This window comes from Streptomyces massasporeus (genome assembly GCF_014648995.1).
Taxonomy (GTDB): domain Bacteria; phylum Actinomycetota; class Actinomycetes; order Streptomycetales; family Streptomycetaceae; genus Streptomyces; species Streptomyces massasporeus.
This window is the reverse complement of the sequence record NZ_BMSE01000006.1, coordinates 57,672-111,556: the sequence shown is the minus strand read 5'-3', so window position 1 is coordinate 111,556 and position 53,885 is coordinate 57,672. Positions and strand designations below refer to the sequence as shown.

57 protein-coding genes, 5 tRNA genes, 1 other RNA gene and 2 pseudogenes (2 of these 65 cut by a window edge) are annotated in these 53,885 nt (G+C 71.4%); 29 read left to right on the top strand and 36 right to left on the bottom strand.

All coding sequences use genetic code 11. The annotated features are described in order from the left end of the window. A protein-coding gene (locus tag IE153_RS16275; RefSeq protein ID WP_229829026.1) for an STAS domain-containing protein crosses the window boundary here: on the bottom strand, window positions 1–153 show its 5' portion. The gene continues 141 nt to the left of window position 1, outside the view; the window shows 153 of its 294 coding nt (coding positions 1–153); the start codon lies at window positions 151–153; the stop codon falls past the left edge of the window. A gap of 276 nt (window positions 154–429) precedes the next feature. On the opposite strand from IE153_RS16275, the gene IE153_RS16270 reads away from it, so the two are divergent. Together IE153_RS16270 and IE153_RS16265 are read left to right on the top strand one after the other, a co-directional pair. Further along, window positions 430–1,152 (top strand): GAF and ANTAR domain-containing protein, encoded by a 723-nt coding sequence (locus tag IE153_RS16270; RefSeq protein ID WP_189590412.1) that lies wholly within the window; start codon window positions 430–432, stop codon window positions 1,150–1,152. Window positions 1,153–1,209: 57 nt separating this feature from the next. After that, a complete protein-coding gene (locus IE153_RS16265) occupies window positions 1,210–1,911 on the top strand; it encodes a GAF and ANTAR domain-containing protein (protein WP_189590411.1) in 702 nt (233 codons plus the stop codon). On the opposite strand, the gene IE153_RS16260 is transcribed toward IE153_RS16265, so the two are convergent. The 3 genes from IE153_RS16260 to IE153_RS16250 form a co-directional block, all read right to left on the bottom strand. Beyond that, the gene (locus IE153_RS16260; RefSeq protein WP_189590410.1) at window positions 1,894–2,715 is read right to left on the bottom strand and encodes a YceI family protein; all 822 of its coding nucleotides are present in this window, start codon (window positions 2,713–2,715) and stop codon (window positions 1,894–1,896) included. The genes IE153_RS16265 and IE153_RS16260 overlap by 18 nt on opposite strands. A gap of 89 nt (window positions 2,716–2,804) precedes the next feature. Next, window positions 2,805–5,258: an MFS transporter gene (locus IE153_RS16255; protein ID WP_498063510.1), complete on the bottom strand. Its 2,454-nt coding sequence runs from the start codon at window positions 5,256–5,258 to the stop codon at window positions 2,805–2,807. A 97-nt stretch (window positions 5,259–5,355) separates the two neighbouring features. Continuing rightward, window positions 5,356–5,844 (bottom strand): MarR family winged helix-turn-helix transcriptional regulator, encoded by a 489-nt coding sequence (locus IE153_RS16250; protein WP_031102579.1) that lies wholly within the window; start codon window positions 5,842–5,844, stop codon window positions 5,356–5,358. Between the two features lie 216 nt (window positions 5,845–6,060). Here IE153_RS16250 and IE153_RS16245 point away from each other — a divergent pair, with 216 nt between their 5' ends. Then, window positions 6,061–6,258, top strand: coding sequence for a hypothetical protein (locus tag IE153_RS16245; RefSeq protein ID WP_189590408.1), 198 nt, complete (start codon window positions 6,061–6,063; stop codon window positions 6,256–6,258). Between the two features lie 559 nt (window positions 6,259–6,817). On the opposite strand, the gene IE153_RS16240 is transcribed toward IE153_RS16245, so the two are convergent. From IE153_RS16240 to IE153_RS16205, 8 genes are all read right to left on the bottom strand, one after another. Continuing rightward, entirely contained in the window at window positions 6,818–7,720 is a 903-nt protein-coding gene (locus tag IE153_RS16240) for an RNA polymerase sigma factor SigF (protein ID WP_185008116.1), read from the bottom strand. Between the two features lie 268 nt (window positions 7,721–7,988). Further along, the gene (locus IE153_RS16235) at window positions 7,989–8,873 is read right to left on the bottom strand and encodes an RNA polymerase sigma factor SigF (RefSeq protein WP_189590589.1); all 885 of its coding nucleotides are present in this window, start codon (window positions 8,871–8,873) and stop codon (window positions 7,989–7,991) included. Window positions 8,874–9,073: 200 nt separating this feature from the next. Then, window positions 9,074–9,367, bottom strand: a complete 294-nt coding sequence (locus IE153_RS16230) for a Dabb family protein (RefSeq protein WP_189590407.1) — start codon at window positions 9,365–9,367, stop codon at window positions 9,074–9,076. Then, the gene (locus tag IE153_RS16225) at window positions 9,367–9,543 is read right to left on the bottom strand and encodes a hypothetical protein (RefSeq protein WP_031105388.1); all 177 of its coding nucleotides are present in this window, start codon (window positions 9,541–9,543) and stop codon (window positions 9,367–9,369) included. Before IE153_RS16225 ends, IE153_RS16230 begins: the two co-directional genes overlap by 1 nt. A gap of 116 nt (window positions 9,544–9,659) precedes the next feature. Continuing rightward, window positions 9,660–9,744 (bottom strand) — tRNA-Ser (locus tag IE153_RS16220). Between the two features lie 45 nt (window positions 9,745–9,789). Continuing rightward, window positions 9,790–10,221: a tRNA adenosine(34) deaminase TadA gene (tadA, locus tag IE153_RS16215; protein ID WP_033309779.1), complete on the bottom strand. Its 432-nt coding sequence runs from the start codon at window positions 10,219–10,221 to the stop codon at window positions 9,790–9,792. 200 nt (window positions 10,222–10,421) lie between these two features. Further along, window positions 10,422–10,961 (bottom strand): tRNA adenosine deaminase-associated protein, encoded by a 540-nt coding sequence (locus IE153_RS16210; protein WP_189590588.1) that lies wholly within the window; start codon window positions 10,959–10,961, stop codon window positions 10,422–10,424. Between the two features lie 276 nt (window positions 10,962–11,237). Continuing rightward, complete coding sequence (locus IE153_RS16205; protein WP_189590406.1) at window positions 11,238–11,471, bottom strand: hypothetical protein; 234 nt, start codon at window positions 11,469–11,471, stop codon at window positions 11,238–11,240. 132 nt (window positions 11,472–11,603) lie between these two features. On the opposite strand from IE153_RS16205, the gene upp reads away from it, so the two are divergent. Then, window positions 11,604–12,239 carry a uracil phosphoribosyltransferase gene (gene upp / locus IE153_RS16200; protein ID WP_097217661.1) on the top strand — a complete coding sequence of 212 codons (636 nt, stop codon included), beginning with the start codon at window positions 11,604–11,606 and terminating at the stop codon, window positions 12,237–12,239. A 24-nt stretch (window positions 12,240–12,263) separates the two neighbouring features. On the opposite strand, the gene IE153_RS16195 is transcribed toward upp, so the two are convergent. After that, window positions 12,264–12,881 carry a LytR C-terminal domain-containing protein gene (locus IE153_RS16195; protein ID WP_189590587.1) on the bottom strand — a complete coding sequence of 206 codons (618 nt, stop codon included), beginning with the start codon at window positions 12,879–12,881 and terminating at the stop codon, window positions 12,264–12,266. Between the two features lie 121 nt (window positions 12,882–13,002). After that, a complete protein-coding gene (locus IE153_RS16190; protein ID WP_003999914.1) occupies window positions 13,003–13,299 on the bottom strand; it encodes a type II toxin-antitoxin system VapB family antitoxin in 297 nt (98 codons plus the stop codon). A 106-nt stretch (window positions 13,300–13,405) separates the two neighbouring features. On the opposite strand from IE153_RS16190, the gene IE153_RS16185 reads away from it, so the two are divergent. Beyond that, the gene (locus IE153_RS16185; protein ID WP_189590405.1) at window positions 13,406–15,013 is read left to right on the top strand and encodes a helicase HerA-like domain-containing protein; all 1,608 of its coding nucleotides are present in this window, start codon (window positions 13,406–13,408) and stop codon (window positions 15,011–15,013) included. 776 nt (window positions 15,014–15,789) lie between these two features. Here IE153_RS16185 and IE153_RS16180 read toward each other — a convergent pair. From IE153_RS16180 to IE153_RS16165, 4 genes are all read right to left on the bottom strand, one after another. Continuing rightward, window positions 15,790–16,128, bottom strand: coding sequence for a hypothetical protein (locus tag IE153_RS16180; RefSeq protein ID WP_189590404.1), 339 nt, complete (start codon window positions 16,126–16,128; stop codon window positions 15,790–15,792). A gap of 6 nt (window positions 16,129–16,134) precedes the next feature. Next, entirely contained in the window at window positions 16,135–16,506 is a 372-nt protein-coding gene (locus tag IE153_RS16175; protein ID WP_189590403.1) for a hypothetical protein, read from the bottom strand. 286 nt (window positions 16,507–16,792) lie between these two features. Then, window positions 16,793–17,386: an HhH-GPD-type base excision DNA repair protein gene (locus tag IE153_RS16170; protein ID WP_189590402.1), complete on the bottom strand. Its 594-nt coding sequence runs from the start codon at window positions 17,384–17,386 to the stop codon at window positions 16,793–16,795. A 36-nt stretch (window positions 17,387–17,422) separates the two neighbouring features. Next, window positions 17,423–18,145, bottom strand: a complete 723-nt coding sequence (locus IE153_RS16165) for a siderophore-interacting protein (protein ID WP_189590401.1) — start codon at window positions 18,143–18,145, stop codon at window positions 17,423–17,425. A gap of 82 nt (window positions 18,146–18,227) precedes the next feature. Between IE153_RS16165 and IE153_RS16160 the strand changes: the two genes are divergently transcribed. From IE153_RS16160 to IE153_RS16145, 4 genes are all read left to right on the top strand, one after another. Then, a complete protein-coding gene (locus IE153_RS16160) occupies window positions 18,228–20,432 on the top strand; it encodes a penicillin acylase family protein (RefSeq protein ID WP_189590400.1) in 2,205 nt (734 codons plus the stop codon). Continuing rightward, the gene (locus IE153_RS16155; RefSeq protein ID WP_189590399.1) at window positions 20,425–21,033 is read left to right on the top strand and encodes a GNAT family N-acetyltransferase; all 609 of its coding nucleotides are present in this window, start codon (window positions 20,425–20,427) and stop codon (window positions 21,031–21,033) included. The genes IE153_RS16160 and IE153_RS16155 overlap by 8 nt, the downstream gene beginning before the upstream one ends. Next, window positions 21,030–21,509 carry a cupin domain-containing protein gene (locus tag IE153_RS16150; protein ID WP_189590398.1) on the top strand — a complete coding sequence of 160 codons (480 nt, stop codon included), beginning with the start codon at window positions 21,030–21,032 and terminating at the stop codon, window positions 21,507–21,509. The genes IE153_RS16155 and IE153_RS16150 overlap by 4 nt, the downstream gene beginning before the upstream one ends. A 181-nt stretch (window positions 21,510–21,690) precedes the next feature. Continuing rightward, window positions 21,691–23,538 (top strand): copper resistance CopC/CopD family protein, encoded by a 1,848-nt coding sequence (locus IE153_RS16145; protein WP_189590397.1) that lies wholly within the window; start codon window positions 21,691–21,693, stop codon window positions 23,536–23,538. On the opposite strand, the gene IE153_RS16140 is transcribed toward IE153_RS16145, so the two are convergent. Then, the gene (locus tag IE153_RS16140; RefSeq protein WP_189590396.1) at window positions 23,438–24,406 is read right to left on the bottom strand and encodes a DUF72 domain-containing protein; all 969 of its coding nucleotides are present in this window, start codon (window positions 24,404–24,406) and stop codon (window positions 23,438–23,440) included. The genes IE153_RS16145 and IE153_RS16140 overlap by 101 nt on opposite strands. A 150-nt stretch (window positions 24,407–24,556) precedes the next feature. Here IE153_RS16140 and IE153_RS16135 point away from each other — a divergent pair, with 150 nt between their 5' ends. Genes IE153_RS16135 through IE153_RS16125 form a run of 3 tightly spaced genes read left to right on the top strand, consistent with a single transcriptional unit; the run spans window position 24,557 to window position 28,007 of the window. Further along, window positions 24,557–27,037 carry a SpoIIE family protein phosphatase gene (locus tag IE153_RS16135; RefSeq protein ID WP_189590395.1) on the top strand — a complete coding sequence of 827 codons (2,481 nt, stop codon included), beginning with the start codon at window positions 24,557–24,559 and terminating at the stop codon, window positions 27,035–27,037. A gap of 14 nt (window positions 27,038–27,051) precedes the next feature. Beyond that, window positions 27,052–27,504, top strand: a complete 453-nt coding sequence (locus tag IE153_RS16130) for a DUF4383 domain-containing protein (protein ID WP_189590394.1) — start codon at window positions 27,052–27,054, stop codon at window positions 27,502–27,504. A gap of 17 nt (window positions 27,505–27,521) precedes the next feature. After that, the gene (locus IE153_RS16125) at window positions 27,522–28,007 is read left to right on the top strand and encodes an MSMEG_6728 family protein (protein ID WP_189590393.1); all 486 of its coding nucleotides are present in this window, start codon (window positions 27,522–27,524) and stop codon (window positions 28,005–28,007) included. 279 nt (window positions 28,008–28,286) lie between these two features. On the opposite strand, the gene IE153_RS16120 is transcribed toward IE153_RS16125, so the two are convergent. Then, a complete protein-coding gene (locus tag IE153_RS16120) occupies window positions 28,287–28,508 on the bottom strand; it encodes a hypothetical protein (RefSeq protein WP_031110278.1) in 222 nt (73 codons plus the stop codon). Between the two features lie 146 nt (window positions 28,509–28,654). Between IE153_RS16120 and IE153_RS16115 the strand changes: the two genes are divergently transcribed. The 4 genes from IE153_RS16115 (at window position 28,655) to IE153_RS16100 (ending at window position 29,980) form a co-directional block, all read left to right on the top strand. Beyond that, complete coding sequence (locus tag IE153_RS16115) at window positions 28,655–28,888, top strand: DUF8825 domain-containing protein (RefSeq protein ID WP_189590392.1); 234 nt, start codon at window positions 28,655–28,657, stop codon at window positions 28,886–28,888. Window positions 28,889–28,932: 44 nt separating this feature from the next. Continuing rightward, window positions 28,933–29,157, top strand: coding sequence for a hypothetical protein (locus IE153_RS16110; RefSeq protein ID WP_031110275.1), 225 nt, complete (start codon window positions 28,933–28,935; stop codon window positions 29,155–29,157). Window positions 29,158–29,227: 70 nt separating this feature from the next. Then, window positions 29,228–29,500: a hypothetical protein gene (locus tag IE153_RS16105; RefSeq protein WP_189590391.1), complete on the top strand. Its 273-nt coding sequence runs from the start codon at window positions 29,228–29,230 to the stop codon at window positions 29,498–29,500. Between the two features lie 90 nt (window positions 29,501–29,590). Beyond that, window positions 29,591–29,980 (top strand): amphi-Trp domain-containing protein, encoded by a 390-nt coding sequence (locus IE153_RS16100; protein ID WP_189590390.1) that lies wholly within the window; start codon window positions 29,591–29,593, stop codon window positions 29,978–29,980. A 171-nt stretch (window positions 29,981–30,151) separates the two neighbouring features. Here the strand turns inward: IE153_RS16100 and IE153_RS16095 are convergent. Together IE153_RS16095 and IE153_RS16090 are read right to left on the bottom strand one after the other, a co-directional pair. Next, window positions 30,152–30,495, bottom strand: a pseudogene (locus IE153_RS16095) (MFS transporter); the annotation flags it as partial. Between the two features lie 82 nt (window positions 30,496–30,577). Further along, complete coding sequence (locus IE153_RS16090) at window positions 30,578–31,393, bottom strand: oxidoreductase (protein ID WP_189590388.1); 816 nt, start codon at window positions 31,391–31,393, stop codon at window positions 30,578–30,580. A gap of 91 nt (window positions 31,394–31,484) precedes the next feature. Between IE153_RS16090 and IE153_RS16085 the strand changes: the two genes are divergently transcribed. Then, window positions 31,485–32,009, top strand: coding sequence for a TetR/AcrR family transcriptional regulator (locus tag IE153_RS16085; protein ID WP_189590387.1), 525 nt, complete (start codon window positions 31,485–31,487; stop codon window positions 32,007–32,009). A gap of 25 nt (window positions 32,010–32,034) precedes the next feature. Here the strand turns inward: IE153_RS16085 and IE153_RS16080 are convergent, their stop codons facing one another. The 5 genes from IE153_RS16080 to IE153_RS16060 all read right to left on the bottom strand — a co-directional run bounded on the left by IE153_RS16080 (window position 32,035) and on the right by IE153_RS16060 (window position 36,600). Then, window positions 32,035–32,604: a TetR/AcrR family transcriptional regulator gene (locus IE153_RS16080; RefSeq protein WP_189590386.1), complete on the bottom strand. Its 570-nt coding sequence runs from the start codon at window positions 32,602–32,604 to the stop codon at window positions 32,035–32,037. Between the two features lie 194 nt (window positions 32,605–32,798). Further along, window positions 32,799–34,097 carry an SNG1 family protein gene (locus IE153_RS16075; RefSeq protein ID WP_189590385.1) on the bottom strand — a complete coding sequence of 433 codons (1,299 nt, stop codon included), beginning with the start codon at window positions 34,095–34,097 and terminating at the stop codon, window positions 32,799–32,801. Beyond that, the gene (locus IE153_RS16070; RefSeq protein WP_189590384.1) at window positions 34,097–35,218 is read right to left on the bottom strand and encodes a 4Fe-4S binding protein; all 1,122 of its coding nucleotides are present in this window, start codon (window positions 35,216–35,218) and stop codon (window positions 34,097–34,099) included. The genes IE153_RS16075 and IE153_RS16070 overlap by 1 nt, the downstream gene beginning before the upstream one ends. Window positions 35,219–35,899: 681 nt before the next feature. Continuing rightward, on the bottom strand, window positions 35,900–36,325 hold the full coding sequence (locus IE153_RS16065) for a hypothetical protein (protein ID WP_189590383.1): 426 nt from the start codon (window positions 36,323–36,325) through the stop codon (window positions 35,900–35,902). After that, window positions 36,322–36,600: a ribbon-helix-helix domain-containing protein gene (locus IE153_RS16060; protein ID WP_189590382.1), complete on the bottom strand. Its 279-nt coding sequence runs from the start codon at window positions 36,598–36,600 to the stop codon at window positions 36,322–36,324. Before IE153_RS16060 ends, IE153_RS16065 begins: the two co-directional genes overlap by 4 nt. A gap of 234 nt (window positions 36,601–36,834) precedes the next feature. On the opposite strand from IE153_RS16060, the gene IE153_RS41625 reads away from it, so the two are divergent. The 4 genes and pseudogenes from IE153_RS41625 to IE153_RS41620 all read left to right on the top strand — a co-directional run. Then, on the top strand, window positions 36,835–37,554 hold the full coding sequence (locus IE153_RS41625; protein WP_229829011.1) for a hypothetical protein: 720 nt from the start codon (window positions 36,835–36,837) through the stop codon (window positions 37,552–37,554). 56 nt (window positions 37,555–37,610) lie between these two features. Further along, on the top strand, window positions 37,611–37,811 hold the full coding sequence (locus IE153_RS16050) for a DNA-binding protein (RefSeq protein WP_229829010.1): 201 nt from the start codon (window positions 37,611–37,613) through the stop codon (window positions 37,809–37,811). A gap of 489 nt (window positions 37,812–38,300) precedes the next feature. After that, window positions 38,301–38,861: a hypothetical protein gene (locus tag IE153_RS16045; RefSeq protein ID WP_189590381.1), complete on the top strand. Its 561-nt coding sequence runs from the start codon at window positions 38,301–38,303 to the stop codon at window positions 38,859–38,861. 70 nt (window positions 38,862–38,931) lie between these two features. Next, window positions 38,932–39,217: pseudogene (locus IE153_RS41620) on the top strand (site-specific integrase); the annotation flags it as partial. A gap of 62 nt (window positions 39,218–39,279) precedes the next feature. On the opposite strand, the gene IE153_RS16040 reads toward IE153_RS41620, so the two are convergent. Continuing rightward, window positions 39,280–39,367: transfer RNA gene (locus IE153_RS16040), tRNA-Ser, on the bottom strand. Window positions 39,368–39,439: 72 nt separating this feature from the next. Here IE153_RS16040 and ffs point away from each other — a divergent pair. The 6 genes from ffs (at window position 39,440) to IE153_RS16010 (ending at window position 48,399) form a co-directional block, all read left to right on the top strand. Further along, window positions 39,440–39,534: signal recognition particle sRNA small type (ffs, locus tag IE153_RS16035), an RNA gene on the top strand. A 72-nt stretch (window positions 39,535–39,606) separates the two neighbouring features. Further along, window positions 39,607–42,075 (top strand): DNA polymerase III subunit gamma and tau, encoded by a 2,469-nt coding sequence (locus IE153_RS16030; protein ID WP_189590380.1) that lies wholly within the window; start codon window positions 39,607–39,609, stop codon window positions 42,073–42,075. Between the two features lie 188 nt (window positions 42,076–42,263). After that, window positions 42,264–43,514, top strand: coding sequence for a phosphoribosylamine--glycine ligase (gene purD / locus IE153_RS16025; protein ID WP_189590379.1), 1,251 nt, complete (start codon window positions 42,264–42,266; stop codon window positions 43,512–43,514). A gap of 357 nt (window positions 43,515–43,871) precedes the next feature. Further along, a complete protein-coding gene (locus IE153_RS16020) occupies window positions 43,872–45,704 on the top strand; it encodes a hypothetical protein (RefSeq protein WP_189590584.1) in 1,833 nt (610 codons plus the stop codon). A 250-nt stretch (window positions 45,705–45,954) separates the two neighbouring features. Continuing rightward, entirely contained in the window at window positions 45,955–47,430 is a 1,476-nt protein-coding gene (locus tag IE153_RS16015) for a N,N-dimethylformamidase beta subunit family domain-containing protein (RefSeq protein ID WP_189590378.1), read from the top strand. Between the two features lie 69 nt (window positions 47,431–47,499). Continuing rightward, window positions 47,500–48,399 carry a phosphoribosylaminoimidazolesuccinocarboxamide synthase gene (locus tag IE153_RS16010; RefSeq protein ID WP_189590377.1) on the top strand — a complete coding sequence of 300 codons (900 nt, stop codon included), beginning with the start codon at window positions 47,500–47,502 and terminating at the stop codon, window positions 48,397–48,399. 42 nt (window positions 48,400–48,441) lie between these two features. Here IE153_RS16010 and IE153_RS16005 read toward each other — a convergent pair. The 8 genes from IE153_RS16005 to IE153_RS15970 all read right to left on the bottom strand — a co-directional run bounded on the left by IE153_RS16005 (window position 48,442) and on the right by IE153_RS15970 (window position 53,075). Next, window positions 48,442–48,517, bottom strand: a tRNA-Gly gene (locus tag IE153_RS16005). A 22-nt stretch (window positions 48,518–48,539) separates the two neighbouring features. Further along, window positions 48,540–49,160 carry a response regulator transcription factor gene (locus tag IE153_RS16000; RefSeq protein ID WP_189590376.1) on the bottom strand — a complete coding sequence of 207 codons (621 nt, stop codon included), beginning with the start codon at window positions 49,158–49,160 and terminating at the stop codon, window positions 48,540–48,542. Then, window positions 49,157–50,440, bottom strand: coding sequence for a sensor histidine kinase (locus IE153_RS15995; protein WP_189590375.1), 1,284 nt, complete (start codon window positions 50,438–50,440; stop codon window positions 49,157–49,159). Before IE153_RS15995 ends, IE153_RS16000 begins: the two co-directional genes overlap by 4 nt. A 22-nt stretch (window positions 50,441–50,462) precedes the next feature. Continuing rightward, window positions 50,463–51,263 (bottom strand): ABC transporter permease, encoded by an 801-nt coding sequence (locus tag IE153_RS15990; RefSeq protein ID WP_189590374.1) that lies wholly within the window; start codon window positions 51,261–51,263, stop codon window positions 50,463–50,465. Beyond that, a complete protein-coding gene (locus IE153_RS15985; protein ID WP_189590373.1) occupies window positions 51,260–52,231 on the bottom strand; it encodes an ABC transporter ATP-binding protein in 972 nt (323 codons plus the stop codon). Before IE153_RS15985 ends, IE153_RS15990 begins: the two co-directional genes overlap by 4 nt. Window positions 52,232–52,360: 129 nt before the next feature. Continuing rightward, a tRNA-Gly gene (locus IE153_RS15980) sits at window positions 52,361–52,433 on the bottom strand. Window positions 52,434–52,552: 119 nt separating this feature from the next. After that, a tRNA-Gly gene (locus IE153_RS15975) sits at window positions 52,553–52,624 on the bottom strand. A gap of 133 nt (window positions 52,625–52,757) precedes the next feature. Beyond that, window positions 52,758–53,075, bottom strand: a complete 318-nt coding sequence (locus IE153_RS15970; RefSeq protein WP_189590583.1) for a histone-like nucleoid-structuring protein Lsr2 — start codon at window positions 53,073–53,075, stop codon at window positions 52,758–52,760. A 323-nt stretch (window positions 53,076–53,398) separates the two neighbouring features. On the opposite strand from IE153_RS15970, the gene purS reads away from it, so the two are divergent. Then, the gene (gene purS, locus IE153_RS15965) at window positions 53,399–53,662 is read left to right on the top strand and encodes a phosphoribosylformylglycinamidine synthase subunit PurS (protein ID WP_189590372.1); all 264 of its coding nucleotides are present in this window, start codon (window positions 53,399–53,401) and stop codon (window positions 53,660–53,662) included. Then, a protein-coding gene (gene purQ, locus IE153_RS15960) for a phosphoribosylformylglycinamidine synthase subunit PurQ (protein WP_189590371.1) crosses the window boundary here: on the top strand, window positions 53,659–53,885 show its 5' portion. Its footprint extends 454 nt past the window's final position; 227 of the gene's 681 nt are visible here — the first part of the coding sequence; its start codon is at window positions 53,659–53,661; the stop codon falls past the right edge of the window. Before purS ends, purQ begins: the two co-directional genes overlap by 4 nt.

The following is a 53,885-nucleotide window of genomic DNA, read 5'->3' as shown; positions in this document are numbered from 1 at the left end:
GTCGTTGATGAGGCGGATGCCCTGGGAATCCATGAAGGAGGTCGTGGACAGGTCGAGGACGAGGACCTCCAGCCGGTCCCCACGGGCGCGGACCGCGGACATGAGGACGGGCAGCAGCTCCGCCGCGTTGCAGAAGTCGATCTCGGCGGGCATCGTGAGGTGGACGCGGCCGGGGAGGTCGCGCGGTTCTGTGGGAATCGTGAAGAAGGTCACGGCACTCACCTGGCAGACGTTCGTCCGGATTCCGGTAAGGCCGCTTCCTGACCCGTGGTGCCATTCCACCATGCGGTGGGCCGGTGGCGGAAGCGTCCGTGGCGGCGTCGGCCGGGCGTCACTTGGAGGCAACCGAGCAGTTAGAGTGCTGTCCGTCCTGTGCTCGCAGTCGGGAATGTGCTGCGGAGCTCTCCTGCGCACGGCCGTTGGCCGTGCATGCCGAAGAGGTTCGTGGTGGCTGCGTCCGAGTTTCCTGATTTGCCCCGTTTCCCGGTCGGCTCCGAGCTGGCCGAAGCGCTGACGGTGGCGTCGCAGCAACTGCACGAGACCCTCACACCGCACAGCACGCTGCGCACCGCGGTCCGGCTGGCCGTGCATCTCATGCCGGGCGCCGAGCACGCCGGCATCTCCGTGATCGAGCGCGGCAACAAGATCCGCACGCTCGCCTGGACCGACGAGGTCGTGCGCTCCGCCGAGTCCCGGTACACCGGCCGCGAACAGCACGGAATGTGGGACCAGTTGTGGAACAACCCGGTCGCGCGGATAACGGACAGCGAGGCGGACGACGGCTGGGACGTGCTGGCGGCCCTGGGCCTGCGCTCGGCGCTGTCGCTGAGGCTGCGCGCCGACCGGCGCCGGCTGACCGTCCTCACCGCCTACGCGCGCAAACCGGGCGCCTTCGACGAAGAGGCCACGCGTGTCGGCCGGCTGTTCAGCGCGCACGTCAGCATCGCCCTGGACTCCGCGACCGTGCGCGAGCAGCTCACCGAGGCCATGCACACCAGGGACCTGATCGGCCAGGCCACCGGCATCCTCATGGAACGCCAGGGCATCGACGCGACCGCGGCCTTCGAGAGCCTGGTGCGCGCCTCCCAGCGGGAGAACGTGAAACTGCGCGATCTCGCCCGCCGGATCGTGGGTGCGCCCAACACCACCTGACGTGAGCTGAATTACGTCGGTGGCGTGTCCGGCCGGTGACGGGATACCCGTACGGTCATGAGCTCCGAGACGTCCGACACGCTGGACCAGGCGATGGTGCGCAGCAGTGGTCTCGACACCCTGCTGCGCGATCTGACCGACCGCGCGGTGCAGGAAGTGCCCGGCGCCGAGGCGTGCAGCATCACCGTGCGCCGCGCCGGCCGGCTGCTCACCCTGGCAGGCAGCGACGGCATGCCCAGCGGCCTGGACCTGCGGCAGTACGAGAACGGCTCGGGGCCCTGCGTCGACGCGGCCGAGACCGGCGAGGAGCAGTACGCCCCGGATCTGGCCGAGGAGTCGCGCTGGCCCTCGTACACGGAGTACGCGCTGTCCGTGGGCGTCCGCTGCGTGCTGGCGGTGCCGGTCGCCGTCGAGGGCGAGAGCGGCGCCGCGATCAACTTCTACGGGGCGCGGGCCGGAGCGCTGGGCACGGGCCGGGACGCGGCCCGTGCCTTCGCGGCCCGGTCCGGTGACGCGATCGACGTGGCGCTGCGGATCGAGCGCCGGCGCCAGTCGGCGGCCGATGTGCGCACCGCGCTGCTCTCCCGCAGCGTCATCGACCAGGCGATCGGCATCCTGATGGCCCGGGAGCGGATCGACGCGCGGATCGCGCTGGAGCGGCTGCGCCGGGCGTCGCAGGACCGGAACGTCAAGCTCCGGGACCTGTGCGGCCAGTTGGTGGCGAGAGTGTCCGCCCCGGACTCACGCCGCGGGAAGTGACTCTCCCTGTACGGCCTGGATGTCCAGCTCCACCTTGAGCGTCGTGCCGATGGCGGCGATGCCGGCCTGCAGGACCTGGTTGTAGTTCATCGCGAAGTCCTCGCGGTGCAGCTCGGTCGTGGCGCGGAACGCCGCCCGGGTGCCGCCCCACGGGTCCGGGCCCGTGCCGAGGTAGGCCAGGTCCAGGTCCACGGGCCGGACGACGCCGTGCATGCCCAGCTCGCCGTGGACGGTCCACCGGTCGGACCCGGTCGCCGTCAGCCCCGTCGACCGGAAGGTGATCTCCGGGAACCGCTCGACGTCCAGGAAGTCCGGCGACTTCAGGTGCCCGTCGCGCATGCCGTTGCCGGTGTCGACGGACGCGGCCCGGATCACCGCCTCCACACGCGACTTGGTGACGTCGTCCGGGGCGATCTCGATCGAGCCGGAGAACTCCGTGAACCGGCCGTGCACGCTGGAGATGCCCAGGTGCTGGGCCACGGCGGCCACGCTGGAGTGCACCGGGTCGACGGTCCACGGCCCGGGCGGCGGCAGCTCGGTGCCGCCCTGCCGCGCCAGCGTCACCGAGCCGACCTCGGCCCGCCCGCTCGCGGTCACGATGACGCTGGAGGCCGCGGGCGCATAACCCACCGCCGTGACGATGACGGTGTACGCCCCCGGCTCCATCGGCGTCGCGTCCCGTACGGCGCCCTCCGCATCGGCCTCGGCCCGCAGCACCTGCGCTCCGGTCATGTCCGCCACCGTGACGACCGCGTGCGACACGGCCCATCCGTCCCGGGTACGGATCCTCGCGGTCAGTCCCATCTCAACTACTCCTCGATAAGAAACCGGCCCGCGACAGGGGGCGCACCTCCGCTCAGAGCGCGCCCACCTGTCACGGGCCGGGGTCGTTGCTACTCGCCGGGGTGGGCGAGTTCGATGTCGTGGGCGTCGGTGCCGGCACCCGTGACCGTCAGCGCGGTGGCCACCGGCGGGTAGCCCGTGGCGATGACCGTGTACTCGCCGCCGTCCAGGTCGGTGAAGGCGTACGCCCCGTCCGTCCCGGTCGTGGCCGAGCCGACGACGTTGCCCGCCTGGTCGACCAGCGTCACCCGGGCGTCGGCCAGCGGGCCGTGCGGGGCGCGGACGACACCCTGCACGCGGGCACCCGCGTCCAGGTCGATCTCGACCCGGGTGACCCCGGTGCCACCCACCTCGACGGGCAGGGCGCGCGGCCGGTACCCGGCGGCGTTCACCGCGACGGTCACCGCCCCCGGCACCAGCTCGGCGAAGGAGAACTCGCCCTGCTCACCCGTCGTCCCGTTGGCCAGCAGGTCACCGCGCACATCGGTCACGATGACCATCGCGTCCTTCACCGGCGCCCCGCTCTCGGCGGCCCGCACCAGGCCGGTCAGCCCGCTCGTGCCGCTGAGCAGGATGTCGTAGGCGACCGGCTCGCCGTTCACCACGACCGTGGACGCCTGCGGCTGGAAGCCGTCGGCGGAGGCGATCAGCACGTACGAACCGGAGCCCGGGGCGTCCACCGCGTACGAACCGTCGGCCTGCGCCACGGACCGGCCCAGCTGACGCCCGGCCAGCGAGATCAGCGTGACGGCGGCCTGCGGCACGGGTGCGGACTCGTTCCCGCGGACGAAACCGCGGACCGGAACACCACCGGAGGCGTCCTCGGCACGCACCGCCGTGGCGACGGCGGCGAGCCGCTGCGTCCCCTCGGGCCCGGTCCCGTCGGCGGCCTCGGTCTCGGCCACGGCCCAGCTCGGCACGGCCTTCTCCGCCTCGGCGGCGTCGACGGCGACTTCGGCCGGAACCACGGCCGGCGTCTCCGTGTCGGCGGCCTGCGCCAGCCCGCCCTTCGTCTTCAACGGGACCTCCTTGATGAACAGCGCCACCAGCAGCGCGAGCAGCGCCATCGGGGCCGAGTAGAGGAACACGTCCGCAACACCGTGGCCGTAGGCGCTCTCCACGACGGTGCGGATCGGGGCGGGCATCGCGCTCAGGTCGGGGATGTTGCCCTCACCCGTGCCGGCGTGGCCGAGGGCCGCGCCCTTCGGGCCGAGGTCGGTCAGGCCGTCCTTGACGTAGTCGGTGATCCGGGTGCCGAGGACCGCGCCCAGGGCGGAGACGCCCACCGCACCGCCGAGGGACCGGAAGAAGGTCACCGTGGAGCTGGCGGCACCCAGGTCGCCCGGCTCCACCTGGTTCTGCGTGCACAGCACCAGGTTCTGCATCATCATGCCGATGCCGAGACCCAGCAGCGCCATGAAGATCGCTATGTGCCAGTACTCGGTGTCGTACCGGATCGTGCCCAGCAGGCCGAGGCCCGCGGTCACCAGCACACCGCCGCCGATCAGCCACGCCTTCCAGCGCCCGGTCCGGGTGATGACCTGGCCGGAGACGGTGGAGGAGACGAACAGACCCGCGATCATCGGGATCGTCATGACACCGGACATCGTCGGCGACTTGCCACGGGCCAGCTGGAAGTACTGGCTGAAGAAGACGGTCCCGGCGAACATCGCGACACCGACGAACAGGGAGGCCACGGAGGCCAGCGTGATGGTGCGGTTGCGGAACAGCCGCAGCGGGATGATCGGCTCGCTCGCCTTCGCCTCGACGAGGACGAACAGGGCGAGCAGCGCCAGCGAACCGCCGACCATGGCGTACGTCTGCCAGGACACCCAGTCGTACTTGTCACCGGCGAAGGTGACCCAGACCAGCAGCAGGCAGACGGCCGCCGTGATGAAGAAGGCGCCGGCCCAGTCGACCTTGACCTTCCGCTTGACCACGGGCAGGTGCAGGGTCTTCTGGAGCACGATCAGGGCGATCACGGCGAAGGGCACGCCGACGTAGAAGCACCAGCGCCAGCCGAGCCAGTCGGTGTCGGTGATGACACCGCCGACCAGCGGGCCGCCGACCATGGCGGTGGCGAAGGTGGCGCCGAGGTAGCCGTTGTACCGGCCGCGCTCACGCGGCGAGATCATCGCCGCCATGATGATCTGGGCCAGCGCGGACAGACCGCCCATGCCGATGCCCTGGACCGCGCGGAACGTGATGAGCATGCCCGGGTTCTGGGACATGCCGGCCGCCGCCGAACCGAGCACGAAGATGACCAGCGCGAACTGGATCAGCAGCTTCTTGGAGAACAGGTCGGCGAGCTTGCCCCACAGCGGGGTGGAGGCGGTCATCGTCAGCAGGGACGCGGTGACGACCCAGGTGTAGGCGCTCTGGCCGCCACCGAGGTCGCTGATGATCCGGGGCAGGGCGTTGGAGACGATCGTCGACGACAGGATCGCGACGAACATGCCGAGCAGAAGGCCGGTGAGGGCCTCCATGATCTGCCGGTGCGTCATCGGAGCGCCGTCGCCGGAGGAGCCGTGGGAGCCTCCCCCGTGCTTGGCATGAGCCCGCACACCGGCTGGTGTGGTCGTTGCCATGGGCTTCCTTTTCTTACGTGCTTGCGGGTGTACGGGTGGTCTGGTCGAAAGCGGCCGGCGCGGCCCGGGTCCCGGGCCGGCAGTCGAAGCTCTCCCTCAGCCGCGCCATGAGGCTGGTGAGCTGGCCGACCTCTTCGTCGGTCCAGTCGCTCAGGCGCTCGGCGAGGACCTCGGTGGTCCGCCGGGACAGCTCGTCGAGCTGTGTGTGGCCCGCGGGCGTGAGGCGCAGGATGCGTGAGCGTTTGTCCGCGGGGTCGGGGGAGCGTTCGATCCAGCCCCGGTCCACGACGTGCGCGACGTGGCGGCTGGTGACCGACATGTCCACCGCCAGCAGCTCGGCGAGCTTGCTCATGCGCATGTCGCCGTGGCGGCCCAGCAGGGTCAGCACGGCCGCCGACCCGCCGGGGCACTCGGCCGGCATGATCCGCCCGAGCTCCCGCTTCACGGCGCCGAAGGCGCTGAACTGGCGGACCAGCTCTTCGTACTGCGCCTTTTCGGCCATGACACCTCCCGCTTTCGTTGCTTAGGGCAACCATAGGAGCTGTTGGTTGCTGCAGGCAAATAAAAGAGGGGGGTGCAGGTATAAAAAGTTGGCAAAGGCAAGTATTGCGGGAGTAAACGCGCTGGTGATGAGCTCGGCGGTACGGGTCACCCGGACCCAAACGGAACCCCAACCCCCACTTGGGGAGCCCCGCCGTTTTCGCTAGGGTCTCGGGCCATGGCTAACAACCAGGCCCCGCAGGGCAATCACGACCCCGCCGGCAGTACCCAGATGTTCCGCGCGTTCGTCGACGAGGCCCCGCAGGGCCGTCAGGCAGCGGCCTCGACCAGCAGCGGCCCGCGCATCGGCGTCATCCTCGGCGTGATCGCCGCGGTAGCGATCGTCGCGGCGGTGGCCTGGCTGGCACTGGCGTAACACACGCGGCTGCCGTCGGTGTCCGGCACGGGACGTGGCGGCTGAGGCCGGGTGGTTCCGCGACCCTGGGCAGCGGGGTGCTCGGCGTCGATGCTGAGGCCAGGTGGGCCCGCAGCCCGGCGGAGCGGGGTGCCGCCGCGCCCACCCGTGCCGCCCCAAGCGGCACGCATGCCCGCAGCTAGGCGCCTGCGCATACCCGCAGCGGGGGCGGCTCGCAGCCCGGCGGAGCGGGCGCTCGCAGCTGGGACAGCCGGCGCAGCGCGCACGCGGGACAAGCCCGCACCCGCGCGCATACGGCGCAAGCCACGACGCTCCCGCAGCCGCCGTCGTACGCAAGGGGCCGTGTCGGGGGGTGTCCGCCCGCAGCGGTTGGCGCGTCAACGGACGGTTAGTCGGTATCCGACCTCATCGCGCCGTTCCGAGGACGGACACCCCCCGACACGGCCCCGACCCACCACCGGCGTCAGGCGGCGAAGCGAAGGCGCACCCCCACGGCCGGAGGCACAGGCAAACGGCGCGGCCCCAACGACCGCGCCCCCAGCCCTCCGTCAGGACTCCGTCAGTCCGAGATCAGGCCTTCCCGGAGCTGCGCCAGCGTCCGGGTCAGCAGCCGGGAGACGTGCATCTGCGAGATGCCGACCTCCTCGCCGATCTGCGACTGCGTCATGTTCGCGAAGAAGCGGAGCATGATGATCCGCCGCTCCCGAGGCGGCAGCTTCGCCAGCAGCGGCTTCAGGGACTCCCGGTACTCCACGCCCTCCAGCGCGGTGTCCTCGTACCCCAGCCGATCCGCCAGCGATCCCTCGCCACCGTCGTCCTCCGGCGCCGGCGAGTCCAGGGAGGACGCGGTGTACGCGTTCCCCACCGCCAGCCCGTCGACGACGTCCTCCTCGGACACCCCGAGCACAGCGGCCAGTTCGGTCACCGTCGGCGACCGGTCCAGCTTCTGCGAGAGCTCGTCACTCGCCTTGGTCAGCGCGAGCCGCAGCTCCTGCAGCCGGCGCGGCACCCGCACCGACCACGACGTGTCCCGGAAGAACCGCTTGATCTCCCCGACCACCGTCGGCATCGCGAACGTCGGGAACTCCACGCCCCGTTCGCAGTCGAACCGGTCGATCGCCTTGATCAGCCCGATCGTGCCGACCTGGACGATGTCCTCCATCGGCTCGTTCCGGGACCGGAACCGCGCGGCGGCGTACCGCACCAGCGGGAGATTGAGCTCGATGAGCGTGTCACGGACGTACGCACGCTCGGGGCTGTCCTCGTCGAGCGCGGCCAGCCGCAGGAACAGGGAGCGGGACAGGGTGCGGGTGTCGATGGCGCCCGCAGCCGGAAGGACCGGGACGGGCTCGGCCGGGAGGGCCGGTGCGTCATCGATGGGGCCGAGTGAGTCGAGAGCATGGGGAGCTGTCTCGCTCTCCGCGAGCGTGAGCACCTTCGAGCTGCCCTGTTCTACGGACATGCCACCCCCTTTGGGTCGCGGGACGGTCGTGGCGAACGCCCCCGCCTGAGGAACGCAGCCTTCACCTGAATACCGGAGCCGAAGCTCCGGCAAACGCGCTTCCCGCAGAATGTCACATGTCGGCAACACGCTGTAGTGACATGTCGACATCTGAGACGCGAATCCGCCCTGCAAACAAGGGGTCTGACGGCTTATCGGCTCTCAACTGTCGGGAACGGCCCTGATGAGCGATTCCCTCCCCGAGGTGACCTCTCGCTCACGTTTGCGGTTACGCGTCGATACGGTTCGCAGACCGCAATCTCTGGAAACTACGCGCGAGTAGCCGCGATACGTGCATCTGCGAAACACCGAGCTCCGCACTGATCTGAGACTGCGTGAGATTGCTGTAGTACCGCAGCAGCAGGATCCGCTGCTCCCGCTCGGGCAGCTGGACGAGCAGGTGCCGTACGAGGTCCCGGTGCTCCACGCCGTCCAGCGCGGGATCCTCGTAGCCGAGCCGGTCCAGCAGCCCCGGCAGCCCGTCGCCCTCCTGGGCGGCCTCCAGGGAGGTCGCGTGGTACGACCGCCCGGCCTCGATGCAGGACAGCACCTCGTCCTCCGTGATGCGCAGCCGCTCGGCGATCTCCGAGGTCGTCGGGGTCCGCCCGAAGGAGGTCGTCAGGTCCTCCGTCGCGCTGTTCACCTGCACCCACAGCTCGTGCAGCCGGCGCGGTACATGCACGGTGCGGACGTTGTCGCGGAAGTACCGCTTGATCTCGCCGACGACCGTCGGCATCGCGAACGTCGGGAACTGCACGCCCCGGTCCGGGTCGAAGCGGTCGATGGCGTTGATGAGCCCGATGGTGCCGACCTGGACGACGTCCTCCATCGGTTCATTGCGGGAGCGGAACCGGGCGGCGGCGTAGCGCACGAGCGGGAGGTTGGCCTCGATGAGCGCCCCACGTACGCGGTCGTGCTCCGGCGTGCCCGGCTGGAGCTCCTTGAGCTCCGCGAAGAGGACCTGCGTGAGCGCCCGGGTGTCGGCACCACGGCTGCTCCGCTGGGGGGCGGCCGGAGCGGCCGGAGCGGCTTCCGTGGGCGCGGCCTGAGCAGGGGCTACTTGAGGAGCCGGTGCTGGAGGGGACGGTGCCTGAGGTGCGGTACTGGCCAGCACGGTCAACTCCACCTCGTCATCGTCAACTCATCCGTCGACTCTTCCATCAAAAGCGGTCATAGCATCACAAGACATGTGCACTGTGTGCAAGCACCCCATAACTACGTGTTGAGGGATGAACACCGCACAAATCAACTCACGCAACACAAGAGCCCCCTGTCGCAGCGACAGGGGGCCGGGAGCGGCGGGGTTCGGAACGGTCAGAACTCGTAGTCCGCGATCACCCACGTGGCGAACTCGCGCCACAGCGCGACCCCCGCCTGGTGGTCGGGGTGCTCCACGTACCGCCGCAGCGCGTCCGCGTCGTCGCAGGCCGAGTTGATGGCGAAGTCGTATGCGATGGGACGGTCGCTGACGTTCCAGCCGAGCTCCCAGAAGCGGAGCTCCGGGATCTTGTCGCCGAGCGCGCGGAAGGCCTCGACACCCTTCACGACCCGGGGGTCGTCGCGGTCGACGCCCTCGTTGAGCTTGAAGAGCACCAGGTGGCGGATCATCACTTTCCTCCGTTGGCGACCCACGTGGCGAAGTCGCCGAGGGCCTTGGCCGCGTCCGAAATGCCCTGGAAGCCTATCTGGACGTAGTCGGCCGCCTTGGCCGGGTCCGTGATGATCACGTACAGCGCGAAGACCACGAGGGCGTAGACGGCGACCTTCTTCGCGTTCACCGCCATCGCGGCCTCCCCTGTCACTGGTGTCCCATGCAGCGCACATGATCGCACGAAGGGCCGATCACACGAAGGGGCTGATCGCACGAAGGGCCCCGTCTGACGACGGGGCCCTTCTCAAGCGGTAGCGGAGGGATTTGAACCCTCGGTGACTTGCGCCACACTCGCTTTCGAGGCGAGCTCCTTCGGCCGCTCGGACACGCTACCGAGGGAGACCTTACAGCAAGGTGCCGCGTGCTTTGAAATCGGTATTCAGCGACCGCGGAAGAAGGCGGTGAGCAGTCCCGCGCACTCCTCGGCCAGCACACCCTCGATCACCTCGGGGCGGTGGTTGAGCCGCCGGTCGCGGACGAGGTCCCAGAGCGATCCGGCCGCGCCGGCCTTCTCGTCGCGGGCGCCGTAGACGAGCCGGTCGACGCGGGACTGCTGGATTGCGCCGGCGCACATCGTGCAGGGCTCCAGGGTCACCACGAGGGTGCAGCCGGCGAGCCGCCACGCGCCGAGGGCGGCCGCGGCCCGCCGCAGGGCGAGGAGCTCGGCGTGGGCCGTCGGATCGCCGCCGGCCTCGCGTTCGTTGTGCCCGGCCGCGAGCACGGTCGTGCCGTCGGGCGCCAGGACGACGGCGCCGACGGGCACGTCCCCGCCCCGGACGGCCTCGGCGGCCTCGTCCAGGGCGAGCCGCATCGCGGACCGCCAGGGATCCCGGACGGGATCCGGCGGACTCGCGGGGCCCTGGTCCTGCGAACCCGCGGGGCCCTGGTCCGGCGGCCCCGCGGGAACGGGATCCTCCGGACTCGCGGGGCCCTGGTCCGGCGGCCCCGCGGGGGCCTGATCCTGCGAACCCGGGGGAACGGGATCCGGCGGGCCCGCGGCGGCACGACCGGTCAGCGGACGGTCTCCAGGGTCTCCGAGGCGCCCAGGGACTCGGCGATCTCGGTGACGGCGTCCGTCGACATCAGGCGCAGTTCCTTCTCGCTCACGCCGAGGTCGTCCAGGATCAGGGCGTCGCCGACCGGGCCGTGCGGCACGTCGGCGGCCCCGGCGATCCCGGCACCGGCCTCGGCATCGTCGTCGTCCTCGTCGGATTCACCCTCCTCGGTGCCGTCGAGGTCGAGGGCGTCGAGGACGTCCCCGTCGTCCGGATCGCGGCCGAGCAGCTCGTCGGTGAGGAGGATCTCGCCGTAGCTGCTGCGGGCAGCGGCGGCGGCGTCCGAGACGTAGATGCGAGGGTCCTCCTCGCCGTCCACGCGGACCACGCCGAACCAGGCGTCCTCCTGCTCGATGAGCACGAGCACCGTGTCCTCGTCGGGGGAGGCTTCACGGGCCAGGTCGGCCAGATCCGACAGGGTTTCCACATCGTCGAGCTCCGTGTCGCTCGCTTCCCACCCGTCTTCGGTGCGCGCGAGCAGTGCGGCGAAGTACACCGTGACTCTCCCACTGGTCATAGGCGTGCCGGTTGGGGGTCCCCCCGGCGGAGGTTACGGGCGGGGAGTGCTCGTCCGAGCCCCACCCACTCGGAATCGTGGCAGAAACAAGGCGTTCAGGGGACGTCTTCGGCTCCCTGTGTTGGGCAGTTCTGTTCGCACGCCCGTTGCCGCCACCTGCGGATCGTACGCGGCTTTACCCCGCTCCACGCGCGGTCAACCGCGACAACCTCCGCGCGGTTCGTGATCTTTGCCGGAGGTTTCCTCACGCGTTTGCTACCAGCGGAAGGTGCGCATGCGCATGGCGTGGCGCAGCCGGGCCGTCTTGGCACGGCGCGGCTGCACGCGGTCGCGCAGCTCCCGGGCCTCGGCCAGATCGCGCAGGAACCGGGCGCGACGCCGGCGGCGCTCGGCGTCGGACTCGTCGGTCCCGTCCGTCTGGTCGGGATCCGCTCCTGCCCGCGGCCATATGCGCGGCGACGGATCATTTCGGAAATCCCGGTCGGGCATCTGGTTCACCACCCCCAGTCCGTCCTTCCCACTTTCCCCCGGACGGGCGGTTTGACGCCAGCGTTCGGGTGACGGCCGGACGGCGGCCTTGCCGTGCGGTCCGGGGCACCCCGCCCGGTTAATGTTGTGGACATGCGCCTCCACGTCGTCGACCACCCGCTGGTCGCCCACAAACTCACCACGCTGCGCGACCAGCGCACCGACTCCGCGACCTTCCGCCGTCTCGCCGACGAGCTGGTCACCCTGCTCGCCTACGAGGCCACGCGTGACGTGCGCACCGAACAGGTCGACATCCAGACGCCGGTCGAGCGGACCACGGGCGTCAAGCTGTCGCACCCGCGGCCGCTGGTGGTGCCGATCCTGCGGGCCGGGCTCGGCATGCTGGACGGCATGGTCCGGCTGCTGCCGACCGCCGAGGTGGGCTTCCTCGGCATGATCCGCAACGAGGAGACGCTGGAGGCCTCCACGTACGCGACGCGGATGCCGGAGGACCTGTCGGGGCGTCAGGTGTACGTGCTCGACCCGATGCTCGCCACCGGCGGCACGCTGGTCGCGGCCATCCGTGAGCTGATCCGGCGCGGCGCCGACGACGTGACCGCCGTGGTGCTGCTGGCCGCCCCCGAGGGCGTCGAAATCATGGAGCGCGAGCTGGCCGGCACGCCGGTGACGGTCGTGACCGCCTCGGTCGACGAGCGGCTGAACGAGCACGGCTACATCGTGCCGGGCCTCGGAGACGCGGGGGACCGGATGTACGGGGCCGCCGAGTAGGACCCGGGGGCCTGGCGACAGGCCCTAGCAGCCCTTCTTCGTCGTGGGCGCCGGTTCGGGCCTGGCCAGCTTGGTCAGCGCCCGGTCGGCGTCCTGCTGTTTGGCCAGCTCCTTGAAGCCGTCCCCGATGACGAGGTCGACGGCAGCGCCCTTGCGGGCCGCCTCGGTGCGCCGTTCGGCGCCCGGGAGCTGGGTGCCGAGCACGGGCAGCGCGGTGTCGAGGGCGGTGGCGGGGCCGAGGAGCAGGCCGGTGCCCTTGACCTTCTTGTCGTACTGCTTGGTCGCGTTGCCCACGTCGCCGATCTTGAAGCCGCGCTTCTTCAGCTCGTCGGCGGTCTTCTTCGCCAGGCCGCCGCGGGTGGTGGCGTTGAGTACGTTGACGGTGATCGTGCGCGGCTCGGGCAAGGCCTTGGCGCTGGGCGAGGGGCTCGCCTTGGTCTTGACGCCGCAGTCCGTGCCGTCACCGGCCGCCGAAGCCTTTCTGCCGCCGCCGGTGAAGACGTCGATGAGCTGCAGCGTGCCCCACCCGCCCACGCCGAGGACGACGACGGACGCGACGGTCAGGCCGACGAGCCTGCCGCGCCGCCGGGGCCCGCGCATCCGGGGGTACTTGTTGCCCGTGATGCGGTACTTGCCGCCCATGCCGGGGGGAGTCAGCATGCTCATGAGCGCAGCGTAGTGCGCCCGGGCGACGATGCCTACTAGATGATCATTCGACGTCGCCCAGCGGAACCCGAAAGGGCCAACCCGCGACGGGCGGGGATCAGTCGAGCTCGAGCACGCGCGCGTGCAGCACCTGACGCTGCTGGAGTGCCGCCCGCACCGCGCGGTGCAGCCCGTCCTCCAGGTACAGGTCGCCCTGCCACTTCACGACGTGCGCGAAGAGGTCGCCGTAGAACGTGGAGTCCTCGGCGAGCAGTGTTTCCAGATCGAGCTGACCCTTGGTCGTCACGAGCTGATCGAGGCGGACCGGGCGCGGCGCGACGTCCGCCCACTGCCGGGTGCTTTCCCGGCCGTGGTCGGGGTACGGCCGGCCGTTTCCGATGCGCTTGAAGATCACACGGAAAGCCTACCGGTCAAGACCTTCCGGGCGCAGCCATGGCGAGCGAGTGCGACGCTGAAAAAATCAATACAAGGCGGTACGAACCCGGAACAGGTGCGTGAATATGCCGGATCGCGAGACCATCCCGTCGGCGCCCGCTCCGGAAGTGTCCGAGCGTGCCGCCGCCCTCCCCCAGGACGCGTTGCGGATCGCCTCCGGCTACGCGTTCACCGGCCCGGCCCTGCACCTGGGCGCCCTGCTGTGGGACGGGCAGTGCCTGCCGGACGCGCAGATCCGGGTGCCGTTGGCGATGCTCAACCGCCACGGCCTGGTCGCGGGCGCCACCGGCACCGGCAAGACCAAGACGCTCCAGCTGATCGCCGAGCAGTTGTCCGCCCAGGGCGTGCCCGTCTTCCTCGCCGACATCAAGGGCGATCTCTCCGGGATCGCCGCGCCGGGCCGCCAGGACGCCCGGGTCGACGGCCGGGCCGCGGACGTCCACCAGAGCTGGACGGCGACGGGCTTCCCGACCGAGTATTACGCCCTCGGCGGCATCGGGCGCGGCATTCCCGTCCGGGCGACGGTCACCGGGTTCGGCCCGGTGCTGTTGTCCAAGGTGCTGCGGCTGAACCGGACCCAGGAGCAGTCCCTCGCGCTGATCTTCCACTACGCCGACAGCAAGGGCCTGGAGCTGATCGACCTGAAGGACCTCAGGGCGGTCGTGACGTTCCTGACCTCGGACGAGGGCCGGCCGGAGCTGAAGACGATCGGTGGTCTGTCGGCCGCCACGGCCGGGGTGATCCTGCGGTCCCTGACGGCCTTCGAGGCGCAGGGCGCGTCCGATTTCTTCGGCGAGCCGGAGTTCGACACGACCGAGTTGCTGCGGACGGGTGAGGACGGACGCGGCACCGTCTCCGTCCTGGAGCTGAGCGCCGTACAGGACAGGCCGCAGTTGTTCTCGACCTTCCTGATGTGGCTGCTCGCCGACCTCTTCCACGATCTGCCCGAGCTCGGCGACGTCGACAAGCCGCGGCTGGTGTTCTTTCTCGATGAGGCGCACCTGCTCTTCGACGACGCCTCCGAGGCGTTCCTGGAGTCGATCACGCAGACCGTGCGCCTGATTCGCTCGAAAGGGGTCGGCGTCTTCTTCGTGACGCAGACCCCGAAGGACGTACCCGCCGACGTCCTCGCTCAGCTCGGCAACCGGGTGCAGCACGCGCTGCGGGCCTTCACCCCCGACGATCAGAAGGCCCTGAACGCCACGGTGAAGACCTTCCCGAAGTCGCCCTACGACCTCGAAGAGGTGCTGACCAACCTGGGGACGGGCGAGGCGGTCGTGACGGTGCTCAGCGAGAAGGGCGCGCCGACGCCGGTCGCGGCGACCCGGCTGCGGGCGCCCGAGTCGCTGATGGGCCCGCTCGGGCAGGACGCCCTGGAGCGGGCTGTCGCGGAGTCCCCGCTGTACGAGCGGTACGCGCAGGCCGTGGACCGGGAGTCGGCGTACGAGCGCCTGGAGCGCGGGCGCGGCGCGAAGGGTCCCGACGAGATGCGGGACGCCGCTCCCCGGGAACCCCGGGAACCCCGGGAAGCGGAACAGCCGTCCGCTGTGGAGCAGGTGGTCGGGAGCGGGGTGTTCCAGTCGCTGGCCCGGTCGGTGGGGACGCAGATCGGGCGGGAGATCACGAGGTCGCTGTTCGGCACGGCCCGGCGATCGGGACGGCGGAGGCGGTAGGCGGGGGGCGTTCAGGAAACGGGGGCGCGCGGCCGCCCGGGGCCGTCGGGCCGAGGGCGCCCCCAGGTCGGCGGAGGTGTCAGGCCGACGGATCCCTTGGGCCGGCGGTGGCGTCAGGCCGGCGGGTCCTGCGGTCGCCCGAGCCCTCGGGCCTCGGATTCTCGGGTTGGCGGGGTTCTGAGGTCGGCGGATCCCCCTGGGTCGGCGGTGGCGTCAGGTCGGCGGAGGTGTCAGGTCGGCGGATCCCTTGGGCCGGCGGTGGCGTCAGGCCGGCGGCTCCTGCGGTCGCCCGAGCCCTCGGGCCTTGGATTCTCGGGTTGGCGGGGCTCTGAGGTCGGCGGAGCTCTCAGGCCGGCGGAGCCTCAGGTCGGCGGTGGCGTCAGGCCGGCGGGTCCTCCGGTCGCCCAAGCCCTCAAGCCTCGGATTCCCCGGGGCGCCGGGTCGCCGGGTCCTCAGGCCGTCCGAGTGCTCAGGCGGCGGGGGCCTCAGGCCGCCCTAGCCCTCAAGACCTCGAATTCTTCAGACCGGCGGAGGCGTCGGTGTGCCTCCGCCGGGTGTGTGTTGTCAGCCGCGGTCCCCTCTCCCTCCCTTCGGGGGCTGCTGCGGCTTCCGCGTGTCGGGACCGGGGTGGGGCTTGGGAGTGCTGCGGGCGGCCTCCGCGCGCAGGAGGGCGCGCAGGACGGCGTACGGGTCTTGAAGCATGGCTGGGTTCCTCGTCGTTCCTCGTCGTGCTGGTTCCGTGCGGGACGGACGGACCGGGGCGGGGGCCGGTCCTGTCAGCAGCGCAGGACCTCGGAACGCAGGGGGCGAGGGTCGAGCCGCGGGCTCGGCGGTACGGGAACCGGGCGCTGTGCGGTGGAAAGCGGCCCGGGGCTCGGGAGCGGGGCCGGGCTCAGCGGGACGGCGGTGCGGCGGGCGGTCCGGGCCGGTGGGCGCAGGGCGGTGTCGAGGAGGTCGCACTCGACGCTGGTGCTCTCACCGGAGACACCCGCCGTCCACCCCGTGTGGGCTTCCGCGTGCGCGCCCGGCACGAGCAGGGCGAGCAGCAGGACGAGCACCCGCAGCCAGGCGTGTCGACGCGGGCTGCGGGGGACCGGCTGCGGTGCGGGGGTCACGGGAGGTCACTCCCCGCCGCGGCCACGCCGTTCATCCCGGCGGCTGCGAGATCCGCCCGCCCGGCCCATGCCGGTGTCCGGGTCGCGGTGGTTCTCCGCGGAGGGCTCCGGGCCGTGCGGGTCCGAAGGCCAGGGGTCCTGCGGGCCGGGCCGTGCGGTCCGTTCACGGGGGTCGGCGGCCCGGGGCGCCTGCGGGTCGTACGGCCAGTGGTCCGGAGGCACGGGCGGCGTGTGGCCGTGCCGTTCGTGCTGGTCACGGGAGTGGGGGCCGTTCGGGCCCGGACCCTGCCGGACAGGGGGTTCCAGGCCCAGGGGCGCGCGGTCGCGGTCGGTGTCGTGCTCCCGGCCCCGGGGGGAGCCGCTCGGTGGCTCGGCCATGGTTCATGCTCGGCCCCGGCCCGAGGGGCTCGCCACCCGGGCCGGGCCAGGCGGACGACGGGCGCCAGGCCACGGACAGGGCCGTGCGGACAGGGCCGTGCAAACAGGCCGTGCGGACAGGGCCGTGCAAACAGGCCGTGCGGACAGGGCCGAGCAAATAGGCCGTGCGGACAGGGCCGAGCAGACAGGCCAAGCGGGCAGGGCCGAGCAGACAGGGCCGTGCAAACAGGCCGAGCAGACAGGGCCGAGCAAACAGGCCGAGCGGTCACGGCCCGGCGGTCACGGCCTAGGCTCCGGAGGCCTTCGCCGCCTTGGCCGCCGCCTTCATCTCCTGCTTGTGCGCCCTGACCTTGACCAGGGACTCGGGTCCGGTGATGTCGGCGACCGAGCGGAACGAGTCCGGGTCGCCGTAGGAGCCCGCCGCCTCCCGCCAGCCCGTGGGCCGGACCCCGAGCTGCTTGCCGAGCAGGGCGAGGAAGATCTGGGCCTTCTGCTTGCCGAAGCCGGGCAGTTCCGCGAGCCGCTTCAGCAGGTCCTTGCCGGTGGCGACGTCCTTCCAGACGGCCTCGGCGTCACCGTCGTAGTGCTCGACGAGGTACTGGCACAGCTGCTGGATCCGCTTGGCCATGGAGCCCGGGTAGCGGTGCACCGCAGGCTTCTGCGAGAGCAGCGCGGCGAACGCCTCCGGCTCGTGCGCGGCGATCTCGTGCGCGTCCAGGTCGTCCCTGCCGAGCCGCTGGGCGATCGTCGCCGGGCCCTTGAACGCCCACTCCATGGGGACCTGCTGGTCCAGCAGCATGCCGACCAGCGCGGCGAGCGGGCTGCGGCCGAGCAGCGCGTCGGCCTCGGGATCCTGAGCGAGGTGAAGAGTGACGTCCATGCCCCGATCATCCCCCGGGGCGGGCCCGCCCGCTGCTCAGGTGGCCCGCCAGTAGCCCAGCGCGTGCACCCGCTGCTTGGGCAGGCCCAGTTCCTTGCGGACGTACGCCGTCAGGGCCCGGGTCGTCACCGTGTCGCAGGCGATCCAGACGTAGGGGTCGGCCGTGCCCTGGAGCAGGGCGGGCAGGTCCGACTTCACGCGGTCGACCAGGTGGGCGCCGGAGTCCTGGCGCGGCACCTTGCGCAGCTCGTGCCGGTCCGGGTCGGTGCGGAACGGCAGGCCGTCGTCGCCGCCCTCGAACCAGACGGTGGCCGGGGCGGAACCCAGGGCGTCCAGGAGGGAGTTGATGGCCGGCAGCGAGGCCGGGTCGCCGACGGCGAAGACGTGCGAGGGCGCGGGGTCCGGGTGGTCGAAGCCGGTGCCCTGGACGGTCGCCTCGATGGTGTCGCCCGGCTTCGCCGCCCTGGCCCAGTCGCTGGCGCACCCCTCGTGCAGGGCGAACTCCAGGCCGAAGGTGCCGGCCCCGGCGTCCGGGTCGACCAGGGTGTAGGCCCGCTGGTGCGGCTTGCCCGCGTTGTCGAACCACAGCCGTACCCACATCGTGGGGTGCACTCCGGTGGCGGCCAGCAGACCGCCGTCGGTGAAGCGCAGCCGCCGGTAGTCCGGGGTGACCTCCTCGACGTCCGTCACCGTGAACTCGAAGTCCTTGCCGCGCATCAGTTTGAGGACCGCGCCCTCCCAACCCCGCCCCTGCCCCATCGCTTTTCCGCCCCTTCGCGTACGATTCCGGCCACAGCTTTGACTTAGGCAAGCCTAACCTAAAGAAAAGAGGGGGCACAGCGTGGCCACCGAGATCTACCGTGACGCCTGGGGCATTCCGCATCTGCGCGCGGGCAGCGCGGCCGAACTCGCCCATGCGCAGGGCCTCGTCACCGCCCGCGACCGGGCCTGGCAGCTGGAGATCGAGCGCCACCGGGCGCAGGGCACCTCGGCGTCCTTCCTCGGCGCCGGCGCCCTGGCCTGGGACCGGTTCGCGAGACGGGCCAGAGTCGACGACACCGCGAGACGCTGCTTCGCGGACCTGGAGAGAGGGGACCCCGGGACGGCGCGGTGGGTGCGCGCGTACGTCGACGGGGTCAACGAGGGCCTGGCCGACAGCACCGCCCCCGAGTTCGCCCGCACCGGTCTCGCCCCGGGCCGCTGGGAACCCTGGACCCCGCTCGGCGTCTGGCTCGCCACCCACATCCTCTTCGCCGGGTTCCCGGCCAAGCTCTGGCGCGAGCAGGTCGCCGCGCACCTGGACGCGGACGCCATCGGCCTCTTCGCCACCGACGGCCCCGGCACCTCCGGCAGCAACGGCTGGCTGGTCGGCGGTGAGCGGACGGTCACCGGGCAGGCGGTCATCGCCGGCGACCCCCACCGCTGGATCGAGGACCCGGGCGTCTACCAGCAGATCCACCTGTCCTGCCCCGAGTTCGACGTCGTGGGCCTGGCCGTCCCCGGCGTCCCCGGCATCGCCCACTTCGGGCACACCGGCTCGGTCGCCTGGGCCATCACCAACGCCATGGCCGACTACCAGGACCTCTACCGGGAGCGGCTGCGGCGCACCGGCGCCGGGGTGGAGGCCCTCGGCCCGGACGGGGTCTGGCGGCGGGCCTCCCGGCACACGGAGACGATCGAGGTGGCGGGCGAGGAGCCGGTCGAGGTCGAGGTCATCGAGACCGGCCGGGGCCCGGTGATCATCGGCGGCCCCGAGGGCATCGACGGCGATCCGACGGACCTGGCGTACGACGGAGGGCGGGTCGATCCCGCAGATCCCGCCGATTCCGTCGTTCCCGCAGATCCCGCCGATTCCGTCGATCCCACAGATCCCGTCGTTCCCGCAGATCCCGCCGCCGCCCTCGCCCCGCCCGTGGCCATCAGCCTGCGCTACCCGCCCCGCGTCACCGGCGACCTCGGCTTCGGCGCGCTGCTGCCGTTGCTGCGGGCCCGCCGGGTGGCCGATGTGGACCGGGCCTTCGACCGCTGGGCCGAGCCGGTCAACGTCGTCCAGGCGGCCGACACCGAGGGCGGTGTCCTGCACCGCGTGGCCGGGCGCGTGCCGGTGCGCGCCGAGGCCAATTCCCTCCGGGTGGTGCCCGCCTGGGAGCCCGGCCACGCATGGCAGGGCTGGCATGTGCCGCCGCGCGTCGGGCTCACCGACGGCGTCGCCGTCATGGCCAACCAGCGCGGCCCGGCCGAACCCCTCGGCGTCGAGTTCGCCCCGCCGCACCGCGCCGACCGCATCGCAGCGCTGCTCGCGGGCAAGGAGCGCTGGTCCGCCGCCGACATGCCCGCCCTCCACACGGACACCCATCTGGCCTCCGCCTCACCCCTCCTGGACCACCTCGACACCCTCGACGACCTCACCCCCGAGGCCGCCGCCCTCCGGGACCGACTCCGCGGCTGGGACCGCCGCATGGACGCCGGCAGCGCCGACGCGGCCCTCTACGCGGCCGTGCGCGGAGCGGTCGTACGGCGGCTCGCGGCGCACCCGGCGTTCGCCGCGCTCACCACACCGCCGGCGTACCCGGAGGTGTTCCAGCCCTGGCTCGCCCTCACCCCCCGGGTCGGCTTCGCCCTCGAACACCTGCTGCGGGCCGAGGACCTGTACGGAATCGACCGCCCGGCGGCCGTCCGTGCCGCCGTCGAGGAGGTGGCCCTGCGCCCGCCGGCCGGTGTCTGGGGTGACACCCACCGCCTCGCCCCCTGGCGGGACCTTGAGCCGGAGCAGCCGTACGACGAGCCGGGGCTGTCCGGCGACCACGACTGCGTGCTGTGCACCTCCGGCGTGCCGGGCCTCACCGACCGCGCCGCCCGGGGCCCGGCCGCCCGCTACGTCTGGGATCTGGCCCGGCGCGAGGACAGCCGCTGGGTGGTCCCGCTCGGCGCCTCGGGCGTCCCCGGCTCGCCCCACCACCGCGACCAGCTGCCGCTCTGGCTCGCGGGAGACCTCGTCCCGGTCGTCACCGACTGGACCCGGCTGAAGAAGGAAACCGATGTCTGACCCGTACGCCTCCCGCACGCCCGTCCACACGCAGGTGATCGACGGCTTCGGCACCGTCCGCGTCCTGCCGCTCGACCCCGGGGCCGACTCCGCGGTGATCCACCAGTGGGTCCGTGAGGACCGGGCCGCCTTCTGGGGCATGACCGAACTGACCGAACAGCAGGTCGCCGGTATCTACGCCCACATGGCCACGCTCGACACCCACCACGCCCACCTCGTCGTCCGGGACGGCGAACCGGTCGCGCTCCTCCAGACCTACGAGCCGGAGGCCGACCGGGTGAGCGAGTGCTACGACGTCCGCCCCGGCGACATCGGCGTCCACCTGCTCCTCGCCCCCGCCGGACCGGGCGGCGCCCGACCCGGATGGACCGCGCGGCTGGTGGCGGCCATCGCCGGATACGTCCTGCTCGGCCTGGACCGTCGACGGGTCGTGGTCGACCCGGACGTGCGCAACGAGAAGGCCGTCGCCCGTTTCCTCAAGCTCGGTTTCGCCGCCGGGCCGGTGGTGGTGCTGCCGGAGATCGACCTCCCGGACGTGTACCTGCCGGAGAAGAAGGCCCAGCTCGCCTTCCTCGACCGGGAGATACTGTTCCCCGCGTGACCCCAGAGGACCTCATCGCCCACTACGGCCTCGAACCGATCCCGCGCGAGGGCGGCCTGTTCCGCCAGACCTGGGCCGGTCCCGAACGCCCCGACGGCAGGCCGGAGGGCACGGCGATCGTCGCGCTCCTGACAGCGGGCGACTTCTCCGCCCTCCACCGCCTGCCGACGGACGAGATCTGGCACTTCTACCGGGGCGACCCCCTGGAGCTCCTTCTGCTCGCCCCGGACGGCAGCACGAGGACGGTGGTCCTCGGGCCGGACATCCTCGACGGCCAGCACGTCCAGTTCACGGTCCCGGCGGGCACGTGGATGGGCGGCAGGGTGCGCGGGGCCGGGCAGTGGACCCTGTTCGGCTGCACGATGGCGCCCGGCTTCACGTTCGACGGTTATGAGCACGGGGACGCCGCGGAGCTGACGGCCCGCTATCCGGCGGTGGCCGACGAGATCGCGGGGCTGTGCAGGCCCGGCTCCTGAACCCGGTGAGTACTGCACCCTTCCAGCGCGCTGAGCACGAGATCTCTCGAGCCCGGTGAGCACTACACCGATCCGGTCCGTACTTCACTCGTAGCCGTACAGCCCGACCCCGGAGACCCACGTGGACCAACGGCGGAACGAGGATCGCAATGTCGGACATCCCCGGCGATTCCAAGCCTTGGTGCTGCTCGGCACCGTGCTGGTACTGCTCCTCGCCGGAGCAGCCCCCGCCTCCGCCCACGCCGCCCTCCGCGACACCGACCCCGACGACGGATCCGTCGTCAAGCAGGCCCCCCGCCACGTCACCCTGACCTTCACCGAGTCCGTGGGCCTGCTCGACGACTCCTTCCGGGTCTTCGGCCCCGACCAGCGGCGGGTCCACACCGACGAGGCCACGCACGCGGACGGCCGCTCCGACACGGCCCGGGTCGGGCTGCCCGGCAAGCTCGCCCAGGGCACGTACACGGTGGCCTGGCGCGTCGTCTCCGCCGACAGCCACCCCGTCTCCGGCGCCTTCAGCTTCTCCGTGGGGAAACCGTCCGCGACCACGGGGCAGATCGACACGGGCCCCGTCGAGGACCCGCTCACCGGTGGCCTCCACGACGCCGCCCGCTACCTCGCCTACCTCGCCGCCGCGCTGCTCGTCGGCCTGGCCGCGTTCGCGCTGCTGTGCCGGCCCGGGGACACGTCCCCCCTGCGCAGGCCGCTGGTGGCCGCCTGGTGGACGCTGCTGGGCTCGACGGCCGTCCTGCTCCTGCTGCGCGCCCCCTACGAGACGGGCACGGGCCCGGCCGCCGCCTTCGACTCCGCCGCCCTCGGCCGCACGCTGACCGGCCGCCCGGGCGAGGCCCTGCTCGCCCGGCTGGTCGTCCTCCTGCTGACCGCCGTCTTCCTGATCCGGCTGTCCAGGCGCCGTGGCCCCGAGGAGCGGCCCGCCGCCCTGGCGATCGGCACGGCGCTGGCCGCGGCCCTGGCCCTGACCTGGGCGGCGGCCGAGCACGCCTCCGCCGGGATCCAGGTGCCGCTGGCGATGGCGTCGTCCGTGCTGCACCTGCTGGCGACCGGCGTCTGGCTCGGCGGCCTCGTGGCGCTGCTGCTGACCCTGCGCCGCTCGGCCGGCGACGACCTGCTGGAGGTCGTGCCCCGCTTCTCGCGGATCGCCTTCGCCTCGGTGATCGTCCTGGCCGTCACGGGCCTCTACCAGTCCTGGCGCGGCCTCGGCTCCCTCTCCGCGCTGACCGGCACGTCGTACGGCCGTCTGCTGCTCGCCAAACTCGCGGGTGTGTTCGTGCTGTTGCTGGTGGCGGGGTACTCGCGGCGCTGGACGCGGCGGATCGCGGCACCGGCGGCCGTCACCCGGGCCGCCGTCCACGAGCGGGTTCCGCAGCCGGTCGGCGCACCCGCACTCCACCAGGAACCCGAGGAGCTCCAGGAACCCGAGCAAGCCCGGGAATCCGACGAACCCCGGGAGCCCCGGGACTCCGAGACGCCCGGCGCATCGGCCGAGGAGCCCCCCGCGTCCGACGCGGGTCAGGAGACCCGGCGCCTGCTGCGCCGGTCCGTCCTCGTGGAAGTCGCCGTCGCCGCCGTCGTGCTGATGATCACGACCTTGCTCACGGGAACCCTCCCGGGCCGCGCCCAGGCCGAGGCGGCCCAGCAGGCCCCGGCGGGCGCGCTGCCGCCCACGACCCAGGCAACGGTGCCTTTCGACACGGGCGGGGGAGGCGTGACCGGACGCGGCACGGTGCAGGTCACCCTGGATCCGGCCCGGGTCGGCGAGAACGGCATCCAGGCCGTGGTCTACGGCTCCGACACGGGTCTGGTCGTCGTCCCCGAGGTCCGCATCACCTTCACCCTGCCCTCCCGGAAGGTCGGCCCGATCGACGCCGAACTCACCGACCAGGGTGGCTACTGGGGCACCAACTCCGTCAACCTGCCGCTCCCCGGGAACTGGACGATGAAGACGACCGTGCGGGTGTCGGACGTGGACCAGGTGTCGGTGGAGCGGAAGGTGCGGATCGCGCCCTAGGCAGCCGCGCCGCCACGGGCTGTACCCCGTCGAGGAGCCGTGTCATGGTCTCGGCGGCGCGGACGGCGGCGTCACCGCAGCAGTTGTTGAACAGGACGTGGACCTGCTCGGTCCGCTCGGCCAGCCGGCGCACGCGGGGCAGCCACTCGGCGAGTTCGTCCTCGTCGTAGGCATGCCGGAACCGGTCCTCCTTGCTGCCGGTGCCCCACGCGGTGCTGCGCCCGTGGAACCGGACCACCGAGAGCCGGGGTGCGGTCACGGGAGTGACGGGCGGGACGGAGGAGGGCAGCGTCTGCGTCATGTCGACGGCGACCGCGGCCATGCCGTGCCGGGTCAGCAGCGCGTCGGTCGCCTCGTCCTGCCCCGGCTCCCACCAGGAGGGGTGCCGGAACTCGACGGCGACGGGCCAGCCCTCGGTCCGCTCCGCGCACTCCCGGAGGAACGCCTCCGCCCGCTGCCCGGGTCGGAACCAGGGCGGGAACTGGAACAGCACGCTCCCGAGCTTCCCGGCTGCCCTCAGCGGCTCGATCCCGGCCGCGAACCGCGCCCACACCTTGTCGAGCACCGCCGGGTCCCGGTGGTCGGCCCGCAACCCGTCCGGCATCACCGCCGCCCGGGTGGGATGCCCGGTGAGCAGCGAGAACGCCTTCACGTCGAACACGAACCCGTCCGGTGTGCGCTCGGCCCACAACCGGCTGTTCCGCTCGCCCGGCAGCGCGTAGTACGAGGCGTCGACCTCGACCACACCGAACCGCTCGGCGTAGTGCCGTAACCGCCCCTCGGCGTCCCGCCGCCCCGGCGGGTACCAGCCGCTGCCGACCAGGGCCCGGTCGGTCCAGGAACACGTGCCCACGAGGATCTGACCCATGGGGGAGCGGTTACCCGGGCCCGGCGGCGGCAGGCTCCGCTTCTCGGCCGGGGGCGTCACGGTGATACCCGTCGCATTCGGGGTAACCAGGTGATAATTGTGCAAATCCGGTGCTACGGCTGATTCTCCCCGAGAGTGAGATGACCGATCATGGAGCAGCCCGTCACCGTCGGCCGGACCGGCCGGTCGTTCGGCGAAGAACCCGAGGTCCTCGAAGCCCTCGTCGACGCATCCCTCACGGCCCGTGTCACCCTCGACGAACACGGCACCGTGACCGGCTGGAACGCGGGCGCCGAGCGGCTCCTCGGGTACGCGGCCGAGCAGCTGACCGGCCGCCGTGCCGCGGATCTGCTGGCCGAGCCGATCCCGGTGCGGGGCGGTCTGCCCACGCTCGCCGGGCTGCCCCGCTGGAACGGCGACGTGGCGCTCCGGCACCGTGACGGCCGGAAACTGACGGTCGGGATCCTCGCCCACCACAGGCCGCCCGGCGCCGGTACCCCCGCCTGGCTCATCGTCTCCGCCCTGACCGACCGGCAGCCACCGGCCGGCCTCGACGAGTCCCTCGTGAGCTGGAGCTTCGCCCAGTCCCCGTGCTGCGCCCAGGCGATCTACGACACCCGGCTGCGGCTGCGCCGGGCCAACGCCGACATGGAACGGTCCGCGGCGCTCACCGAGGAGGAGATGCGGGGCCTGCGCGTGTCCGAGATCATCGACCACGACGCCGGCCTGCGGGCGGAACGCAGCATGGCCCGGGTCCTGCGCACCGGCGAGCCGGAGTACCAGGAGAACTACCTGCGCGCGCCCGGCGAGAACCATGAGCACGCCTGGTCGGTCTTCATCTCCGCCCTGCGCGACCACGAGGACACCATCCGGGGCGTCTGCCTCTCGGCGCACGACATGACCGAGCAGTTCTGGGCCCGCAAGCGCCTCCAGCTGATCGCCGAGGCCGGCCGGCGCATCGGCAGCACGCTCGACGTGACGCGCACGGCCCAGGAGCTCGCGGACGTGACCGTCCCGGTCCTGGCCGACTTCGTCAGCGTCGACCTGCTGGCCGCGCTGGACGACGCGCCCGAGCCGCCCGCGCCGGTGGTTCCGGCGGACGGGCCGCTGCTGCTGCGCCGGGCCGCGCTGCGGTCGGTGACCCCGGGCGCCCCGGAGTCGGTCGTGGCAGCCGGCGCGGTGGACTCCTACCCCCCGGGCTCGATGCCCTTCGAGAGCCTGCGCACCGGACGCCCCGCCCTGCACGAGGTGACCGACCCGGCGTTCACCGCCTGGCTCGCCCGCGACCCGGCCCGCGCCGCCCGGGTCCGGGGGTTCGGCATCCACTCCGTGATGGCCGTGCCGCTGGCCGCCCGCGGCACCACCCTGGGCGTCGCCTTCTTCGTCCGGCACCGCAACCAGGAGGCCTTCCAGCACGACGACCTGGTCCTGGCCGGGGAGTTCGCCGCCCGGGCCGCGGTCAGCATCGACAACGCCCGCCGCTACACCCGCGAGCGGGCCACCGCGGTCACCCTCCAGCGCAGCCTGCTGCCGCAGCGGCTGCCCCGGCAGGCGGCCGTCGAGGTCGCCTCCCGTTACCTCCCGGCGGGCCCCCACGCCGGCGTCGGCGGGGACTGGTTCGACGTCATCCCCCTCTCGGGCGCGCGGGTGGCCCTGGTCGTCGGAGACGTGGTCGGCCACGGTCTGGTCGCGTCGGCGACCATGGGGCGGCTGCGCACGGCGGTCCGCACACTGGCCGACATCGACCTGCCCTGCGACGAACTGCTCACCCACCTCGACGACCTGGTCGCCCGCCTGAACACCGAGGAGGAGAGCGACACCGAGGGCAGGGACGCAGGTTCCGCCGAGACCTCGAGCGACGTCGGGGCCACCTGCCTGTACGCCGTCTACGACCCCGTGACGCGGCGCTGCTGCTTCGCCACGGCCGGGCATCCCGTACCGGCGGTGGTGAGCCCCGACGGCACCGTCGACCTCGTCGGCCTCCCGGCCGCGCCCCCGCTGGGCGTGAGCGGCTTGCCGTACGAGGCCACCGAGGTGGTCCTCCCCGAGGGCAGCCTGCTCGCCCTCTACACCAACGGCCTGGTCGAGACGCCCGACCGGGACCTCGACACCGGCGTCCACCGGCTGCGGGAGGCCCTGACCCGCCCGGCGGCCTCGCTGGACGCCCTGTGCGACACGGTCATCACCGACCTGCTGCCGCAGCGCCCGGCCGACGACGTGGCCCTGCTCATCGCCCGCACCCGTGCGCTCGACGCGCGGCAGGTCGCCACCTGGGCGGTGCCGGCCGACCCGGCCGCGGTCGCGCAGACCCGCAAGGACGTGGTGGAGCAACTGGAGCGCTGGGGGCTCTCCGACGCGGTGTTCGTCACGGAACTGGTCGTCAGCGAGCTCGTCACCAACGCCATCCGGCACGCCGAGCCGCCGGTCCAGCTCCGGCTGATCCACGACTCGACCCTGATCTGCGAGGTCTCCGACGGCGGCAACACCGCTCCTCACCTGCGGCGCGCCCGCACCTACGACGAGGGCGGCCGCGGTCTGCTCCTCGTCGCCCAGCTGACCGAGCGCTGGGGCACCCGCCAGAGCGCGGCGGGCAAGACCATCTGGGCGGAACAGACCCTGACCCCCGCGTGAGGAGCCCACCGGCCATGACCACACCCGCGTCGCACCGGGCCGCCCGCGCCCCCGTCCAGCAGGCCGCCGTGCTGCTCGGCCTGGTCTTCCTCGTGATCGGCGTGCTGGGTTTCATCCCCGGTGTCACCACCGACTACGGCTCGCTGGAGTTCGCCTCGCACGAGTCGGGCGCCGAACTGTTCGGCCTGTTCCAGGTGTCGATCCTGCACAACCTCGTGCACCTGGCCTACGGCCTCGCGGGTCTGATCCTCGCGGGCACGGCCGCCGGGGCGTACTCGTACCTGCTGGTCGGCGGCGCCGTCTACCTGGTGCTGTGGGTGTACGGCCTGTCGGTCGGCCATGACAGCGACGCCAACTTCGTGCCGCTGAACACCGCGGACGACTGGCTCCACTGCGTCCTGGGCGTTGCCATGATCGGCCTGGCCCTGGTCCTCAGCCGGCGCGAGACGCCCACCGACGCACGGTAAGGATCACCGAGGACGGCATGCAGACCTTCCTGCCCTACCCCGACTTCCGCACCACGGCCCTGGCCCTCGACCGCCGCCGGCTCGGCAAACAACGCGTCGAGGCGCTGCAGGTCCTGCGCGGCCTGGTCGTCCCCGGCTACGGGTGGCGCCGCCACCCGGCCGTGAAGATGTGGCTCGGCTACGAGGAGGCGCTGGTCCGCTACGGCCTGGAGGTCTGCCGTGTCTGGCGCGAACAGGGCCACCAGGACACCTGCGCGGCGACGCTGGTGGCCGATCTGGCGGCGACCCGCCCCCACGCCCCGATCCGCGACCAGCACCTGCTGGCCGCCGAGGGCGAACTTCCGCCCTGGCTCGGCGACGACCCCTTCCACGAGAGCCACCGCTCGGCCCTGGTCCGCAAGGACCCCGAGACCTACGCGACCCTCTTCCCGGACGTCCCCGACGATCTGCCGTACGTCTGGCCGACGTCGGACCGCCCGGGCGGGCAGCCGTCCCGGAACTGACGGGCTGCCGCTTCGAATCCCTGGGGGACTAGGCAGCCCTGCGGCGCGCCGGACGTCCGGACGGGGCGGGATGCTCCATCACGTCGTCGAGCGGGAAGGTTTCGTCCTCCCCGAAGTCCGGGGCCTGGAAGGGGTTGGTCGCCGGAGTCGGCGACGCCGCGCGGGAGCGTCTGGTCTGCCCTTCCACGGCGGAGAACAGCGAAGTCGGTTCGATGAGAGGTCTCTTTTCGTTACTGGCCCAGTTCAGGGCCAGGCGTGCCCTGACCGGGCACGGAGGTCCTACAGCTTGGTCATCTTGGCGTACGGGCTCAGGATCCGCATTTGCGCCGAACCGAAGTCCACGAGCGCGGCGATCCCGTCCTCGATGCCGATGACCCGGCCGAGCCCGTACATGTCGTGCGTGACCTGGTCACCCACGGCGAAGTGCTTGGGAGCGGGGGCGACCGGAGCCTTGAAGGGGCTGGTAGGCAAATGACGCTTGGGAGCAGCAGGCTTTGTCATTGGCCTCAGTATGCGCCTACTGACGCCCTTCGCGCTGCGGCTGTCCACGTCCAGTGCCCGAACCGAGACGTAAGAGAAGCGTTGCCGGGGCCTTGCGCCGGTTCTTGCACTGGCTCGAAAAATCGAACACATGATTGAATTCGGCCATGCGAACGTTTCCCGACGACCTCGTCCGGGCGCAACAGGAGTGGAGTGCCACCTACCGGCAGCTCGCCGACCGGCCCGGCCGCACCGACCTGCGCCGGCGTCTGTTGCGGCTGTCGGCTCAGGCGTTCTTCCACCCCTACTGGCAGCGGCGACGGCCCAGCCCGGCGGCGTGGTGGGAGCTGCGTGAGCTGGGGCGGGCGGCCGCGGACGTACGTGAGCGGCTGCACCGGTGACGCGCCGGCCTGCGGGACCGTACGTCCCGGATGATCCTGAAGGTATGGCCGGACCGATTCGCGTGATCGTGCACCCACCGTCGCCCTCGGGCGGCCGCCGCGTGCGCGTGGACGGCGAGATCCTCGGTCTCGCCCACGACGTGACCGATGTCGCGGAGTTCCTCCGCCGGGCGGGGCTGGAGATCGACCCCGCGGACGTGGCGGAGGTTCCGTGGATCGACTGGCGTGGCGTGGGGCCCGAGCACTGGGGTCCGCAGGCGGGCGGCTGACCTGCCGCGAGCCGTTCCACGGGCGGTGCCTCGGAGTGCGCTCACGGCCGGTGAACGGGACATTGGTCCCGTGGCCTTGTGGATGACGTGGGACCTGGAAGGGGTCGGAACAGCTTCGCAGTCCGTGGAGGGCGTGGAAGAGGCCGCCACGTGGCTGATCGACTCGACGGAGCGCTCCAGGCGCGTCTTCGACGCCGAGTGGCAGTGGGAGCGGCTCATGGACTCGGCGCTGCGGGTGCGCGAGGCGATGCTCGACGAGGGGCGCCGGACCCTGGAACGCGGTGCGCCGTGGGAGTCGACGGATGAGGGCGTGAAAATACGCCTCACCCCGCGGGGCTCATGAGGATGTCCAAGCCGTCACATCGCGTCAAAATATCCTTATCTACTCCTTTGTTCCTTTTCTCTTGTGCCATTGCCGCATCGGAGGGCACCCATGAAGGACCTCAAGTTCGAGCAGAAGCGTTCGCTGACACGCCAGGAGGCCGCCGACCAGCTCACGGCACTCGCAGACGCGCTGAGGGAGGGTGGGGACGCCGAGCTGGAGCTGGGTCCCGGAACCCTGGGCCTGCGCATCCCCGACGACCTGCACAGCGAGCTGGAGGTCGAGATCGGCGATGGGGAGATCGAGCTGGAGATCGAACTGAAGTGGACGACCGCACCGACGCGGGCGGCACGTTCTCGGACCGAGGCACCGGCGGAGAAGCCCAAGCGGGAGAGCGCGCCGGCTGCAGCGTCCCGAAGCGCCAGGAGGTCCGGCAAGACCGGGGGGACGGGGTCCGGCAAGACCGGGAGCGCCAAGCGGACCGCTGCGAAATCCTCCTGAACCAGGAAACGCCAGAGGGCCGGACCACTTTCGCGGTCAGGCCCTCTGGGCTGGCGGAGGGTGTTCCGACCTGGGGTGCAGCGGGTGGTGGCTGGACTCCTGGACGGTGCTGGACGGGGGCGAACGGGACCAGAACTGTGACGCCGCACTGCCTCATCGCGCCACAGGCACGGCGGTGAAGGGTGCGAAGGCGGTGGAGGTCAGGCCGCCGGCGAGGGCGCGGACGCGGTCTTCGCCCCACCGACGGGTGAGGGCGGCGAAGGCGGGCTGGTAGGAGGGCTGGCCATGGCCACGGCGGCCATGAGCCAGGCGGCGGTGAAGACCGCGAGGTTGGGTGCGTAGGCGATGGACAGGACGGCGACGACGCCCTGGACGGTGCCGGTGGTCATAACGGCGCGAGCGGCTCGACGGTCGAGGATGCGTCCGACGGGGATGCCGGTGAGGGCGGAGGCCAAGAGCCCGCCCGGGAAGGCGGCGGTGGTGGCGGTCGCCGACCAGCCCTCGGATGCGGTGATCTACGGATTCAGCACGGGGAAGGCGTATGGGACGATTCCCCAGCCGGTGATCTGGCCAGAAAGACCGGGGTGCGCCTGCGCGTCAGCCGGCCAGCTTGTTCATCTTGCGGATCTGCTTGTCGAAGACCTGGGCCGGAGCGAGGCGGCGCAGTACGCGTGCGCGTCCGGCCAGGGGGCCGGCGGTATAGCGCGGCTTCGGCTTGGGGTCGGTCACTGCCGCGACGATCGCCTTGGCGACGACGGCGGGAGCGTCGCCGTCCCTGACGGCCTCCGCCATCACGCGGTCGACGGTCTGTCGCTGCTTCGCGTACGCGTGCAGGGGGGTGTCGGGCTTCGCGCTGTTGGTCTCGAATCCGGTCCTGGTGTAGGCGGGTTCGACGATGAGCGCCCGGACACCGTGGTCACGGATCTCGTGGTCCAGGGACTCGGTGTAGCCCTCGATCGCGTGCTTGGAGGCGGCGTAGGCGGCCATGTAGGGCTGGGGCAGGAACCCGAGCACAGACGAGATGTTGATGATGCGCCCGCGTCGCTGGGCGCGCATGTGCGGCAGGACCTCGTTCACCATGCGCATGACCCCGAAGACATTGGTGTCGAACATGCCCTGGGCCTGCGCGAGGGAGGTTTCCTCGGCCGCGCCCATCGAGCCGACGCCGGCGTTGTTGACCAGGACGTCGATCCGCCCGAACCGCTCGCTCACCTCCTGGACCACCGCGGTGACCGAGGTTTCGCTGACCACGTCGAGGTCGAGGAACGTCACACCGCCGAGCGGGGTGACGCGTGAGGTGTCGCGGCCTGTTCCGACCACGTCGAAACCCGCCGCGACCAGTGCGAGCGCGGTTTCCTTGCCTATGCCGGAGGACGCACCCGTTACGAGTGCCACCGGCCGATCTGTCGTCATCAGTACTCCTGCGCGTCGAGAAACCGATCGGTTTCCATCACTGTAAACCGATCGGTTTCCGTATGCAAGCTCAGACGGGCAGAATGACGGCATGGACAGGATCAGCGCGCCGGAGAGGCGGGAGTGCGTCATTCGCGCGGCGGTCGCCGAATTCGCGCTCAGGGGCTACTACGGCACGTCCACCGCGGCGATCGCCAAGCGCGTCGGCGTCGCGCAGCCGTATCTCTTCCGGCTCTTCCCGGGCAAGAAGGCGATCTTCGTCGCCGCCTTGATGCGGAGCGTGGAAGACACTCGCCTGGCTTTCGAGAGGGCGGCCGAGGGTGTGGAGGGCGGCGAGCGGGCGTTCCCTGCCATGGCGGACGCCTACGCGCAGCTGATCTCGACGCGTCCCGAAACGCTCCTGATGCAGATGCAGGGATACGCCGTCGTGGCGGCCGCCGAGGCGCAGGGTGACGACTTGATCGGTGAGGTTGTCCGGGCCGGCTGGTCAAGGATCTGGGAAACCGTGCACCTGTCGCTGGGCGCCGATGCCGACCGCACGGCGAGCTTCTTCGCCTGCGGCATGCTCGGCAACACGCTTGCGGCCATGGGGCTCCCCCCGAGCGCCGGGCGGTGACGGGGCGTTCTGGAAGGGCGACGGGTCAGTGCATGCCTGCTGCGTCGAGCAGGGTGGTCACCGTGGGCGCGATGAGCCCCGTCAGTTTGTCCGCTCCGATCCCCGCGCGGGCGCTGGCGCCGTCGAAGACCAGGCTGAGCTGCCGGGCCAGCAGGTCGGGATCGCTTGCCCCGCCCTGCTCGGCCTCGGCGCGGAAGAAGGCGGTCAGGTTCGCCTTGACCTGATGGGCGACCCGGCTCGCGGGGTGATTCTGATCCTTGAGCTCGATCTGGACAGCCAGATATTGGCAGCCTCGGAACTCGGGCGCACCCGCCTGCCGTTCCACCTGCTCGAAGACGTGCATGATTCGCTCGCGAGGTGAACGACGGTCGTCCGCCGCGGGCAGGAGTGTCGCCACGTAGGCGGAGGTGCGCTGCTCGAGGCTCGCCGCCAGCAGTTCGTCCTTGCTCTCGAACAGCTGGTACATGGAGCGCTTCGACACCCCTGCCGCCTTGCACAGGGCCTCGACGCCGATACCGACACCGTCTCGGTAGGTGAGCGTGGCCGCCGCATTCAGCAGCCGCTCTCGGGGGCTGGGCTTCGCCTCGGTGGTCATGCTGCGAGGTTAACTCGATTTCAACAGGTTGGAGACTGATCGGTTTTCAGTGTGGAGTCCGGGCGGAGGCTCGGCGACGGCCTGGGGAAACGCCGTCGCCGAGGCCTGGGGGGCGCCTGTCGTCCCCGGCGACGCGCACACATCGGGGCCACTCCGAGTAATGACCCCGTCCTGGGGTGCGGGGGCGCTCTCCGCTAGGCCGGGACCGTGGTCTTCTCGGGCGTCGTCTCCACCGGGATGCGATGCAGCCCCTTGCGGTCGTACCACCCCAGTACGCCGAAGCCGAACAGTGCGGCCGCCACGAGGCCGGCGGCCATCATGACCCAGCCTCGGGTCAGACCCGCGTCGCCCTGGGCGTCGTAGTAGAGGATCGAGCGGATGCCGCCGGTGATCTGCCGCAGGGGCTCGAACTCGGCGAGGAAGCGGTAGAAGCCGGGCAGTGCCTCGATGGGGGTGGTGGCCCCGGCCGTGGGTACCGCCATTCCGACGAAGACCAGCGTGGCCACCAGCATGCCTGGCGTGCCGAAGACGGCGAGGAGAGTGAGCGCGCCGATCCCGGTGACGGCGATGGCGCACACCGAGAACAGCCACAGCAGGGGCAGGTGGGCGGCGTCCATGCCCATGATGCCGACCGCGCCGGCCATGACCAGGGTGCCCATCAGCAGGGACAGGCCGGTCATGAGGGTGCTGCTGATGGCGAGGGTCTGTATGCGGGTGGCCCGGATCAGCGGGCGGTGCAGGCGCAGCGGGCCCATGTCGTTGTGGGTGTAGCCGAGGGCGTGGTCGACCTGGCCGCTGATGACGTTGGCGGAGAGCATGCCGACGACCACGAGGGTGAGTGCGTAGTAGAAGGCCGTCAGGCCCAGGCCGCTGTGCGGGTCGAGGGGGTGGCCGTCCTGGACCGTGACGGCGGCCGGGTCGGTGAGCAGGACGCGTGCCGCCGTGGGCAGCTTCGCCTGCGCCGTCCCGATCTGGGCGGTCAGCTCCTTGCCCACCTGGAGCGAGGCGTTCTCGGCCGCCTGGGTCGTCGCCGTCCGGGCCAGGCCGGAGCCAAGGCTGCCGGCGGACTGGTTGGTCAGCACCGTCAGTGTCGGGCGGGCCGGGGTTCCGGCGCGCGCGGTGCCGGTCAGTGCGGTGGCGGAGGAGGTGAAGTCGGCCGGGACGACGAGCGCGCCGAACAGCTTCCCCTGGCCGAGTTCCTCCTTCATCTCCTTCTCGTCCAGCACCTTCCAGTCGATCTTGTCCCCGTCCGCGGTGGACTTCTTGATCGACTCGGTGATCCCCGCCCCGAGGTTGACCTGCTTGCCGCCGACGGCGGTTCCCTTGTCGGCGTTGACCAGGCCGACGGGCAGTTTGGTCAGGTGGTCTGCCGGATCGATGTTCGCGCCGACGTAGAAGACGGTGAACAGCAGCGCGAGTACGCCCGTGATGACGCCGTTCGCGATCCACAGAGGCTTGGCGCGCAGGACGCGGAAGGGGGGAATGCCACTCATCACGTACGTGTCTCTCGGTCGGGGGACGCGGAACGTTTCGCCGGGGGCTGCCAGCCACCGGTGACTTCCTTGACGGGCTTGTGGGGGAAGCGACGCCGGGCGTACTCCTGTGCGTGCGAGCCTGGCAGGACGTACAGGGTTTCCCTCTTGTCCTGGAGCGGGCGCAGCACGGTGTCCATGAACGACTTGCGGTCGTCCAGGTAGAGGCCCAGGACGTCCTCGCCCGCGGGGCAGACTGCGAGGCAGTAGCCGGACTTGTAGCCGGGGGGTGAGGACAGGCTCTGCCACATGGAGGCGCTCTCGGAATCGGTGACCCGGGAGCGGTAGTCGGCGGCGTCCTCGCTGTCGGCCACGGTCTGCGCCCAGTCGGTGAATCCGCTCATGAACTCGCGGTAGTTGTGCGTGGTGCAGGCCAGCGCGTCGAATGCCCCGTCCTTGCTGATGGCGCCGACCGGGCAGGCCGCGACGCACAACTTGCAGTCGATGCAGGGGTTGTAGTCCAGCGCCTGCCCGTACTCGCTCACCTCGGCGTCCACCAGGACGGTGACCAGCAGGACGAAGCTGCCGAACTTCGGGTGGATGACGTTGCGGTGCAGGCCCATCACGCCGAGTCCGGCGGCCACCGCGACCGTCTTGTGCGCCACCACCCAGATCCGCTCACGGGGAAAGCGGTCCATCTCCTGGGGGAAGCCGACGGAGGGATTGAGGGCGCGGTAACCGGCGTCCTGGAGCGCCTGGGTGACGCTGCGGGCGGCGTGGTTGGCCTGTTCGTCGGCCTGGTGGAACTCCTGGTTGGCCACGCTGCGGGCCGGGGAGCGGCAGTTGTCGCGGTTCATCCGCACCGCCATCGCGATCAGGGTGCGCGTGCCGGGCAGCGCGGACTGTACGTGCTCGCGCTCGCCGGCCAGATCGGGGTGATCCAGGCCGACCGCGGCCGCGTCGTCCGCGCCGGCCGCCAGGCACAGTTCGCGCAGCCAGGCCGCGTCGATCACCGCCGGCGGGCTCGTGACGTCACCGGCCCCGCGCCGGGCGAGTACGGCCTGTACCGACGGATGGGCGGCCAGCTTGGCCGGAAGCCTGGGACCCGTCGGTCGCCCCTCGGTGTTGCGCGCGGCAGTCATCGGCGCTCCTGTTGATTCGGGTTCGAGACTCGCCCTCACAGCGAGAAACCGATCAGTTTCACCACCGTAAACCGATCGGTTTCCCCGTGCAAGCCCGAGCTGCGAACCACCCCCGATCTGCCCTGCGGAGCGGCCGGTGGTCGTGGCCCAGGAGGTGAGGAGGAGGCGCGGGGCGTTGTGGGAGGGGGTGCCTGGTTCGGCGGTCCAGACCACGAGCCGCTGCACGGGGGCGTCGGCGCAGGGCAGGGCATCCCACTCGAGGGTGAGGTCGCCTGCGATCTGGTTGGCCATCCCTGCGCCCTCCAGGAACACGAGCCGGAAGCTGCACGGGCTGGAGATCGTCATGGCGGTCGGCCATTGCGGCCTCCACCGCCCCATGACTTCCGGCGTGCTCGCGACGGGCCCGCCTTGTGGACCGGGGCTCGACTGAGACCACACACACGTCGAAGGGCCCCACCGCAAGCGGTGGGGCCCTTCGACATCGTGCCCGGTGAGGCACTGGCGGAGGATACGAGATTCGAACTCGTGAGGGGTTGCCCCCAACACGCTTTCCAAATGTTCGTCTGGGGGGTTCGGAGCGGGACGGGGGCGTTCTGACCTGGGGTGGAGTAGGCCACCGGACGGATGGTGGACGGCGCCGGACGGCGACGAATGAGACCACAACTGAGACCAGGGCGCCGGTCATACTCGCTTGACGACGATCGATTCCGGAACCAGCTTCTCCAGGTCGTCCACGTCCGATGTGAAGATGGTGACCTGCCCTTTCTGCTGTCGGGCGATGATGGCGAGCACCGCGTCGATCGCGTACTTGTGGCCGTGAAGCTTGGCGTCGGACAGGAGTCGGCGGGCCTGGCGGGCCTCGTCCTTCCCGACGTCGGCGACTTCGAGCCGGGAGAGCACCCAGTCCCAGCGCTGCTCGGTGGTTCTGCCGTCGTACGCCTCCACCAGCGTCATGGGCGAAGTGACTACTTCGGCTTCGCCCCGTGCTGCGAGATCGAGCCAGGCGATCATCTTCCGGTCGCCACGCACAGCGAGGGACAGGGCTTCGCAGTCGAGTACGAAGGCGCGCAGTGGCCGCGGCCCGTGCTCACTGGCTCGCTTGGTCACGCGGCCTCTCCGGCGTTGTGTCCTCCGGCGGTGAGGCGACGCTCGTGCTCGGCGTCGAGATCTTCCAGCTCCGAGAGTGCTGCCGCGCGCTCGTCCTCGGTGACCGCGCCGTGTTCGTCCTGCAGCCAGTCGACCAGTTCCAGCAGTCGGTCCCGATCGCGCTTGAATCGCAACGCTTCGGCGACGTACGCCGAAAGCCCCCGCTCAGCCGCCTCGGCGCGGATCTCGTCCAGGAGATCTTCGGGGATCGTCACCGTTACTTTCTTGGTTGCCATACAAGTCACCATACTCTTGGTGTGAATGCCCCTACCAGATTGCCGTGACCTGTAGGGCAAGGAGGCCAATGGCCAATCCGTGAGCCCTGCCCATGCGTGATCGCCGGCCTGTACCGCTTCACTCGGCCACCGTGTGCAGTTCACTCTCATCAGCGCATGCTGCGTCGGATGAGGATGGTTGTCCTTCGCGGTGGTGAGCCTCCTGCCGTTGACGGAACGACAGGAGGAGAGTCCATGTCCCTGCTGCCTTCGGCAGACGTCTTCAGGTCGATCGAGCTAAAGGTTCCGCAGCTGCTCGGTGGACAGTTGGTCTGTCCACATGTACCCGGGGAGAGATGTTCGGTTGGCGAGCACCTCACGCTCTCGGAGGCGAAGGAAGCGGCGGCACGGGATGCCGCTGATGCTGCTGTGCGGGATGCGCTGTGGCGGTGCGTGGGGCGCGATGCCCGAAGCGACGTGCCGAACTTGGCTCAGCGTGGCCAGTTGCTCGCGTTGTACTTCATCATCCCCTACCTGCGGAAGTCGGCCGCTCGAGTCTCAAGGAGGCTCTGCGTCGATGTCGCAGAGGTGAGGTCAGCCATGCTCGTCGGCGCGTTGTACGGGCTGGCACTGGCCGCTGAAGCCGACGACGTCCGTGATGAGGTCATCCGGGCTGCCAATGCCGCCGGCTGGGCGGTGGAGCGGTCTGATCCGGCCGAGCGTACGACGGATCCGCGCAGCCTTGTCGACCGTGCGAGCGTCCTTGACGACGACTACTCGCCCATCCGCAACGAGTCGGACATCCAGGCCGTCGGTGAGGTGGACTCTTTGCTGGGGGAGCGCATCAGCGGCGAACGCATGGGCGCTACCTTGCACCGCCTCGGGCTCTTGGCCGCGTTCCTCGCCTCGGGTGCGGGGCAGGTGCCCGGGGGTGAGTCCGACGAACTCGACGGACGGCAGAAGGAAGCCGAGTGAACCCGAGCGCAAGGCGACTGTCGCAGTGGCTGGGCGAGCCAATGCCCCTCCGCAAGGTGGCAGATCTCCTCGGGGTCGACGCCGCGAAGGCGTGCGGACTGGTGAGGGCGGGCCGCTTCCCCTGCCGTGTCACGAAGGAGAAGGGGAAGTACGTAGTCCTTCCCGCCGATGTGTTGGTGGCCATGGGGCTCGATGATCCGATCGTGCGGATCGTCGACCTGCTGGCCGGAGCCGAGTTCGCGAGGAGATGGGACTGAGGGCTGGCCGTCGCCGGGCCGAGTGCGACATCGGAGGGCAGGCCGCGCGAACGTCCCACCCTCCGGGGTGACGCCGGCATGGAACGGGTTGGTAGGGCGCATGTGGATGGTCGGTGCGCTGCTGATCCGTCGAGCGGCTCCGCGTCGGCGGCTTCGGTCGCACGAAAACCCCCGATAGCGCGGATGGTGACGTCCAACAGGAACGTCTGTTGTCCCGGCCTTTGTCCAGCGCATCGCCGGCCGCCACCGTTCACCGCCGTACGCGCCCCCCTCTGACCTGCTCCCTGAGTCCCCACGAACGCCCCCGGACGGCCGCGCGGTTGGGGTAGTTCAGACAAAAGCCCAGGCCATACCTGGTGGTACTGGGTGGCTCAGAACCGCCGGGAGCCGGATGGTTCTGCGGTTCTCTCTCCTCTACAAGGAGGGAACCGCCTGATCCGTTCCCCACTGCACCGAATCGGGACCGACGAGAAGCGAAGGAGCAAGATCATGTACGACTGCGAGGGGTGCGGACGGTCCCGGCAGGGGTTGTTCTTCGGCTCCGGGATCGGAGCAGCGAAGTGGTGGTGCCGGCGCTGCCAGAGCACCGATCAGAAGGAACTGATCAGCTCTCTGGATGACCACGCCCGGGGCGTGCTCAACCGTGACGCCGACGGCGTGCACTGGCCCTACGGCCCGAACATCTACGTCCAGATGCGCGCGGACCTGTTGGACTGGGCGGACCGGCACGACCTCAAGAGTGGCGACACGGGGTGTTCGTCCGGGCTCCACTGGCTCGACAGGGGCCGCTGCGCCAAGAGGGAATGCCAAGGCAGACCGGGGTTCTACGACCACACGACCACGTGGCTTTCGCGGACCACCGGCAGGCCCGCTCTGGTGTTCAACCAGCCGTACAGGCAGGTGGACCCGGCCGAGGTTTGGGATTACATCAGCGAGTACCCGTCTCTCACGGCCGAGGTCGAGCCGGAGAGTTGGTACGGCGCAGGTACCAGCGGTGTCTACATCTGGAATGACGGCAACCGTTCCGTGGCTGTTCGGTCGCCCCGTTAACCGCGCATCGAAGGGTTCCACCTCACGGTGGGCCCCTTCGGGATCGTGCCCGGTGAGGCACTGGCGGAGGAGTGACTATCACTACTGGAAGCGACTTCTGGAAGACGCGGAGGGTTCGGAACGCCCGGCTGCACGACGCTCGGCCCACGGCCGCCACCGTGCGCATGCTGCTCGGTGTCCCGGACCGGTCATCGATCAGATCATGGGGTGGGAGCCTGGCACCTCCGCAAGCATGCGGGCGAGGACCTCCACGTGCCGGACGCCATGCTCAAGGACGTGGCCCGGAAGATCGCCGAAGCCATCTGGAGACCCCGGACACACCCCCTGTGGACAAGAACCAGGACAACGAGGGCTGAGAACCGGCGAAGGGCCCCACCGCAAGCGGTGGGGCCCTTCGACATCGTGCCCGGTGAGGCACTGGCGGAGGATACGAGATTCGAACTCGTGAGGGGTTGCCCCCAACACGCTTTCCAAGCGTGCGCCCTAGGCCTCTAGGCGAATCCTCCGCCGCAAACAATACAAGACGTTGAGGAGTGCTCGCGAACTCGTTCCCGCCTCCGACATCAGGTAGCCTTGGCGCAGCCCCTCACGCGGCGTTATCTGACTGAACTCCCCCAGGGCCGGAAGGCAGCAAGGGTAGGTTGGCTCTGGCGGGTGCGTGGGGGGCGTCTGCGTTCCGGGGCGGGATCTGCCGGCCGGGCCCGGGCCGGGCCCGATGTCACTGGGCGCCTATAACCTCGTATGCGTGTCGTCTCTCGCTCTGTACCGCCGCTACCGCCCGGAGACCTTCGCCGAGGTCATCGGGCAGGAGCATGTCACCGACCCGCTGCAGCAGGCGCTGCGGAACAACCGGGTCAACCACGCGTACCTGTTCAGCGGGCCGCGCGGCTGCGGCAAGACGACCAGCGCCCGCATCCTCGCGCGCTGCCTGAACTGCGAGCAGGGGCCCACGCCGACACCCTGCGGGGAGTGCCAGTCCTGCCAGGACCTCGCACGCAACGGCCCCGGTTCCATCGACGTCATCGAGATCGACGCCGCTTCGCACGGAGGCGTGGACGACGCCCGTGACCTGCGCGAGAAGGCCTTCTTCGGGCCCGCCCGCAGCCGGTACAAGATCTACATCATCGACGAGGCCCACATGGTCACGTCGGCCGGCTTCAACGCGCTGCTGAAGGTCGTCGAGGAGCCGCCGGAGCATCTCAAGTTCATCTTCGCGACCACCGAGCCCGAGAAGGTCATCGGGACGATCCGGTCCCGGACCCACCACTACCCCTTCCGGCTCGTGCCCCCCGGCACCCTCCGGGAGTACCTCGGGCAGGTCTGCCAGAAGGAGACCATCCCCGTCGCGGAGGGCGTGCTCCCGCTCGTCGTGCGCGCCGGCGGCGGGTCCGTGCGTGACTCCATGTCCGTCATGGACCAGCTCCTGGCCGGCGCCGCGGCCAACGGTGTGACATACGCCATGGCCACCGCCCTGCTCGGGTACACCGACGGCTCCCTGCTCGACTCCGTCGTCGAGGCCTTCGCCACCGGCGACGGAGCCGCGGCCTTCGAGGTCGTCGACCGCGTGATCGAGGGCGGGAACGACCCCCGGCGTTTCGTCGCCGACCTCCTGGAGCGGCTGCGCGACCTGGTGATCCTCGCCGCCGTCCCGGACGCGGCCGAGAAGGGGCTCATCGACGCCCCCGCCGATGTGATCGAGCGCATGCAGGCCCAGGCCGGCACCTTCGGCCCCGCCGAGCTGGGCCGCGCCGCCGACCTCGTCAACGAGGGCCTGACCGAGATGCGCGGCGCCCACTCGCCCCGTCTCCAGCTCGAGCTGATCTGCGCCCGCGTGCTGCTCCCCGCGGCCTACGGCGACGAGCGGTCCGTCATGGCGCGCCTCGACCGGATCGAGCGCGGCGTGAACTACTCCGCGGGTCCCGTCGGCATGCCCGCCGCGGGATACGTACCCGGGCCGGAAGGCCATGGGGGAGCGGCTGCCGCTCCCGTCCAGGCGGGCGGCGGCGGTGCGGTGCCACCGGGCGGCGGTCCGGCCGCGGCCCGCGCTGCCGTCCGTTCGTCCGGGGCAGGAGGATCAGGAGCACCGGGCAACGCAGGAGCACCGGGCGACGGCGGTGCCGCGCCCGGCCCCGGTGGCGTCGGCCCTGCTCCGGCCGCGGCCGACTCGGCCCCTCCGGCGACGGGCCAGGGTGCGCCGCAGCCCGCACCGGGCCAGGGTGCGACGCCGACGACACCGGCCGCGCCCCCGGCTCATGCCCCTGCCCCCGGCTCCCAGGCCGGACCTGGTGCCCCAGGAGGTCCCGGCGCCCCCACCGAGGCCCCGGCTGCCTCCCCCCCGGCCCCGGGCGGCCAGCCCCAGTCCGCCCCGGCCGCCTCCGCCCCTGGCGCCTGGCCCACCGCCGCCTCCGCCGGCAGCGGTGGCCGTCGCCCCGGCGGCTGGCCCACGGCCACCCCGGGCGCGTCGGCCTCGAACACCTCACCGGCGAACACCCCGCCGACGAGCACCCCCGCCCCCAGCACTCCACCGACGGCCCAGTCCCCGGCTCCGGCCGCCCCGGCCCCCGCCCCCACTGCCTCGGGCGGCGGCGGTGGCCTTGACCCCCGCATGCTCTGGCCGAACATCCTGGAGGCGGTCAAGAACCGCCGCCGCTTCACCTGGATCCTGCTCAGCCAGAACGCCCAGGTGGCCGGCTTCGACGGCACGACCCTCCAGCTCGGCTTCGTGAACGCGGGCGCGCGGGACAACTTCCTGAGCAGCGGCAGCGAGGACGTGCTGCGGCAGGCGCTTGGCGAGCAGTTCAACGTGCAGTGGAAGATCGAGGCGATCGTCGACCCCTCGGGCGGCTCCGCACCCCCGGCGCCGGGCGGCCCCTCCGGGTTCGGAGGCGGCGGTGGCGGCTACAACCCCGGCGGTGGCGGCGGATACGGCGCGGGCGGCGGTACGGCCACGGCCCAGCGCCCCGCCCCGCCCCAGTCGGCACCCCCGGCCACCCCCGCCCAGCAGTCGAGCAGCCCCGCCCCGGCCTCCACCCCGGCCCCGGCACCGACCGCATCCGTCCCCCAGCCCTCCGCCCCACCGCCGCGCCACGTCTCGGTCGAGGAGGACATCCCCGAGGACGACGACCCCGACCTCGACGAGTCGGCCCTCTCCGGCCAGGAGCTGATCGTCCGGGAGCTGGGGGCGACGGTGGTCGAGGAGTTCACGAACGAATAGCCGGGTCTCGCCTGCGCGGCCCGAGGAACACGCGGCTCGAGGAACACGCGGCCCGAGGAACACGCACCCCGAGGAACACGCACCCCGAGGAACACGGGCCCGCCTTGGAGGAACATCCAGCTCAAGATCCCCCCTCCCTTCGGAAGCCCGCACAAAGGGAACCCGGAGTCTCCCGTTAGGCTGACCCCGTGAAGGTCCTCGTCATCGGCAGCGGCGCCCGCGAACACGCCCTGTGCCACTCCCTGTCCCACGACCCCGATGTCACCGCGCTGTACTGCGCCCCCGGCAACGCCGGCATCGCCGAGGTCGCCGAGCTGCACCAGGTCGACGCCTCGGACGGCGCCGCGGTCACCGAGCTGGCCACCCGCCTCGGCGCGGAGCTCGTGGTCGTCGGCCCGGAGGCCCCGCTGGTCGCCGGTGTCGCCGACGCCGTGCGCGACGCGGGCATCCCCGTCTTCGGCCCGTCCGGGCAGGCGGCGCAGCTCGAGGGCTCCAAGGCCTTCGCGAAGGACGTCATGGCGGCGGCCGAGGTGCCCACGGCCCGCTCGTACGTCTGCACGACACCGGAGGAGGCCGACGCGGCCCTCGACGCCTTCGGCGCTCCGTACGTCGTCAAGGACGACGGGCTCGCCGCCGGCAAGGGCGTCGTCGTCACCGACGACCTCGAAGCGGCCCGGGCCCACGCGGCGGCCTGCGAGCGCGTGGTCATCGAGGAGTACCTCGACGGCCCCGAGGTCTCCCTGTTCGCCGTCACCGACGGCGAGACGGTCGTACCCCTTCAGCCCGCGCAGGACTTCAAGCGCGCCCTGGACGGCGACGAGGGCCCCAACACCGGCGGCATGGGCGCGTACTCCCCGCTGCCGTGGGCCGACCCGAAGCTGGTCGACGAGGTGCTGCAGACGGTGCTGCATCCGACCGTGGACGAGATGCAGCGCCGTGGCACGCCGTTCTCCGGCCTGCTCTATGCCGGCCTGGCGATCACTTCGCGCGGTGTCCGCGTGATCGAGTTCAACGCCCGGTTCGGCGACCCCGAGACCCAGGTCGTGCTGGCCCGGCTGAGGACGCCCCTGGCCGGCCTGCTGATGGCCGCCGCCACCGGCAACCTCGCCCACCTGGAGCCGCTGCGCTGGAGCGACGAGGCGGCCGTCACCGTGGTCGTCGCCTCGCACAACTATCCCGGCACCCCGCGCACCGGCGACCCGATCACCGGACTCGACGAGGTCGCCGCCCAGGACGCCCCGCACGCGTACGTGCTGCACGCCGGCACCAGGCAGGAAGGCGACGCCGTGGTCAGCGCGGGCGGCCGCGTCCTGTCCGTGACGGCCACCGGCAAGGACCTCACCGAGGCCCGCGACCGCGCCTACACGGCCGTCGGCCGCATCCGTCTCGACGGCTCCCAGCACCGCACGGACATCGCCGCGAAGGCGGCGGGAGCGTAAAGGCCGCTCTCTCGTCGCGGCCGGGGCGGGGAAACCACCCCGCCGCCGATGAACCCCCCAGGCCCCGGATCCGTCTCAGGATCCGGGGCCTGTTCTACGCGAAGGGGCGAGGGCCGTATGCGAGAGGCGGGAGCCCGACGCACGTTTTCCGTCATCCACCTCTCCCCAAAGCCATTCCATCGAGTGACCGATGCCCTATCCGGCTGACGGGGGGCGGAGCCCCAACTAGGGTGCGGCGCAAGCGTTCCGGCACTTGGCCCACCGGCATTGCGATGTCAGTGACGGGTGCCACAGTGGGGGAGTGAGCAAGGGCAGCGTCGGGTCTACGGGGAGGGGGTGAGGTCGGTCGTGACCGGAATGGGTGTGGAGGCAGGCGCGCAGGCCGCGCGAGCACGGGCACTGGCCGTGCTGCGCATCCGCAGCCGTGCCCTGGCCGTCGCCCTGCTGCCGGCCGCCGTCGCCGTGATCCTGCTCGCGGGTACGGTCGGCGACCGGCTCGAGGGCCCCGTCTGGGACGCGGCCCGCTGGGTGCTGACGCCGTTCGCGGTCCTCGTGCTGCTGGCCGCCGCAGGGATCGCCCTGGTCGTCGCCCGGGCCCGGCCCGCCATGAGCCCGACCGTCCCGGTCACCGAGGAGGCGGCCCCCGACCTGTACCGGATGGTCCGCGACCTCGCCGACCGCCTCGACGTCCCCGCGCCCTCCGCGATAGCGCTCACCCCGGACTGCGACAGCTGGCTGGAGGACCGCACCCACCCGGCCCACGCACCGCCCCCGGCCGAGGAGCACCGCGACATCGCGGGAGCGGGCAAGCAGGCGCACCGCCGGCATCCCGTGGCACCCGTCCTGGTCATCGGCTCCCCGTTCCTGTGGTGGATGCGGGTCGGCGAGCTGCGCGCGGTCCTCGCCCCGGTCATCGCCGGTACGGGCCCCTCGGCCCACCCGGACATAGCCGCGGCCCGCCGTTTCGTCCGGGGCCTGGACGCCGCGGTGGCCGTGGCCTCGGAGCCCCGGCGCGACCCGGTGTCGCGGGCGGTGCTCGCCGGGGTCGGGTGGGTCGCCCGGCTGCTGCTGCGCAGCTGCCGGGTCCATGCCGCCGAGCTGGAGCGGGGCGTGGCGGCCGCGGCGGCGGAGCGTGCACAGGCTGTGGATTACGGGCTGCGGATCGTCGCCCAGGAGCAGGTGGGCCTGGCGTACGCGGGCTGGGACCGGCTGCTGACCCGGGTCGCACTGCCCGCCTGGCGGATGGGCCGCTGGCCGTCCCGGCTGGACGCCGGTGTGGTCGCGGCGCTCACGGAGCTGTCCCGGCGCGACCGCCTGGCCGAGGGATTCGCGTCCCGGCTCGGCGAGCGGCCCGCCTGCGATCTTCTGGAGGAGCCGGGCACGGTCGACGAGGCCGCCTCCCTCCTCGCCGCGCGCCTGTTCCACGGCGGCCCCGCCGGGCCCGGCCCCGACTGGTCGCCGGTGGACTGGAGCGCGTACCCGGACGAGGTCGTGGACCGCAAGTGGCGCCTCGACGCGGCTCGCCTGCACCGCGTCCTGGACGCGATGGGCGTCCGCCCCGCCACCGGCCCCACGGCTCCCGCGACCGCCGCCCCGACCCTGTCCCGCGTCCTCGACCACCTCACGGACACGAGCCCGGCGTGGACGGCCGGGAACACCGGAGCGACCGGTCCCGCAGCGGGCTCCACCGGCCCCGGGCCGGACACCGCGCCGTCCGAAGCCGCCGGTCCGCCCCCCGGCAGACCGGACCCCCTCGACGACGAGGACCTCGCCGGTACGACGGTCCCCAGCGCCACCCTCGCCGCCCGCCTCAGCGCCGAACTGGCCCGCGAGGAGGCCGCCCCCTCCCCCGCGGCCCCCTCCCCCGCCTCCCCGTCCCCGACCCCCGACCCCGCGGCCCTCTGGGACGACCGGGCCCTCCCCCTCTTCCCCCTCCAGCTCCCGCGCACGGCCAGGGAGCTGCTCGCCGACCACCTCACCGCGATGGTCTGCTGCGCCGCGATGGACACCGCCGGTGCGACCCCGGGCCTCGACTGGCTGGACGGCCCCACCCTCCTGATCGACGGTGAGCGCACGGCCGACCTGGCGCCCAAGGTCCTCACCCTCATCGAGGACGGCGACGCAACGCCCCTGCGGGTCTGGCTGTCCCAGCTCGGCATACGCCCGGAGAAGCCGGTCCGTCTCGGCTGAACACCGGAGCGCGAGCTTCCGGTTCTGGCCAATTCAAAACGAACAGTGACGAAGTGCGCGCGTTATGTGATGTGCTTGGACCGTTCGCGTGCATGGCAAGGGCTTGCGACATACGACAAGCACATAGGCACACCGCGTCGCACGGACCGCGTAACGCCGCACGCATCGCAGAGCACCGCACACACCACACGCACCGCACGCACCGCACGGGCAGGCACCACCACGGGGGCACAGGGGAGGGGAAGCAACCATGGGCTCGGAGCAGATCCGCCGCTGGGAGTCGGGAGCGCTGGCGCACGCCGTGACGGATCCCTTCGGGCAGGGCCCCGTTCCGTGGCTGCGGGGCAACGTGACGTACTTCGACGACTCGGGCCAGGTCGTCCCCTGGTACGTGGACCAGGACGCGCCCCACCCGTCGAAGAAGGGCAGCCGTGCGAGCGGCCCCCGCGCGGCCGACGACGTCAACCGCCAGATCAAGGGCTTCACCTCCACCGGTGCGGTCGCGCCCGGCGAGGCCATCGACTTCCACATCACCGTCGACCCGCCGCAGCAGTTCGCCGTCGACATCTACCGCATCGGCCACTACGGCGGTGACGGCGCCGCGAAGATCACCACCAGCCCGCGGCTGTCCGGCATCGTCCAGCCCGCGCCGCTCGCCGCGGACCGTACGGTCTCCTGCCACCACTGGTGGCTGTCCTGGCGCCTCCAGGTCCCCTCGTACTGGAACATCGGCGCGTACGTCGCCGTCCTCACCACCGCCGACGGCTACCGCTCCCACGTCCCCTTCACCGTCCGCCACGACCAGCCCGCCGACCTGCTGCTCGTGCTGCCCGACGTCACCTGGCAGGCGTACAACCTCTACCCGGAGGACGGCCGCACCGGCGCCAGCCTCTACCACGCCTGGGACGAGAAGGGCCGGCTGCTGGGCGAGTCGGAGGCGGCCACCACGGTCTCCTTCGACCGTCCGTACGCGGGCGCGGGCCTGCCCCTGCACGTCGGCCACGCCTACGACTTCATCCGCTGGGCCGAGCGCTACGGCTACGACGTCGCCTACGCCGACGCCAGCGACCTGCACGCGGGCCGCGTCGACCCCACGCACTACCGCGGCCTGGTCTTCCCGGGCCACGACGAGTACTGGTCGGCCGCCATGCGCGCCACCGTGGAGCGCGGCCGTGACGCCGGCACCTCGCTGGTCTTCCTCTCCGCCAACTCCATGTACTGGCAGGTGGAGCTGGGCCCCTCCCCGTCCGGCGTGCCCGACCGGCTGCTGACCTGCCGCAAGCGCCGGGGCCCGGGCAAGCCGGTGCTGTGGCGGGAGATCGACCGGGCGGAGCAGCAGCTCATGGGCATCCAGTACGCCGGGCCCGTCCCCGAGCCGCACCCGCTGATCGTGCGCAACGCCGGGCACTGGCTGTGGGAGGCGACCGGGGCGCACGAGGGTGACGAAGTCGAGAACCTGGTGGCGGGCGAGGCCGACCGCTACTTCCCGCGCACCCCGCTGCCCGAGCACGAGGAGCGCATGCTGCTCGCCCACTCCCCGTACACCGACAAGGAGGGCGTCGCGCGCCACCAGGAGACGTCCTTGTACCGCGCTCCGTCCGGCGCCTGGGTCTTCGCATCCGGAACGTTCGCCTGGTCCCCGGCCCTGGACCGCCCCGGCCACGTCGACAGCCGTGTCCAGCGGGCCACGGCCAATCTCCTGGACCGCATCTGCAAACGCGACTGACCCACTGTCCGTGATCAGGCTCGGATACGGGAGAATCGAGCCACTTGGACAGAACCACGGGGAGGCACCGTGTCCGGATTCGTCGAAAAGCCCGAGCCGATCCAGGTTCCGGGCCTGGTACATCTGCACACCGGCAAGGTGCGCGAGCTGTACCGGAACGAGGCGGGCGACCTCGTGATGGTCGCCAGCGACCGCATGTCGGCCTACGACTGGGTGCTGCCGACCGAGATCCCCGACAAGGGCCGGATCCTCACGCAGCTGTCCCTGTGGTGGTTCGAGCGGCTCGCCGACCTGGTCCCGAACCACGTGCTGAGCACGGAACTGCCCGACGGCGCCCCCGCCGACTGGGCGGGCCGCACGCTGATCTGCAAGTCCTTGCAGATGGTCCCGGTCGAGTGCGTGGCCCGCGGCTACCTCACCGGCTCGGGCCTCGCCGAGTACAACGAGACCCGCACGGTCTGCGGTCTCGCCCTGCCGGAGGGCCTCACCGACGGCAGTGAACTGCCCGCCCCGATCTTCACCCCGGCCACCAAGGCCGCCGTCGGCGAGCACGACGAGAACGTCTCCTACGAGGAGGTCGCCCGCCAGGTCGGCGCGGACACCGCGGCCCGACTGCGCCAGGCGACCCTCGCCGTCTACTCCCGGGGCCGGGACATCGCCCGGGAGCGGGGCATCATCCTCGCCGACACGAAGTTCGAGTTCGGCTTCGACGGCGACGACCTGGTCCTCGCCGACGAGGTCCTCACCGCGGACTCCTCCCGCTTCTGGCCGGCCGACCAGTGGCAGCCGGGCCGTGCGCAGCCCTCGTACGACAAGCAGTTCGTCCGGGACTGGCTGACCTCGGCGGAGTCCGGCTGGGACCGCAAGAGCGAGCAGCCCCCGCCGGCCCTGCCCCAGCAGGTCGTCGACGCCACCCGCGCCAAGTACGTGGAGGCGTACGAGCGCCTGACCGGCACGAGCTGGTCGTAGGACACGAAGAAGCCCCCCGGCGGAACCGGGGGGCTTCTTCGATGGAGCGAACGACGAGGTTCGAACTCGCGACCTCAACCTTGGCAAGGTTGCGCTCTACCAACTGAGCTACGTTCGCATGCGCCGTGGCGCGAGAACCACTATACCCAACCTCGCTCCCGCGCGAGCCGTACCGCCGCATGCCGGTTCTCCGCACCGAGCTTCGAGACGGCCGACGACAGATAGTTCCGCACGGTCCCCTGCGACAGCGCGGCCCGCTCGGCGATCTCCGCGACGGGCGCACCGTCGGCGGCGAGTTCCAGGACCTCGGCCTCCCGCGCCGTCAGCGGCGAGTCCCCGGCGGCGATCGCGTCGGCGGCCAACTCCGGGTCGACGTAACGGTTCCCGGCGTACACCGTCCGGATGAGCTCCGCGAGCCGCTGTGCGCTCACGGTCTTCGGCACGAACCCGCGCACCCCGGCCGCCAGAGCCCGCTTCAGATGCCCGGGCCGTCCGTGGCTGGTCACGATGAGCACCTTGCAGCCGGGCAGTTCGGTCCGCAGGGATGTGGCGACCTTCACACCGTCGGCTCCGGGCATCTGGAGATCCAGCACGGCGACATCGGGTTGGTGCGCCCGGGCCATCGCCAGCGCCTCGGGCCCGGTGGCCGCCTCGGCGACGACGACGAGGTCGTCCTCCAGCGACAGCAGCGCGGCGAGCGCCCCCCGGATGAGGTGCTCGTCGTCGGCGAGCAGCAGCCGCACGGGTTCCACGGCCGTCACGGCGTGACCTCACTCACAGAAAGCGCGGCGACGGCGGCCGGGACGGCGCCGGCGGGGCCGGGCTGTGACGGCAGCGGAATCTCCGCCGTCAGCCGGAACAGTCCTTGTCCCGCGGGCCCGGCCTCGAGGGTCCCGTCGATCTCCGCCAGCCGTTCCCGCAGCCCGGCGAGCCCCGAGCCGGACGGTCCCTTCCCGGACTCGGTCCCCGCCTCGCTCACCCCGTCGTTCTCCACGGACAACACCACCCGCCCCTCCAGCACCTGCAATCGCACCGCACATCGCCGCGCGTCCCCGTGCCGCAGGACGTTCGTCGCGGCCTCCCGCATCACCCACCCCAGGGCGGACTGCACCGCCGCGGGCAGCACGGCCGCCGTCGCCCCGCCGACCGTGCAGTCGATCCCGGCCGCCGCCAGCACCCCTTGCGCTCCGGCGAGTTCCGAGCCGAGGTCGGCCTCCCGGTAGCCGCGCACGACCTCCCGTACCTCCCGCTGCGACTCGTGCGCGAGCCGCTGCACCTCGACCATCTGCGTCACGGCCTCGGGCCGCCCCCGTTGGGCCAGCTGCACGGCCAGCTCGCTCTTCAGTGCGATCACGGCGAGGTTGCGCCCCATGACGTCGTGCAGATCCCGCCCGAACCTCAGCCGCTCCTCGGCGACGGCGAGCCGGGCCCGGGTCTCGCGGGCCTCGTCGAGCTCGAAGACGGAATTGAGCAGCCACACCGAGAAGACGGCCGTGAAGGCGATGAACACGCCGCCGATCAGCACGATCAGCGCCGTGAAGAGCGCCGTGAGCACGGGGGCGCCGAGCGTGAACGCCATGACCCAGGTGCCCGCCGCGAAGCCGCCCGCGATGCCGAACGCGCGCCGCCGGGAGCGGACGCCGAGCGCGATGATGCCGGGACCGAAGATCAGGATCACTCCGAAGACGCCACCGGCGGCGGTGTCGACGCCCTCGCGGTCCGGCCCGAGCTCGGCGAGTCCGATCGCGGCGGCGGCGATCGCGGCGGTGACGGCGGCCAGCGTCCACATCAGTCCGGTGGGCTGGGGCCTGCGGCCACGGGTCCAGTCGATCGCCCGGGAGACGGTCACGAAGCCGAGGCCGGCGTGCACGGCCACCACCAGCATCGCGGCTCCACCCAGCCGCGGCCCGAGCGGGGCCACGGACGTGAGCCCGACGGAGAAGAACTCCATCACCGCGAAGAAGTGGAACGACCACCGCGTGTACGACTCCACCTTCTCCGGCGTGGTCTTGTGCCGCCACCACCTGCCCGGCGTGCGCATGCGCCCCGTCACTCCCCTTCGGTCAACGCCGCGGTTCCCAGCGGAACCACCGCCGTACAGCAAACACCGCGATGAGGATCCAGGCCATGGCGGTCGCGAGAGCGCCCAGCGCCTCGTACGCGGAGAGGTCCCCGGTCCAGCCGCCGCGCACCAGCGTGATGACGGGCGTCAGCGGCAGCAGTTCGAGCACGGAGGCCACCCGGTCCGGGAACAGTTCCAGCGGTGCGAACATGCCGGAGCCGATCATCGAGACCATCAGCAGCGGCATGGGCGTGACCTGGGCGCTCTCGCCGGTCCGGGTGAAACTCGCGGTGGCCGCGGCGAGGGCTGCGCTCATCACGAGCCCCAACAGCAGCCCCAGGACGACCAGATGCGGCGCCGACGGCGCGGACAGGTCCATCAGAACGGCACACCCCACCACCAGCAGCAGGCACTGCGCGAGCCCGGTGAGGACCGCCGGCAGTGACGTGCCGGCCAGGATCTCGACGTCCCGCAGCTCGCCGGTGCGCAACCGCTTGAGTACGAGCTCCTCACGCCGCACGACGAACGCGCCGACGAGCACGGAGTAGACGGCGAACAGCAGGGAGAAGCCGACCGCGGCGGGCAGCACCAGGGTGCCGGTGCTCAGCCCCGCCCCGGCGAGGTCCATGTCCTCGGACGCCGCCCGCACGCTGACCGGCATCACCAGCGGCACGAACAGCGCCGCGAAGAGCGCGCCCCTGGTCCGCCCGAGCAGGGTCAGTTCGGCGCGGGCCAGAGCGGTCATCCGGCTCACTGGGGTCGTCGTCGCCGCCGGGCGGGGCGTCGTGTGCGTCGCGCTCATGCCGCGTACTCCTTCGTCGTCATGCCCATGGCCTGCTGCCCGGAGGCGTCCTTGGCGATCCCGAGGAACGCCTCCTCCAGGGAGGCCGAGCGCACGTCCAGACGGCGCAGCTCGACCCGGGCCTGCGCGGCCCACATCAGCAGGCCGGTGGCGGACCGCTGGAGTTCATGGGTGCGCAGCCGGACGATCCGGCCGTCGGTCTCGTGGCCGGTCACGCCCAGTTCGCCGAGCGGCGGGAGATCGCCGACGAAGTAGCCGTCGGGCAGTTCGAAGGAGATCCGCGACGGCTCCGCGGCGGTCACCTCGGCCGGGGTGCCGGTGGTGGCGATCCGGCCCTCGTGCATGATCGCCAGCCGGTCGGCGAGGTTCTCGGCCTCTTCCAGGTAGTGCGTGGTCAGCAGCACGGTCGTCCCGCCGTCGCGCAACGCGCTGACCAACTCCCAGGTGGCCCGGCGGCCTTCGGCGTCCAGCCCGGTGGACGGCTCGTCGAGGAAGAGCACCTCGGGGTCGCCGAGCAGGGCGAGGGCCAGGTCGAGGCGGCGCCGCTGGCCGCCGGACAGCTGCTTGACCCGGGTGCCGGCCTTCGCCTCCAGGCCGACCAGGGCCAGTACCTCCGCCGGCGGCCGGGCCCCGCTCACGCATCCCGCCCACATCCGCGCGGTCTCGGCGACGGTGAGCTCGGAGGGGAAGCCGCCCTCCTGGAGCATCACGCCGGTGCGGGGCCGTACGGCGGCCCGGTCGGCGTAGGGGTCGTGCCCGAGGACCCTTACCCGTCCGCCGGCCGGCCGCGCGAGTCCCTCCAGGAGCTCGACGGTCGAGGTCTTGCCCGCGCCGTTGGTGCCGAGCAGCGCGAAGATCTCCCCGCGCCGGACGGAAAAGCTGATTCCGCGTACCGCCTCGAACCCGCCCCCGTACACACGTCGCAGGTCAGTGACCTCAATCACGTGTTCGTGTCCGTTGGTTTCCATGCTCCAAGCGTCCCGGCCGTACGGGCCCGCAAGCAGTGCGCGCTGTCATCACTCGGCATGACAAATGTCAGAAGCGGGGAGCAGCACACGAAGAAGCCCCGGTCCTGAAGGACCGGGGCTTCTTTCCCGAGCGGACGACGAGGTTCGAACTCGCGACCTCAACCTTGGCAAGGTTGCGCTCTACCAACTGAGCTACGTCCGCATGTGCTCCCGATCAGCTTTCACTGACCGGTGCGGGCACCAGCCTACCTGATCCTCCCCCAAGCTCTCGACAAGCTCGAGCAGGGGGTACCCCCATGAGTGTCCGGTACGGCGATGCAGAGCGGGTGACAGGAATCGCACACTGCGCCTTCCCCCTGGAAGGGGGATGTTCTACTACTGAACTACACCCGCATGTTTCCGTGAGCTGGGCCTTTCGGCCTCGCCCCTCGGCGTGCTCCAGACTCTAGCTGATCAGCCGGGGTGCTGCGCAAGTCGGTTGCCGCGAGGGGCGGGTGGACGGGCGCCGGTCCGGGCCCGACGGCCGTCACTGCGCGGCGGTGAACGCCTCGTAGACCTTCTTGGGGATGCGCCCGCGCGCGGGGACCTCCATCTTGTTGGCCTGGGCCCAGGCGCGCACGGCCGACGGGTCGGGGGCGACCTCCGTCTGCCGGTAGGCCTTGCCCGAGCGGGACCGCTTGCGGCCGGCTTCCACGTAGGGCGCGAGCGCCTTCCGCAGTTCTCCGGCGTTGACTTCGCTCAGGTCGATCTCGTACGACGTGCCGTCCAGTCCGAAGGCGATCGTTTCCGTCGCTTCCGAGCCGTCGATGTCGTCAAAGAGAGTGACCACGACCTTCTGCGCCACGAATATCGGTCCCTTCATGCGGCACTATGCCAATTCATTTGTACAGTGCCCGGCAATACATTGTGAAGTCCGACTAAATCCTTCTGCGTGTCCAAAAGCAAGAAGGGAGCGGAGCGACTTCGTTGGAAGGGTGGCGGCGGGAGACGGGCGGGCGCAATAGTTCCCGGGTGTCGATCCGGAATCCTTCCCGAAAATTTCGTGTGTGGGTCCGTCGATGCCGGATCGTGATGCCGGTCACGTAGTTTCCTACAAGTCAACGCGCGTAGAAATTTTGTGCGGGTAGTCTGAAGGGACCTGCTCAGCACCACACACCGGGAGTGCCAGTGGCACGCGTCGTAGTCGACGTCATGCTCAAGCCGGAGATCCTCGACCCCCAGGGCCAGGCGGTGCAGCGCGCACTGCCGCGGCTGGGTTTCGACGGGATCTCGGACGTCCGCCAGGGAAAGCGTTTCGAACTGGAAGTTGACGGGCCGGTCGACGAGGCCGCCCTCGCCCGCATTCATGATCTTGCGGAGTCCTTCCTCGCGAACACCGTGATCGAGGACTTCTCGATCCGGGTCGAGGAAGTCGCGGAGGCCGCGAAGTGACCGCTCGTATTGGCGTCGTCACTTTTCCCGGCAGCCTGGACGACCGTGACACACAGCGCGCGATCCGCGTCGCGGGCGCCGAGCCGGTCGCCCTGTGGCACAAGGACAAGGACCTCAAGCAGGTCGACGCCGTGGTGCTGTGCGGCGGCTTCTCCTACGGCGACTATCTGCGCGCCGGGGCCATCGCCCGCTTCTCGCCGGTGATGGAGCCCCTGCTGGAGCA

What these genes read in the sequence shown, in the direction of transcription:
- IE153_RS16270 (WP_189590412.1), top strand. Translation starts at nt 430, where the DNA reads ATGCCGAAGAGGTTCGTGGTGGCTGCGTCCGAGTTTCCTGATTTGCCC.
- IE153_RS16265 (WP_189590411.1), top strand. Translation starts at nt 1,210, where the DNA reads ATGAGCTCCGAGACGTCCGACACGCTGGACCAGGCGATGGTGCGCAGC.
- IE153_RS16260 (WP_189590410.1), bottom strand. Translation starts at nt 2,715, where the DNA reads ATGGGACTGACCGCGAGGATCCGTACCCGGGACGGATGGGCCGTGTCG.
- IE153_RS16255 (WP_498063510.1), bottom strand. Translation starts at nt 5,258, where the DNA reads ATGACGCACCGGCAGATCATGGAGGCCCTCACCGGCCTTCTGCTCGGC.
- IE153_RS16250 (WP_031102579.1), bottom strand. Translation starts at nt 5,844, where the DNA reads ATGGCCGAAAAGGCGCAGTACGAAGAGCTGGTCCGCCAGTTCAGCGCC.
- IE153_RS16245 (WP_189590408.1), top strand. Translation starts at nt 6,061, where the DNA reads ATGGCTAACAACCAGGCCCCGCAGGGCAATCACGACCCCGCCGGCAGT.
- IE153_RS16240 (WP_185008116.1), bottom strand. Translation starts at nt 7,720, where the DNA reads ATGTCCGTAGAACAGGGCAGCTCGAAGGTGCTCACGCTCGCGGAGAGC.
- IE153_RS16230 (WP_189590407.1), bottom strand. Translation starts at nt 9,367, where the DNA reads ATGATCCGCCACCTGGTGCTCTTCAAGCTCAACGAGGGCGTCGACCGC.
- IE153_RS16225 (WP_031105388.1), bottom strand. Translation starts at nt 9,543, where the DNA reads ATGGCGGTGAACGCGAAGAAGGTCGCCGTCTACGCCCTCGTGGTCTTC.
- tadA (WP_033309779.1), bottom strand. Translation starts at nt 10,221, where the DNA reads ATGCGGCTCGCCCTGGACGAGGCCGCCGAGGCCGTCCGGGGCGGGGAC.
- IE153_RS16205 (WP_189590406.1), bottom strand. Translation starts at nt 11,471, where the DNA reads ATGCCCGACCGGGATTTCCGAAATGATCCGTCGCCGCGCATATGGCCG.
- upp (WP_097217661.1), top strand. Translation starts at nt 11,604, where the DNA reads ATGCGCCTCCACGTCGTCGACCACCCGCTGGTCGCCCACAAACTCACC.
- IE153_RS16195 (WP_189590587.1), bottom strand. Translation starts at nt 12,881, where the DNA reads ATGGGCGGCAAGTACCGCATCACGGGCAACAAGTACCCCCGGATGCGC.
- IE153_RS16185 (WP_189590405.1), top strand. Translation starts at nt 13,406, where the DNA reads ATGCCGGATCGCGAGACCATCCCGTCGGCGCCCGCTCCGGAAGTGTCC.
- IE153_RS16175 (WP_189590403.1), bottom strand. Translation starts at nt 16,506, where the DNA reads ATGGCCGAGCCACCGAGCGGCTCCCCCCGGGGCCGGGAGCACGACACC.
- IE153_RS16170 (WP_189590402.1), bottom strand. Translation starts at nt 17,386, where the DNA reads ATGGACGTCACTCTTCACCTCGCTCAGGATCCCGAGGCCGACGCGCTG.
- IE153_RS16165 (WP_189590401.1), bottom strand. Translation starts at nt 18,145, where the DNA reads ATGGGGCAGGGGCGGGGTTGGGAGGGCGCGGTCCTCAAACTGATGCGC.
- IE153_RS16155 (WP_189590399.1), top strand. Translation starts at nt 20,425, where the DNA reads ATGTCTGACCCGTACGCCTCCCGCACGCCCGTCCACACGCAGGTGATC.
- IE153_RS16140 (WP_189590396.1), bottom strand. Translation starts at nt 24,406, where the DNA reads ATGGGTCAGATCCTCGTGGGCACGTGTTCCTGGACCGACCGGGCCCTG.
- IE153_RS16135 (WP_189590395.1), top strand. Translation starts at nt 24,557, where the DNA reads ATGGAGCAGCCCGTCACCGTCGGCCGGACCGGCCGGTCGTTCGGCGAA.
- IE153_RS16130 (WP_189590394.1), top strand. Translation starts at nt 27,052, where the DNA reads ATGACCACACCCGCGTCGCACCGGGCCGCCCGCGCCCCCGTCCAGCAG.
- IE153_RS16125 (WP_189590393.1), top strand. Translation starts at nt 27,522, where the DNA reads ATGCAGACCTTCCTGCCCTACCCCGACTTCCGCACCACGGCCCTGGCC.
- IE153_RS16120 (WP_031110278.1), bottom strand. Translation starts at nt 28,508, where the DNA reads ATGACAAAGCCTGCTGCTCCCAAGCGTCATTTGCCTACCAGCCCCTTC.
- IE153_RS16115 (WP_189590392.1), top strand. Translation starts at nt 28,655, where the DNA reads ATGCGAACGTTTCCCGACGACCTCGTCCGGGCGCAACAGGAGTGGAGT.
- IE153_RS16110 (WP_031110275.1), top strand. Translation starts at nt 28,933, where the DNA reads ATGGCCGGACCGATTCGCGTGATCGTGCACCCACCGTCGCCCTCGGGC.
- IE153_RS16100 (WP_189590390.1), top strand. Translation starts at nt 29,591, where the DNA reads ATGAAGGACCTCAAGTTCGAGCAGAAGCGTTCGCTGACACGCCAGGAG.
- IE153_RS16090 (WP_189590388.1), bottom strand. Translation starts at nt 31,393, where the DNA reads ATGACGACAGATCGGCCGGTGGCACTCGTAACGGGTGCGTCCTCCGGC.
- IE153_RS16085 (WP_189590387.1), top strand. Translation starts at nt 31,485, where the DNA reads ATGGACAGGATCAGCGCGCCGGAGAGGCGGGAGTGCGTCATTCGCGCG.
- IE153_RS16080 (WP_189590386.1), bottom strand. Translation starts at nt 32,604, where the DNA reads ATGACCACCGAGGCGAAGCCCAGCCCCCGAGAGCGGCTGCTGAATGCG.
- IE153_RS16075 (WP_189590385.1), bottom strand. Translation starts at nt 34,097, where the DNA reads ATGAGTGGCATTCCCCCCTTCCGCGTCCTGCGCGCCAAGCCTCTGTGG.
- IE153_RS16070 (WP_189590384.1), bottom strand. Translation starts at nt 35,218, where the DNA reads ATGACTGCCGCGCGCAACACCGAGGGGCGACCGACGGGTCCCAGGCTT.
- IE153_RS16060 (WP_189590382.1), bottom strand. Translation starts at nt 36,600, where the DNA reads ATGGCAACCAAGAAAGTAACGGTGACGATCCCCGAAGATCTCCTGGAC.
- IE153_RS41625 (WP_229829011.1), top strand. Translation starts at nt 36,835, where the DNA reads ATGTCCCTGCTGCCTTCGGCAGACGTCTTCAGGTCGATCGAGCTAAAG.
- IE153_RS16045 (WP_189590381.1), top strand. Translation starts at nt 38,301, where the DNA reads ATGTACGACTGCGAGGGGTGCGGACGGTCCCGGCAGGGGTTGTTCTTC.
- IE153_RS16020 (WP_189590584.1), top strand. Translation starts at nt 43,872, where the DNA reads ATGGGTGTGGAGGCAGGCGCGCAGGCCGCGCGAGCACGGGCACTGGCC.
- IE153_RS16015 (WP_189590378.1), top strand. Translation starts at nt 45,955, where the DNA reads ATGGGCTCGGAGCAGATCCGCCGCTGGGAGTCGGGAGCGCTGGCGCAC.
- IE153_RS15995 (WP_189590375.1), bottom strand. Translation starts at nt 50,440, where the DNA reads ATGCGCACGCCGGGCAGGTGGTGGCGGCACAAGACCACGCCGGAGAAG.
- IE153_RS15990 (WP_189590374.1), bottom strand. Translation starts at nt 51,263, where the DNA reads ATGAGCGCGACGCACACGACGCCCCGCCCGGCGGCGACGACGACCCCA.
- IE153_RS15985 (WP_189590373.1), bottom strand. Translation starts at nt 52,231, where the DNA reads ATGGAAACCAACGGACACGAACACGTGATTGAGGTCACTGACCTGCGA.